The 56,717-nt window shown below is 65.9% G+C and carries 50 protein-coding genes (1 of these 50 running past the window's edge); 24 read left to right on the top strand and 26 right to left on the bottom strand.

Going from position 1 to position 56,717, the window contains the following annotated elements:
• Positions 1-50: 50 nt before the first annotated feature.
• Positions 51-1,043: a glycosyltransferase family 2 protein gene (locus ACODTW_RS19450; RefSeq protein ID WP_488947728.1), complete on the bottom strand. Its 993-nt coding sequence runs from the start codon at positions 1,041-1,043 to the stop codon at positions 51-53.
• Positions 1,044-1,149: 106 nt separating this feature from the next.
• Entirely contained in the window at positions 1,150-1,623 is a 474-nt protein-coding gene (gene bfr, locus ACODTW_RS19455; RefSeq protein WP_488947729.1) for a bacterioferritin, read from the bottom strand.
• Between the two features lie 163 nt (positions 1,624-1,786).
• On the opposite strand from bfr, the gene ACODTW_RS19460 reads away from it, so the two are divergent.
• Both ACODTW_RS19460 and ACODTW_RS19465 read left to right on the top strand, forming a co-directional pair.
• The gene (locus ACODTW_RS19460; protein ID WP_488947730.1) at positions 1,787-2,260 is read left to right on the top strand and encodes a MaoC family dehydratase; all 474 of its coding nucleotides are present in this window, start codon (positions 1,787-1,789) and stop codon (positions 2,258-2,260) included.
• A 144-nt stretch (positions 2,261-2,404) separates the two neighbouring features.
• Positions 2,405-2,614 carry a hypothetical protein gene (locus ACODTW_RS19465; RefSeq protein WP_488947731.1) on the top strand — a complete coding sequence of 70 codons (210 nt, stop codon included), beginning with the start codon at positions 2,405-2,407 and terminating at the stop codon, positions 2,612-2,614.
• Positions 2,615-2,629: 15 nt separating this feature from the next.
• Here ACODTW_RS19465 and ACODTW_RS19470 read toward each other — a convergent pair whose 3' ends face one another.
• Positions 2,630-3,241 carry a DedA family protein gene (locus ACODTW_RS19470; protein ID WP_488947732.1) on the bottom strand — a complete coding sequence of 204 codons (612 nt, stop codon included), beginning with the start codon at positions 3,239-3,241 and terminating at the stop codon, positions 2,630-2,632.
• A gap of 317 nt (positions 3,242-3,558) precedes the next feature.
• On the opposite strand from ACODTW_RS19470, the gene ACODTW_RS19475 reads away from it, so the two are divergent.
• Positions 3,559-3,792 carry a hypothetical protein gene (locus ACODTW_RS19475; RefSeq protein ID WP_488947733.1) on the top strand — a complete coding sequence of 78 codons (234 nt, stop codon included), beginning with the start codon at positions 3,559-3,561 and terminating at the stop codon, positions 3,790-3,792.
• A gap of 96 nt (positions 3,793-3,888) precedes the next feature.
• Here the strand turns inward: ACODTW_RS19475 and ACODTW_RS19480 are convergent, their stop codons facing one another.
• Both ACODTW_RS19480 and ACODTW_RS19485 read right to left on the bottom strand, forming a co-directional pair.
• The gene (locus ACODTW_RS19480) at positions 3,889-4,452 is read right to left on the bottom strand and encodes a nucleoside 2-deoxyribosyltransferase (protein ID WP_488947734.1); all 564 of its coding nucleotides are present in this window, start codon (positions 4,450-4,452) and stop codon (positions 3,889-3,891) included.
• Positions 4,449-6,401 (bottom strand): bifunctional 2',3'-cyclic-nucleotide 2'-phosphodiesterase/3'-nucleotidase, encoded by a 1,953-nt coding sequence (locus tag ACODTW_RS19485; protein ID WP_488947735.1) that lies wholly within the window; start codon positions 6,399-6,401, stop codon positions 4,449-4,451. Before ACODTW_RS19485 ends, ACODTW_RS19480 begins: the two co-directional genes overlap by 4 nt.
• 276 nt (positions 6,402-6,677) lie before the next feature.
• Between ACODTW_RS19485 and ACODTW_RS19490 the strand changes: the two genes are divergently transcribed.
• The 3 genes from ACODTW_RS19490 (at position 6,678) to ACODTW_RS19500 (ending at position 11,726) form a co-directional block, all read left to right on the top strand.
• Positions 6,678-9,863 (top strand): TonB-dependent receptor, encoded by a 3,186-nt coding sequence (locus tag ACODTW_RS19490; RefSeq protein ID WP_488947736.1) that lies wholly within the window; start codon positions 6,678-6,680, stop codon positions 9,861-9,863.
• 148 nt (positions 9,864-10,011) lie between these two features.
• Positions 10,012-10,353, top strand: a complete 342-nt coding sequence (locus tag ACODTW_RS19495; protein ID WP_488947737.1) for a PilZ domain-containing protein — start codon at positions 10,012-10,014, stop codon at positions 10,351-10,353.
• Positions 10,354-10,454: 101 nt separating this feature from the next.
• Positions 10,455-11,726, top strand: coding sequence for an MgtC/SapB family protein (locus ACODTW_RS19500; RefSeq protein WP_488947738.1), 1,272 nt, complete (start codon positions 10,455-10,457; stop codon positions 11,724-11,726).
• Positions 11,727-11,852: 126 nt separating this feature from the next.
• Here ACODTW_RS19500 and ACODTW_RS19505 read toward each other — a convergent pair whose 3' ends face one another.
• From ACODTW_RS19505 to arsC, 5 genes are all read right to left on the bottom strand, one after another.
• Positions 11,853-15,350, bottom strand: coding sequence for a hybrid sensor histidine kinase/response regulator (locus ACODTW_RS19505; RefSeq protein ID WP_488947739.1), 3,498 nt, complete (start codon positions 15,348-15,350; stop codon positions 11,853-11,855).
• A 153-nt stretch (positions 15,351-15,503) separates the two neighbouring features.
• Positions 15,504-16,457, bottom strand: coding sequence for a DUF979 domain-containing protein (locus ACODTW_RS19510; RefSeq protein ID WP_488947740.1), 954 nt, complete (start codon positions 16,455-16,457; stop codon positions 15,504-15,506).
• The gene (locus ACODTW_RS19515) at positions 16,454-17,125 is read right to left on the bottom strand and encodes a DUF969 domain-containing protein (protein ID WP_488947741.1); all 672 of its coding nucleotides are present in this window, start codon (positions 17,123-17,125) and stop codon (positions 16,454-16,456) included. Before ACODTW_RS19515 ends, ACODTW_RS19510 begins: the two co-directional genes overlap by 4 nt.
• 92 nt (positions 17,126-17,217) lie before the next feature.
• Positions 17,218-18,351, bottom strand: a complete 1,134-nt coding sequence (locus ACODTW_RS19520) for a glycosyltransferase (protein WP_488947742.1) — start codon at positions 18,349-18,351, stop codon at positions 17,218-17,220.
• Positions 18,348-18,782 carry an arsenate reductase (glutaredoxin) gene (gene arsC / locus ACODTW_RS19525; RefSeq protein ID WP_488947743.1) on the bottom strand — a complete coding sequence of 145 codons (435 nt, stop codon included), beginning with the start codon at positions 18,780-18,782 and terminating at the stop codon, positions 18,348-18,350. Before arsC ends, ACODTW_RS19520 begins: the two co-directional genes overlap by 4 nt.
• Before the next feature lie 245 nt (positions 18,783-19,027).
• Between arsC and ACODTW_RS19530 the strand changes: the two genes are divergently transcribed.
• Genes ACODTW_RS19530 through ACODTW_RS19540 form a run of 3 tightly spaced genes read left to right on the top strand, consistent with a single transcriptional unit; the run spans position 19,028 to position 20,239 of the window.
• Positions 19,028-19,210, top strand: coding sequence for a hypothetical protein (locus tag ACODTW_RS19530; protein WP_488947744.1), 183 nt, complete (start codon positions 19,028-19,030; stop codon positions 19,208-19,210).
• A 12-nt stretch (positions 19,211-19,222) separates the two neighbouring features.
• A complete protein-coding gene (locus ACODTW_RS19535) occupies positions 19,223-19,687 on the top strand; it encodes a DUF4112 domain-containing protein (protein WP_488947745.1) in 465 nt (154 codons plus the stop codon).
• Positions 19,688-19,726: 39 nt separating this feature from the next.
• Positions 19,727-20,239, top strand: coding sequence for a tellurite resistance TerB family protein (locus ACODTW_RS19540; RefSeq protein WP_488947746.1), 513 nt, complete (start codon positions 19,727-19,729; stop codon positions 20,237-20,239).
• A 100-nt stretch (positions 20,240-20,339) separates the two neighbouring features.
• Here ACODTW_RS19540 and ACODTW_RS19545 read toward each other — a convergent pair whose 3' ends face one another.
• The gene (locus ACODTW_RS19545) at positions 20,340-21,551 is read right to left on the bottom strand and encodes an MFS transporter (RefSeq protein WP_488947747.1); all 1,212 of its coding nucleotides are present in this window, start codon (positions 21,549-21,551) and stop codon (positions 20,340-20,342) included.
• A 225-nt stretch (positions 21,552-21,776) separates the two neighbouring features.
• On the opposite strand from ACODTW_RS19545, the gene ACODTW_RS19550 reads away from it, so the two are divergent.
• Positions 21,777-22,196 carry an organic hydroperoxide resistance protein gene (locus tag ACODTW_RS19550; RefSeq protein ID WP_488947748.1) on the top strand — a complete coding sequence of 140 codons (420 nt, stop codon included), beginning with the start codon at positions 21,777-21,779 and terminating at the stop codon, positions 22,194-22,196.
• Positions 22,197-22,256: 60 nt separating this feature from the next.
• Here ACODTW_RS19550 and ACODTW_RS19555 read toward each other — a convergent pair whose 3' ends face one another.
• The 4 genes from ACODTW_RS19555 to ACODTW_RS19570 all read right to left on the bottom strand — a co-directional run bounded on the left by ACODTW_RS19555 (position 22,257) and on the right by ACODTW_RS19570 (position 26,584).
• Positions 22,257-22,700 (bottom strand): Lrp/AsnC family transcriptional regulator, encoded by a 444-nt coding sequence (locus ACODTW_RS19555; RefSeq protein ID WP_488947749.1) that lies wholly within the window; start codon positions 22,698-22,700, stop codon positions 22,257-22,259.
• 60 nt (positions 22,701-22,760) lie between these two features.
• Positions 22,761-24,263 (bottom strand): L-piperidine-6-carboxylate dehydrogenase, encoded by a 1,503-nt coding sequence (gene amaB, locus ACODTW_RS19560; protein WP_488947750.1) that lies wholly within the window; start codon positions 24,261-24,263, stop codon positions 22,761-22,763.
• A 238-nt stretch (positions 24,264-24,501) separates the two neighbouring features.
• Entirely contained in the window at positions 24,502-25,572 is a 1,071-nt protein-coding gene (locus tag ACODTW_RS19565) for a saccharopine dehydrogenase family protein (RefSeq protein WP_488947751.1), read from the bottom strand.
• Positions 25,573-25,684: 112 nt separating this feature from the next.
• Entirely contained in the window at positions 25,685-26,584 is a 900-nt protein-coding gene (locus ACODTW_RS19570) for a LysR family transcriptional regulator (protein WP_488947752.1), read from the bottom strand.
• Positions 26,585-26,721: 137 nt separating this feature from the next.
• Here ACODTW_RS19570 and ACODTW_RS19575 point away from each other — a divergent pair, with 137 nt between their 5' ends.
• On the top strand, positions 26,722-27,831 hold the full coding sequence (locus ACODTW_RS19575; RefSeq protein ID WP_488947753.1) for an S-(hydroxymethyl)glutathione dehydrogenase/class III alcohol dehydrogenase: 1,110 nt from the start codon (positions 26,722-26,724) through the stop codon (positions 27,829-27,831).
• A 2-nt stretch (positions 27,832-27,833) separates the two neighbouring features.
• Complete coding sequence (fghA, locus tag ACODTW_RS19580; RefSeq protein ID WP_488947754.1) at positions 27,834-28,676, top strand: S-formylglutathione hydrolase; 843 nt, start codon at positions 27,834-27,836, stop codon at positions 28,674-28,676.
• Positions 28,677-28,786: 110 nt separating this feature from the next.
• Here the strand turns inward: fghA and ACODTW_RS19585 are convergent, their stop codons facing one another.
• Positions 28,787-30,196, bottom strand: coding sequence for an FAD-binding oxidoreductase (locus ACODTW_RS19585; RefSeq protein ID WP_488947755.1), 1,410 nt, complete (start codon positions 30,194-30,196; stop codon positions 28,787-28,789).
• Between the two features lie 133 nt (positions 30,197-30,329).
• Positions 30,330-31,094, bottom strand: coding sequence for a phytanoyl-CoA dioxygenase family protein (locus tag ACODTW_RS19590; RefSeq protein WP_488947756.1), 765 nt, complete (start codon positions 31,092-31,094; stop codon positions 30,330-30,332).
• 104 nt (positions 31,095-31,198) lie between these two features.
• On the opposite strand from ACODTW_RS19590, the gene ACODTW_RS19595 reads away from it, so the two are divergent.
• Positions 31,199-32,098 carry a LysR substrate-binding domain-containing protein gene (locus tag ACODTW_RS19595; RefSeq protein ID WP_488947757.1) on the top strand — a complete coding sequence of 300 codons (900 nt, stop codon included), beginning with the start codon at positions 31,199-31,201 and terminating at the stop codon, positions 32,096-32,098.
• Positions 32,099-32,188: 90 nt separating this feature from the next.
• A complete protein-coding gene (locus tag ACODTW_RS19600; protein ID WP_488947758.1) occupies positions 32,189-33,007 on the top strand; it encodes a sugar phosphate isomerase/epimerase family protein in 819 nt (272 codons plus the stop codon).
• Here ACODTW_RS19600 and ACODTW_RS19605 read toward each other — a convergent pair.
• Positions 33,004-33,915, bottom strand: a complete 912-nt coding sequence (locus ACODTW_RS19605; RefSeq protein ID WP_488947759.1) for a LysR family transcriptional regulator — start codon at positions 33,913-33,915, stop codon at positions 33,004-33,006. The genes ACODTW_RS19600 and ACODTW_RS19605 overlap by 4 nt on opposite strands.
• Positions 33,912-35,315 (bottom strand): coniferyl aldehyde dehydrogenase, encoded by a 1,404-nt coding sequence (locus tag ACODTW_RS19610; RefSeq protein WP_488947760.1) that lies wholly within the window; start codon positions 35,313-35,315, stop codon positions 33,912-33,914. The genes ACODTW_RS19605 and ACODTW_RS19610 overlap by 4 nt, the downstream gene beginning before the upstream one ends.
• A gap of 168 nt (positions 35,316-35,483) precedes the next feature.
• Between ACODTW_RS19610 and ACODTW_RS19615 the strand changes: the two genes are divergently transcribed.
• The 7 genes from ACODTW_RS19615 to ACODTW_RS19645 all read left to right on the top strand — a co-directional run bounded on the left by ACODTW_RS19615 (position 35,484) and on the right by ACODTW_RS19645 (position 42,354).
• Positions 35,484-35,906: a hypothetical protein gene (locus ACODTW_RS19615; protein ID WP_488947761.1), complete on the top strand. Its 423-nt coding sequence runs from the start codon at positions 35,484-35,486 to the stop codon at positions 35,904-35,906.
• 19 nt (positions 35,907-35,925) lie between these two features.
• Complete coding sequence (locus ACODTW_RS19620) at positions 35,926-36,933, top strand: sterol desaturase family protein (RefSeq protein WP_488947762.1); 1,008 nt, start codon at positions 35,926-35,928, stop codon at positions 36,931-36,933.
• Positions 36,914-37,495, top strand: a complete 582-nt coding sequence (locus ACODTW_RS19625) for a hypothetical protein (RefSeq protein WP_488947763.1) — start codon at positions 36,914-36,916, stop codon at positions 37,493-37,495. Before ACODTW_RS19620 ends, ACODTW_RS19625 begins: the two co-directional genes overlap by 20 nt.
• Positions 37,496-37,867: a hypothetical protein gene (locus ACODTW_RS19630; RefSeq protein ID WP_488947764.1), complete on the top strand. Its 372-nt coding sequence runs from the start codon at positions 37,496-37,498 to the stop codon at positions 37,865-37,867.
• 74 nt (positions 37,868-37,941) lie between these two features.
• Positions 37,942-39,510, top strand: coding sequence for a glycerol-3-phosphate dehydrogenase/oxidase (locus ACODTW_RS19635; protein ID WP_488947765.1), 1,569 nt, complete (start codon positions 37,942-37,944; stop codon positions 39,508-39,510).
• A complete protein-coding gene (locus ACODTW_RS19640; protein ID WP_488947766.1) occupies positions 39,507-40,907 on the top strand; it encodes an FAD-binding oxidoreductase in 1,401 nt (466 codons plus the stop codon). Before ACODTW_RS19635 ends, ACODTW_RS19640 begins: the two co-directional genes overlap by 4 nt.
• On the top strand, positions 40,900-42,354 hold the full coding sequence (locus ACODTW_RS19645) for an FGGY family carbohydrate kinase (RefSeq protein ID WP_488947767.1): 1,455 nt from the start codon (positions 40,900-40,902) through the stop codon (positions 42,352-42,354). The genes ACODTW_RS19640 and ACODTW_RS19645 overlap by 8 nt, the downstream gene beginning before the upstream one ends.
• Here ACODTW_RS19645 and ACODTW_RS19650 read toward each other — a convergent pair whose 3' ends face one another.
• Positions 42,355-43,575 (bottom strand): MFS transporter, encoded by a 1,221-nt coding sequence (locus tag ACODTW_RS19650; protein ID WP_488947768.1) that lies wholly within the window; start codon positions 43,573-43,575, stop codon positions 42,355-42,357.
• Between the two features lie 40 nt (positions 43,576-43,615).
• Positions 43,616-45,640: an alpha-glucosidase gene (locus ACODTW_RS19655; protein ID WP_488947769.1), complete on the bottom strand. Its 2,025-nt coding sequence runs from the start codon at positions 45,638-45,640 to the stop codon at positions 43,616-43,618.
• A gap of 165 nt (positions 45,641-45,805) precedes the next feature.
• Between ACODTW_RS19655 and ACODTW_RS19660 the strand changes: the two genes are divergently transcribed.
• On the top strand, positions 45,806-47,428 hold the full coding sequence (locus tag ACODTW_RS19660) for a long-chain fatty acid--CoA ligase (RefSeq protein ID WP_488947770.1): 1,623 nt from the start codon (positions 45,806-45,808) through the stop codon (positions 47,426-47,428).
• Between the two features lie 62 nt (positions 47,429-47,490).
• Here ACODTW_RS19660 and ACODTW_RS19665 read toward each other — a convergent pair whose 3' ends face one another.
• Entirely contained in the window at positions 47,491-49,791 is a 2,301-nt protein-coding gene (locus tag ACODTW_RS19665) for a TonB-dependent receptor (protein WP_488947771.1), read from the bottom strand.
• Positions 49,792-49,962: 171 nt separating this feature from the next.
• Here ACODTW_RS19665 and ACODTW_RS19670 point away from each other — a divergent pair, with 171 nt between their 5' ends.
• Entirely contained in the window at positions 49,963-51,414 is a 1,452-nt protein-coding gene (locus tag ACODTW_RS19670; RefSeq protein WP_488947772.1) for an NAD-dependent succinate-semialdehyde dehydrogenase, read from the top strand.
• Positions 51,415-51,556: 142 nt separating this feature from the next.
• Complete coding sequence (locus ACODTW_RS19675; RefSeq protein WP_488947773.1) at positions 51,557-52,273, top strand: GntR family transcriptional regulator; 717 nt, start codon at positions 51,557-51,559, stop codon at positions 52,271-52,273.
• 7 nt (positions 52,274-52,280) lie between these two features.
• Here the strand turns inward: ACODTW_RS19675 and ACODTW_RS19680 are convergent, their stop codons facing one another.
• The 4 genes in view from ACODTW_RS19680 to ACODTW_RS19695 are tightly spaced (at most 59 nt apart) and all read right to left on the bottom strand, a layout consistent with a single transcriptional unit that may run on beyond the window.
• A complete protein-coding gene (locus ACODTW_RS19680) occupies positions 52,281-53,840 on the bottom strand; it encodes a glycerol-3-phosphate dehydrogenase/oxidase (protein WP_488947774.1) in 1,560 nt (519 codons plus the stop codon).
• Positions 53,841-53,861: 21 nt separating this feature from the next.
• A complete protein-coding gene (gene glpK / locus ACODTW_RS19685) occupies positions 53,862-55,367 on the bottom strand; it encodes a glycerol kinase GlpK (protein ID WP_488947775.1) in 1,506 nt (501 codons plus the stop codon).
• Positions 55,368-55,426: 59 nt separating this feature from the next.
• Positions 55,427-56,443 (bottom strand): YeiH family protein, encoded by a 1,017-nt coding sequence (locus ACODTW_RS19690; RefSeq protein WP_488947776.1) that lies wholly within the window; start codon positions 56,441-56,443, stop codon positions 55,427-55,429.
• On the bottom strand, positions 56,440-56,717 hold the 3' portion of the coding sequence (locus ACODTW_RS19695) for a hydroxyacid dehydrogenase (RefSeq protein ID WP_488947777.1). 649 nt of this gene lie beyond the right edge of the window; only the last 278 of its 927 coding nucleotides appear in the window; its start codon lies off the right edge, out of view — the gene reads right to left on this strand; its stop codon occupies positions 56,440-56,442. Before ACODTW_RS19695 ends, ACODTW_RS19690 begins: the two co-directional genes overlap by 4 nt.

Consider the following 56,717-nt stretch of genomic DNA (forward strand, 5'->3'; position numbering starts at 1 on the left):
CCACGACCTTATGCACGTTTCAATCCCGACAGGCAATGCCGCGACACCGCTCAGGACCGTTGCACATCTTCGTACCGGATGTGCTGAAAATTCCACAGAATCCGCCAAAGCATGGGCAGGCGGTCGGCCTGACCGCGCCGCAGCCGGTTCAGCGCCGTCACAGCCAGCCCGGCCAGGATGGTGGGCATGGCATAGGGGAAATGCCGCCAGGTGATGCGCAAGCGGTTGCGTAGATTGTAGAAATCCGCCAGCAGACTGATTTCATGGCGATGCCCGCCCGTGGTGCCGCCTTCCTTGTGCAGCACGATGCTGCCGGGGGCGTAGCCCAGGTCGAAGCGGCCGCGACCGCGCCGGCAATAATCCAGCTCCTCGAAATAAAGGAAGAAGCCCGGATCCATCAGCCCGACCTGTTCCAGCCAGGCGCGGCGGATGAACATGGCGGCCCCCACGATGTAATCCATGGGCTGCCCGGCGAAATCCGCCGCCTCCGCCCGCGGTCGGTTCCAGCCCAGATGATGGCTGAGGCCGGTCCAGCGGCTGTAGCGCGCGCCCCCCGCCGCCTGGATCACATCGGGCCGGTCCGCATAAAGCAGGGTCGAGCCGATGATGCCCTGGTTCGGATGGGCGTCGGCATGGGCCCGCAACGCCGCCAGCGAACCTGGGTCGACCATTGTGTCATTATTCAGGACCCAGACGCTGTCCATGGCCGGGTCCCGCAGGGCCAGCGCCGTGCCGACATTGTTGCCGCCGGCAAAGCCATGATTGCCGGCATTGCGGATCAGATAGATGTCGCTGTCGGGGCTGGTGGCGGCTACGTCCGCTTCGTCAATCACCCGCACCCGGTCGCCGAACCGGTCGCGCAAAGCCGCCTGCAGCCGGTCCAGCGAGTCGTCACCAGACGCGTTGTCGCAGACGGCCAACCGCCAGGGCGTCCCCGTCAGCGTTCGCACACTGTCGATGCAGTCGATCGTGTCGGACGCCCCGCGCCAGTTCAGGATGACGATCCAGGTGAGGGGAGACGAGGCGGAGGCGCAGGTGGTCATGATGGCCGTGCGGAAATGGGAACGGCGCCGGGGATGAGCCGGCGCCGCGACCATAGCAACTTTCCCCCCGGCAGGGGCCAGGGGAATTTTGGCGGTGCCGGAAGGGTTATTCCGGTCCCATCTGCTCCTGCAGGTAATTCTGCAGGCCGACCTTATCGATCAGACCCAGCTGCGTTTCCAGCCAGTCGATATGTTCTTCCGTATCCTCCAGGATGCGGCGGAAAATCTCCTTGGACTGATAGTCGCGCACCGTCTCGCAATACTGCATGGCATCCAGCAGTTCATTGCGATTGCGGGTCTCGATGGCCAGGTCGCCCTGGAAACATTCGGGCACATCCTCCCCGATCCGCAGCTTGTGCAGATCCTGCAGGTTCGGCAGCCCTTCCAGAAACAGCACCCGCTCGATCAGCAGGTCGGCATGCTTCATCTCGCCGATGGATTCGTCATAGACCTTCTTGCCCAGACGCAGAAAGCCCCAGTTCTTCAGCATGCGCGCATGCAGGAAATACTGGTTGATGGCCGTCAACTCGTTGACCAGTATGGTGTTCAGATGACGGATGACGGTGACGTCGCCTTGCATGGAGACCTTCGAACGCTTGGGGCAGGGGGGGGCGGGAGCCGCCTTCTGATTGTCGATAGTGCCACGACCATCCGCCGATGTCTTGTGATAACGTCTTGCAATTGAAGGGAAATGTGATTGATAGCCAGTCGCGTTTCCCACCTCTCGGGAGCTGTTTGGATCCATGACCCGTATCGCGCGCTATCTTGAAGATTACGCCCCCGGCCTGGTGCTGGAATTTGGCGACCGTCTGGTCACGGCGGAGGAAATCGTGGCCTTCGCCCGGGAATATGACCCGCAGCCCTTCCATCTGGATGAGGGGGAGGGGCGCAAGACCCATTTCGGCGGGCTGGTCGCCAGCGGCTGGCAGACGGCGGGTTTCATGATGCGGATGATGGTCGACAATATGCTGTCGCCGGAAACCTCGCTGGGATCGCCCGGCCTGGACGGTCTGCGCTGGCTGAAGCCCGTGCGACCCGGTGATCGCCTGCGGGTGCGGGCCACGATCGAAGAGGTGAAGCGTTCGCGCTCTCGACCTGAAATGGGAACGGTTAAGCAACTGACCGAAGTTATCAATCAGAATGGTGAAGTCGTGATGTCGATGATTTCCATCGGCATGGTTCGGGCGCGTGATAAGGCAGGCGAGCAGACGGGTTAACTCGTTAACCCGCTATCCCTGTTTCGTGAAACACTATCCTTGTGCGCCGCAATACTCTGCCAGGGAAGGTGAACCGCGTTCTACGGTTCCAATCGGTTGGGATTTGTCTTATCCTGTCCCGGTTTCGGTGTAATGGGAGCCATCATGGCGCGCGACGTGATTGATTTTTCACCGGGTGAATGGGTCGAGGAGCTGCAGCCGCCGAAAAGGCGATTCCAGATTATGGCGATCCATGCCAAGCCGGGGATCAAGGCACCGAACGTGGAATTGGCCATTGATGGCAATCCCGTACACCGTATCAGCCTGTCAATTTTCGCCCTGGCCGATATTCATCGTTTCCGCCGGGTCCGCTGACGGTCGTTCCGGACCTCAGCGGTCCGGCCGGCCCTTCACCAGACGCCAAATCATGCGGGTCAGATAGATACCCACGGCCCCGAACACGACGATCTTGGACAGGGGCTCCACATAGATCTCGACCCGCGCATACTGGCTTTCCAGGCCATACCCCGCGGCGGTCAGCACACTGGTCCAGATCAGCGATCCGATCGTCGTCAGCAGCAGGAAGGTGGGCATGGGCATGGCGGCCATGCCCGCGGGGACCGAGATCAGGGTGCGGATGGCCGGGATCAGGCGGCCGATCAGCACGGCCTTCGGCCCGTGATGGGCGAACCAACCAAAGGCTTTTTCGACATCGGGCGGGTCCATGGTCATGATGAAGCCGAATCGTGCCGACAGGGCGACCAGACGGTCATGCCCGAATATCCGGCCGATATAATACCAGGGCAGCCCCCCCAGCACCGATCCCGCCGTTCCGACCAGCACGACGATGACGGGATTCATCTTGCCCTGTGCGGCCAGGAAACCGCCCAGCGGCATGATCAATTCCGAAGGAATGGGTGGAAAGACGTTTTCCAGGAACATCAGCAGCAGAAGGCCAGCATAGCCCATCTGCTCCACGATCCCCAAAAGGCTGTCGAACATCTGTGGATTTCCGTTTTTTGACTGCGCCTGCCTGCGCGTTTGTGCCGACCTGTAGCGCATCAGCCCCCAACGCGCCATGACAAAGCCGGGCTCTGTTTCTGTCCGATAGGTTAATGTCGACGCATGCATTCCAAGTCGGCCTAATCCAGATGGTCTATTCCTTAGGGGCAAATTTCAGTTATCATGTGCATATTGAGGTTCAACGACCGAAAAGGCCCGCCAGCCCAAGAAGGAACTGGCATGGATGCCGTCGGTTCGGGTAGGAAACCTTCGTTGGTCCGGTTTCGTTTGGAAACGGACCAGACAGGAGAGTGGCGATGGTATTGTCCAGGCGTACGGCGGAGCCCCCCCGGCCGGGTGAATGGCTGGAAGAGCTGAAGCTGCCGCGGCGGCGTCTGCTGGTGCATGCTGTGCATCAGCATGCGGCGCGTCCGGTCCATGTCGAATTTCTGGTGGATGGGCGCAGCAGCGACCGTCTGTCGTTGGCGCTGGAGGTTGTGCTGGACGCCACGCGCTTCCGCCGCCTTGGCGTCAGCCAGCACGCGGCCTGACCATCGGATCAGGATATCAGGCGCCGCCACCGGCCTTTCAGGCCGGTGGCGGCGTTTTGACTCCGTCTTGCAGGCTGGCATCTGTCCATGGCCCGTTCAGGGCCGCTTCACATCCGCCCCGTCATCAGGCAGGCCGAACCAGCGGGCGGCGGCCCGCGCCGCCTCCGTGAAGCTGGGGCTGACAGGGCCGGTGGCCGGGTCGACCAGCATCAGGTTCACCGGCAGGCCGAACTCTTCGACCTCCATCTGGTCGGCATCGCGCCAGACGCGCCCGTCATGCGCCAGATATTGCCGGGCCTGGGTCCGCTGCAACAGCGGCCTGATATCACCCGACCAGGGGAAGACCGGCTTTCCCAGCGCCGTGGCGAAACCCATCTCATAGGCCGTGCCGTCATCGACGGACGGTCCCCGGAACGGCATGCAGTTGGCGATGACACCATCGGCCGCGCGGATCAGATCCAGGTTCGCCGCGCGGATGCGGGCGGCAAAGGCGGTGCCGCTTTCGCTGTCGGCCGGGACCAGCGCGTTGTCGGTTGGAAACACGCCTTCCAGGCCCAGTTCCTCGCAGATGGACTTCATCGACGCGGCGGCGGCCATCGGGTCGGGCAGGAACACGTCCGGCCCGGCCAGATAAAGGCGGGGGGTGCCGCCCGCGCTCACTTCACCGCCCCCAGCCTGGTCGGGTCGATCTTGAAGATGGCAAAGCCGTCCTTGCCCGGACCCTGGTAGGACAGGGCCGGCTGTTCGGCCAGCAGTTCCTGGGCGATGGGCGAGCTTTCATAGATCAGATTGACGCTGGCCGGCATGGGGGCCAGACGGAAGCTGCCATCGGTGGACGGTTCGATCACACCCTTGGACCGCACATAATCAATGATGGCCGACTGCACGGTGTCGGGCGACTGGTAGATGACGGACTTGCCGTCCAGCCCCGGGAATTCGCCACCGCCATTGGCGCGGTAATTATTGGTGACGACGACGAACATCTGCTTGTCATCAATCGGCTTGCCCTGGAAGGTCAGGTCCTTGATGCGGTGGGCATTCTCGTTCACCAGCTTGCCGTCGCGGCCGAACCGCTCTGGCTGGGTGACGTCGATCGTGTAATTGACTCCGTCGATGATGTCGAACACGTAAGACGGCACCTTCTGGTTCACCAGCGCCTGCGGCTCCGTGCTTTTCGGATTGATGACAGCCAGCGCGCGGGAGGCCATTTCCAGCCAGTCGCGCACCTGCGCGCCGGTCAGTTTCACGGCCGCGATCTGGTTGGGATAGAGATAGAGGTCAGCGACATTGCGGATCGACATCTCGCCCGCCGGGATGTCGGTGTAGAAGCCGACGCCGGGACGCCCGCCCGACTTGAACGGTGCGGCGGCCGACAGGATCGGCAGACTGGCATGTTCAGTCCCGGCCAGGGCCTTGGCCACATAATCGCGCTGGGCCTTGGCCACCAGTTCCACGCCGGCGCTGTCGCCCAGGAAGGAGAAGTAAGTGTGGATGCGACCCGTGGTGCGGCCGACGGCGCGCCGGACATAGGCTAGCGTCCCCTCGTGCGAGGGGCTCAGCAGCGCCTTGATCTCCGGGTCGGGCTCGGTTGCGACGGTGCGGCCGTCCTGCCTGTCCTGGATCGGCTTCAGGGCGCCCGTGCCGCCCAGCACAGTCCAGCCCTTGCCCTTGCTTTCCAGCGACAGGGTGATGACGCCCAGATGACTGCCGTAATATCCGGCCATCACCACGGGCTTGCCATTCACGGTGCCCTGCTTCAGGTCGGCCTTGGGCAGACCGTCATAGTCCTTGCTGGGGAACAGGCGGTGGCTGTGGCCGGTCACCACGGCATCGACACCGGGGATTTCCGTCAGATAGTTGGCGGCGTTCTCCTCCCCGCCCTCCCGGTTCAGGAAGGTCAGACCGGTATGGGCGACGATGATGATGATGTCGGCGCCCTTCTTCTTCATTTCCGGCACATGGATCTTCGCCATGTCGACCATGTCGCGCGTGGTGACGCGGCCTTCCAGCTTGTCCTTGTCCCAGATCATGATTTGGGGCGGCAGCAGACCCAGCAGGCCGATCTTGATCGGGTGCTTCTTGCCCTGCGCATCCACGACCTGCCGGTCCAGGATGGCATAGGGCTGGAACATCATCTGCTCGCTGCCGGCCTTGAACACATTGCCCGACAGGACGGGGAACTTGGCCGTGGAATAGACACTTTGCAGGGTCTCCAGGCCGTAATTGAATTCGTGGTTGCCAAGGGCCGCCGCGTCATAGCCCAGCAGGTTCATCACGGCGATGGCCGGGTGGGCGGCCTGGTCCGGCTTCACGCCACGTTCACGCACCACCCACTCGCCCATCGGCGTGCCCTGGATCAGGTCGCCATTGTCCACCAGGATCGTGTTGGGATTGGCCTGCCGCGCCGCCCGGATCAGCGGCGCCACCCGGACCAGGCCGACACCCGCATCCGTCTTGTCCGCGTAATAATCATAGTCTTCCAAATACATATGCAGGTCGGTGGTCGACAGGACCTGCAGTTCGACCTTTTCCTGGGCGGCGGACAGCCCGGCCGTGCCCAGGAAAAGGGCCCCGGCCAGAATCAGACCGATGCGGATTTGACGAATCACGGTGCACACTCCATGCGAACAGGAACCCAGGCCACAGTGCGACGCAGCAATGAATGTCATTTGCGAATGGGAACGGTAGCCCATCATTCCCCGACCGGCGCGCTGCATCGCAAAACTGTGGCGGTAATGATACGCTGATCAAGATATAGCCGTTCGGAGCGTTCCAGTCATAGCTCGACAGGTGCCTGTCACATAACTGTAATTTATTCGTTGCAGAAGCGTCACGGGCATCTGTTGTTGTCCGCGCAATCCGGTCCGGCTTATTGGGGGCTCTTAATGACCATCGAGAATAAGAAGGCGGCGGCCGTGCTGCGCCGTCACCTGTCTGTTTTGAAATTCGGCGCTGGTGTCGCCGCTCTGGCTGTTGCATCCGCCTGGACGGTGCCGGCCATTGCGCAGCAGACCACCTCGTCCATGACCGGTGAAATCCTGACCGCTGCCGGCACGCCGGCTGCCGGTGCGCAGGTGGTGATCGTTCATGCCCCGTCCGGCACCCGTTCGGTCACGACGGTGAACGACCAGGGGCGCTTCCAGGCCGGTGGCCTGCGCGTCGGCGGCCCCTATACCGTTACCATCACGGCACCGGGCGCGCAGCCGCAGATCCTGGAAGGCATCTTCGTCGCTCTGGGCGAGCCGTACAGCCTCGACCTGATGCTGGGCGAAAAGATCGAAGAGATCGTCGTCTCCGGTGAGCGTATCGCCGCCAAGACCGTCGGCGTCGGCACCAATTACGGCGAGAAGCAGATCGCCAATGCGCCGTCGATCAGCCGCGACCTGAAGGACATCGTCCGCAACGACCCGAAGGTCTTCATCGACGTCACCAATTCCAACGCCATCCAGATCGCTGGTACCAACGGGCGGTTTAACAGCCTGACCATCGATGGCGTGAAGCAGAACGACGATTTCGGCCTGAACAATGGTGGCTATCCGACCCAGCGCTCGCCGCTGTCGATCGAAGCCGTTGACGGCCTGTCCGTGCTGACCGCGCCTTATGATGTCGAATATTCCGGCTTCCAGGGCGGCACGATCAACGTTGTGACCAAGTCCGGTTCCAACGATCCGCACGGCTCCTTCTACTATTTCTATGGCGACGAGAGCCTGTCGGGCGACAAGAGCAAGGACCGCAGCGGTCTGATCAGCCCGTACAAGGAGACCACCTGGGGTGGCTCGCTGGGCGGCGCCCTGATCCAGGACAAGCTGTTCTTCTATGTGAACTATGAGAAGTACACCAACAAGGCGCCGGTGATTTTCGGCACCTCCGACAGCGGTCTGGGCAATCCGATCACGGGCGTCACCTCGGCCCAGGTCGAGCAGATCCGCAACATCGCCAAGACCGTCTATGGTTACGATACGCTGGGTCTGGCTTCGGGCAACCTGCCGGAAGCCGACGAGAAGATCCTGACCAAGCTGGACTGGAACATCAACGACAGCCACCGCGCGTCGTTCGCCTATCAGCGCAACGAGGGCAACAACGTCGTCGACGCGTCGTCGAGCCAGAGCAATCGCACGCTCTCGCTGATGTCGAACTTCTATGACCGCACCCAGATCATGAACAGCTACTCGTTCCAGCTGTTCTCCGACTGGACCTCGGACTTCTCCACCGAAGTGAAGCTGGCCCGCAAGGACGTGGAATCGCTGCGCGATCCGCTGAACGGCCTTGGTTTCGGTGAAATGCGCATTGCCACCGGCGGCGGCGGTACCGTTGTCATCGGCCCGGATATCTCCTCGCATTCCAACTACCTGACCACGACCACCGACAGCGCCAAGGTCAAGGGCACGTATCTGCTGGGCGATCACAAGATCGTGGGCGGTTACGAGTACGACAAGTACGACTATTACAATCTGTTCCTGCAGCGCAGCCTGGGTTACTGGGAATTCACCTCGATCCAGAATTTCCAGAACCGCGTTGCCTCGCGCTTCCGCTATGCCAACGCCCCGTCGGGCTCTGCGGATGATGCGGCCGCCGATTGGGCGTACACGCAGCACTCCTTCTATCTGCAGGACACCTGGGACATCACCCCGGAACTGCAGCTGCAGGGTGGCGTTCGCTATGAACTGTTCAAGACGAACGACACGCCGCTGCTGAACCAGAATTTCGTGTCCCGTTACGGCTTCAACAACAATGAGACGCTGGACGGCCGTGATCTGTGGCTGCCGCGCTTCGGTCTGACCTACGAGCCGTTCGACGGTACGACGGTTCGCGCCGGCGCCGGCCTGTTCTCTGCCATCGGCCCCGCCGTGTGGCTGTCGAACAACTACAGCAACGATGGCATCACGCAGCGTTCGATCAACATCACCTCCGGTGCGGAGCTGACCAACGTCTCCGGCCAGGTGCCGTCGTCGGCGGTCACGCGCCTGCAGGCCGTGGGTGAGGGTTTCGTCAACGCGCTGGATCCGAATTTCAAGATCCCGTCCTCGTGGAAATACTCGATCTCGGTGGACCAGGAAGTCGATATCCCGGGTCTGGGTGACGACTGGCTGTTCACCGCCGAGGCCATCTATACCCAGGTCAAGGATGCCGCCTTCTACAAGGACGTGCGTCTGAAGCAGGTCGGCACCGCTCCCGATGGCCGCCCGATCTGGGGTCAGGCGACCCCGGCGACCGACCGCCGCGGCACGGGTTCGGACCTGGTCCTGACCAACACGGGCGCCGGCGACAGCTGGGTCATGTCCTTGTATGTCAGCAAGTCCTACCAGACGGACTTCGGCGATATCGACTTTGGTGGCGGCTATGCCTATCAGGACGTGACGGATATTGGTCCGGGCACCAGCTCGGTCGCCAGCTCCAACTACGAGCAGTACACGCTGTCTGACCTGCTGAATGAGGACGCTTCGACCTCGATCTACGAGACGAAGCATCGCTTCACGGCCAACTCCACCTACTCGATCGAGTATATGGATGGCTTCAAGACCTCGTTCAGCCTGTTCGGCCAGGCCTATTCCGGTAAGCCCTACAGCTACGTGTTCACCTGCTCCTCCAGCGTCAATCCGTTTGGCGATCCGGCCTGCGTCAACAACCGCAGCCGTCAGCTGATGTATGTGCCGACCGGCGCCACCGACCCGCTGGTCGATTGGGCCAGCTCGACGGTTACGGCGGCTCAGATGGACGACTACATCGCCCGCAACGGCCTGGACAAGTACAAGGGCGGGATTGTTCCGCGCAACTCGGCCAACAGCTCCTGGACCTATCAGGTCGATGCCAAGCTGGCGCAGGAAATCCCGGCACCGATCGAAGGTCACAAGGCCGTCGTCACGCTGGACATCCTGAACCTGACCAACCTTCTGAACAAGGATTGGGGCCGTCAGCAGCAGGTGTCGTTCTTCCACGCCAACCGCGCGGTCCAGGCGCGGATCGTGAATGGCAAGTATGTTTTCACCGCGCCGCTGACCGATCCGCAGCAGACGATCGCGACCCGCGACAGCGTCTGGAAGATCCAGCTGGGTCTGAAGTACCAGTTCTGATCCCGGACAGTCCGCGGACAGAGAAAGGGGCGGCCATTCGGTCGCCCCTTTTTCATTTCGCAACGTTGCAATACGCATCAGGCCGACGCCCCATCCTATTTCCAATGGGGAGTGTCGGGTCGGGCAGCATTTTGATAAAATTTAAATCATGATTGCCCTGTCCAACACCCCCGCCGAACGCCGCGTGCATCCGCGCAACCCGACCGAGCCGATCTATCTGCTGGTAGCCGGGCGCCCGGCCCGTCTTCTGGACTGGTCCTTTGGCGGCATGCGCATCGGGCCCGAAGATGGTGCGGACGGATTCAGCGTCGGCCAGCGGGTTGATGTCACCGTCCTGCGGCCGGATGGCCGGACATGGGCCCGGATACCGGTGATCATCCGCCATATCGACCAGTTGCCACGCGTGGCCCTGGGGGTCATGCTGACCGACCGTCTGGCGGCTTTCCCGCTTCTGCTGGAACTGTTCAACCATTCCCTGGCACGGGCCTGAAGGGCGAGACGCCCCCGTCACCGTTCTGTCATATCGGACTTGTGCGCCAACCCGGCGGCGGCGCATGCTGAGCGCTTCCGGGTGAGAGAGAGCGGCGCATTGTGAGCGACTTGGAAATTCTGCGACGGCTGGCCGTGGCGCTGGCCATCGGCCTGCTGGTGGGGTTGGAACGGGGCTGGCGCCTGCGGGAAGTGGCCGATGGCCAACGGGCCGCCGGCCTGCGCACCTTCGCCCTGGTCGGGCTGCTGGGCGGGATCGCCGGGGCCTTGTCCCAATCGCTGAACAATCTTCTGTTCCTGGGCCTGTCCTTTCTTGGCTTCGCCGGCACCTTTTCCGCCTTCCATCTGCTGGAGTCGAAGGAGGAGGGAAAGAATTCCGTTACCGGCGTCGTATCGGGCCTGCTGGTCTTTCTGCTGGGCGCCTATGCCGTGATTGGCGAGGAACGGGTGGCGGTGGCCACCGGCGTGGCGGCCACTCTGTTGTTGGCCCTGCGCGATCCCCTGCATGATTGGCTGAAGCGCCTGCAATGGGTGGAGATCCGGGCCGTCCTGATCCTGGCGACCATGAGCTTCCTGGCCCTGCCCATCCTGCCCAACCGCACCATCGACCCCTGGGACACCCTGAACCCCGCGGAAATCTGGGTGCTGGCCATCCTGATCGCCGCCATTTCCTTTGGCGGTTATGTGGCCGTGCGGGTGCTGGGGGAGAAGCGCGGCATCATCGTGGCCGCCGTGGCCGGTGGTCTGGCTTCCTCCACGGCTACCACGCTGACCCTGTCGCGAGTGGCCAAGGAACAGCCGACGGCGGCCCCGCTGCTGGCGGCAGGCATCCTGCTGGCCGGCATGGTCAGCGTGGCGCGTGTCATGCTGATCGCGCTGGTCCTGAACCGGGCCCTGCTGGTGCCTCTGGCGTCGGCGGCGGGTGTGGCGCTGCTGGTCATGGGGGCCGCCTCCCTGTTCCTGCTTCACCGTGAGGGGCGGGCCAAGCGCGAGGGCACCAGCCCGGCCCTGACATTGAGCAACCCGCTGGAACTGGGCATGGCGCTGAAGCTGGCTGCCTTCATTGCCGTTGTTCTGGTGGGTGCGGAACTGATCCAGCGCTTCGTCGGCAATGCCGGTCTGCTGCTGGCCGCGGCGGCGGCGGGCATCGCCGATGTCGACGCCATCACCGTCGCCATGGCGCGGGTGGGGGAGAAACCTGACAATCTGCTGCTGGCGGCGACCGCGATTCTGCTGGCGGTGGGCGTCAATATGGTCGCCAAGACCGCCATGGCCGGCAGCATCGGGGGCCGTCGGATGGGCTGGCTGGTCGGTGGACCCAGTGTGCTGGCCGTGGTCGGGGCCTTGCTGGTTGTCCTGGTGGGCTTCCGCTGATGTCGTGGCCTCATGCCCTCAATCGCCGGCGCCTGCATCCGTAGGCCTGGCTACGCCGCACGCGCGGTGCTCCGGCAGTCGCCGCCTTATCAGGTTGCGATAAGTTCTACCCATCGCAACCTGGTATCAGGCCACAAGGTTGCGCCTTCTCTCCGCCAGCATATGGGACAGCAACGCGCGCAGGGCGCCGGGGCGCACCGGCTTGTAGATGATGCGGCAGCCAGCGGCGGCCACATCCTCCTTCACCGCCTCCGTGCGGTCGGCGGTGACGACAGCGGCGGGCAGGTCGGCACCGAACCTGGCGCGGATCAGCGCCAGTGCGTCCAGTCCCCGCATGCCGTGATCCAGGTGATAGTCGGTCAGCACCACGTCGGGAACGCGGTCGCCGATGGCGGCAAGTGCTGCGGCCCCGGTCTGCCCCCACACGACCTCGCACGACCAGCCCGACAGCAGGGCGATGGTGGCGTCCGCGATGGCCGGCTCATTCTCCACACACAGCACCAGCGTGCCTTCCAGCCCCGTGACCGTGGCGCCGACGGTCGGACGCTGCGGATCGGCGGCGCGGGTGGACAGCGGCACCTCCACCGCGAAGCAGCTGCCCCGGCCCACCTCGGACCGCAGGCTGATGCGGTGGCCCAGGATGGCGGCGAACCGTTCCACGATGGACAGTCCCAGTCCCAGCCCCTTGTCCCGGTCGCCAGGCCCGTTACCCAATTGCCGGAATTCCTGGAAAATCTCCCGCTGCTTCTCCTCCGGAATGCCGGGGCCGGTATCCCATACCTCCACCCGGATGGCCCCGGCCATGCGGCGGCAGCCAACCAGGATGCGGCCGCGCGGGGTATAGCGCAGGGCATTGGCCAGCAGGTTCTGCACAATGCGGCGCAGCAGGACCGCATCGGTATCGACCGTGGCCCGGCTGGGCACCCAGCGCAGGCGCAGACCATGACGCTGTGCCACCACGGCCAGTTCATCGGTCAGCGGGCGCAGCACATCATCGATGGCGACCGCCGTGCGGTTGGGCTTCACCACGCCCGTATCCAGCTTGGTGATATCCAGCAGGTCGCCCAGCAGCTGTTCCACGGAGCGCAGGGCGGCGTCGGCCTGGGTGACCAGGATGTCGGGGCCGCGGTCCAGTGCTGCCGAGATGAACAGCCGTGCCGCGTGCAGCGGCTGCAGCAGGTCGTGGCTGACTGCGGCCAGCAGGCGGGTCTTGGCCTGGTTGGCGCGGTCGGCCTCTGACTTGGCGGCGGCCAGATCCACCGTGCGCTCCGCGATGCCGCGTTCCAGCCCTTCATTGGCAGCGCGCAGGGCCTCCGCGGCGCGGTGACGCTCGGTGACGTCGGTATAGACCGCCACGAACCCGCCATCGGGCAGGGGGTTGGAGGTGATCTCCAGCACCGATCCATCGGGGCGCACCCGGTGGAAACTGTCGGGCAGATCGCGGCGGCGCGGGTCCAGCCGGCGGGCGAACAGGGTTTCCACCTCCCCCTCCTCGCCGAATTCGCCGCGGCTTTGCAGATAGGCCACCAGATCGCCCATGGGCGTGCCCACCTTGATCAGCCCGTCGGTGACATCCAGCATCTCCAGAAAGCGGCGATTCCACAGGCGCAGGCGGAAATCCTTGTCGACGGCACAGATGCCCTTGCCGACATTTTCCAGGGTGGAGCGCAGCAATACATGCTGATCCAGGATGGCGCGCGAGGCCTCGTCGATGATGGACCGCGCGTCGGATCGCGACAGACGGCGGTCGGACAGCAGACTGGCCACGACCACACGGGCCGATGCCGACCCGATGGCACCCGCCAGCAGCCATTCGGTGGCCTGCACCGCCTCCTGGTCGATCCGTTCCTGCAGCCCGGCCTCGAAATTCTCCGCGTCGGGGGCGCGGGTGGCGACCAGTTCCCGGAACATGGCGTCGGCCCGGGCCTTGCCGACATAGCGGGCGGCCAGTTCATGCAGATCGGCCAAGCTGGCCCCGCGTGCCGGCCCCGTGCCGTCGTGGGCGTCATGGCGCATCGACACGAAGCGCCGGGCCTGCTGTTTCTCCAGCGCCGACTGACCCGTGATACCCGACACCAGCACCATCATGAACAGGTTCAGGATCAGGCTGGTCAGGGCGCCATGGGCCAGCGTCTCCAGATCATGGATACCGCCCAGGCCCGTTGGCGCCAGCCAGTTCTGGCCGAACAACCCCTGGTCCATCATGTCGCCGGGCACCAGACCCGCCGCGGCGAAGGAGGGCAGCAGCACCGTATAGCCCCAGGCGATGAAGCCCGTGATCAGGCCGCTGATGGCGCCGGCCTTGGTGATACGCCGGAAGAACAGGCCCATCAGCAGGGCGGGTGCGAACTGCGCCACGCCCGCGAAGGAGACGGTGCCGATGGTGGCCAGCGGAAAGGTCGTCCCGATCAGCAGGTAATAGAGGTAGGCCAGCCCCAGCAGGGCGACGACGGCCAGACGCCGCACGGTCAGCAGCATCGGCTTTGGATCATTCTGCCAGCGGCGCATGGCCGGCTTCCAGGTCATCAGCACGGGCACGATCAGGTCGTTGCAGACCATGGTGGACAGGGCAACGGCGCCGACAATGATCATACTGGTCGCTGCCGACAGCCCGCCGATGAAGGCCAGCACCGCCATCCAGTCATGGCCCAGGCGCAGCGGCACGGTCACCAGGAACGTGTCCGCGTTGATGCTGCCGTCCGGGAACATCATCAGCCCGGCCAGCGCCACCGGCAGCACGAAGATATTGATGGCCACCAGATAAAGCGGGAACAGCCAGCTGGCCGTGCGGATGTCGCTGACATGGGTGTTTTCCACCACCGTTACATGGAACTGACGCGGCAGGCAGAGAATGGCCAGCGCCGACAGCAGCACCATGGCCCACCAGCGGAAACCCAGATGCGGGTCCAGCAGCGGCGCCAGATCGGGAAGCGCCATGGCCCGGTCAAAGATGCCGGCCGGCCCGCCGGCCACCGCAAAGGTGATGCCGGCCCCCACGAACAGGGCCGCTGCCAGCTTCACCATGCTTTCCGAAGAGATTGCCATCATCAGTCCGCGATGATGTTCATTGGCGTGGATGTTGCGTACGCCGAACAGGATGGCGAACAGGGCCATGGCGCAGGTGATCAGAAAGGTCGTTTCGCCCGGGATGTCCATCACCTGGTTGGCGAAGGGGTCGCCGGCCAGTGCCTCCAGGCTGATGGTGATGGCCTTCAGCTGCAGGGCGAAATAGGGCAGCACCACGGTCACGGCCATCACGGTGATGATGGCGGCCAGCATCCGGCTTTTCCCATAACGGGCGGAAATGAAGTCGGAGATGGAGACCGTGTTCTCTGCCTTGGCCACGCGGACCATCTTGACCAGCACCGGGCTGCCCAGGGCGAACAGCAGGATGGGGCCGACATAGATGGACAGAAAGTCCCAGCCGCTGGCCGCGGCCCGCCCGATGGCGCCGTAAAAGGTCCAGGAGGTGCAATAGACGGCCAGGGACATGGCGTAGAGCAGGGGGGCCCGGCGTTCCTGCACCTCCGGCTGGCGGGCGGCATAGCGGTCGCCCCACCAGGCGATGGCGAACAATGTCGCCAGGTAACCCAGCGCCAAACCCAGAACCGGCCAGCTCGACATGCCGTCCCCATCACAGCTTTAGTTTAATGCCATTCTGCCGAAAGCTTGCCCTTCGGCGGAATGGAGACCGGCGATGGCCGGCCCGGCGCTCGTGCGCCGCAAGCCAACGCATGTTGGCAAGCGGCGCTTAAGGGAACACGAATAGTTTTAATCCTACGCCCGGAAGGCCAGGAAATACATCAACGCCATGTTGATCAGCAGCAGCGGCAGGGCGGTGGGGATCTGCGCCTTGATGACGGCATTGCGATCGGGCAGCTCCAGCAGCACGGCCGGCACGATGTTGAAGTTGGCCGCCATCGGCGTCATCAACGTACCGCAGAAACCCGACAGCATGCCGATGGCCCCCATGACGGCGGGGTCGCCCCCGAATTTGCCCACGATCAGGGGCAGGCCTACGGCCGCCGTCATCACCGGAAAGGCCGCAAAGGCATTGCCCATGATGATGGTGAACAAGGCCATGCCCAGGCAATAGGCCAGCGTCGCGGACAGCGGCCCGTTCAGCGGCAGCCATTCCCCGATCAATGTGCCGACAGCCTGCCCCACCCCGCCCAGCGCGAACACCGCCCCCAGAGAGGCCAGCATCTGCGGCAGGATGGCGGCCCAGCCAACGGCGTCCAGCAGGCGGCGACCTTCCTGCATGGGGGCCGACGCCCCCGGCCGCAGCCAGGCCAGACACAGGCCCAGCGCCAGGATGACACCCAGGGTCAGGGAAACCAGCGTGGCATGCTTGCTTTCCACCAGGGCTTCGCCGCCGATGGTCAGATGCTTGAACAGCAGCGTGCCGACCAGCACCGTGGCCGGGATCAGCAGGGCGGGGATCAGCAGCTTTGCCCCGCGCCTTGCCGCGCGTGCCCGCCGTTCCTCCACGCTGGTGGTACGCGCGGTTCCCTTGCCCAGGCCGATGGCACCGACAGTCACCAGACCCAGGACCAGCAGACCATTGCCAAAATCACCCAGATGGTCGCCGGCCAGGAAGGAGGTGGCCAACCCGCCCCAGAACAGGAAGTTCAGCCAGCGGCGCGGATTGCTCCGGTCCAGAATGCCGAAGATGGCGCAGCCAGCGAAGAACAGCCCGCCGACAATATAGATTTCCCCCAGCCCGATCATGCCGCCGTCCCCTTCATGCCCAGGCGGCGGTCCAGCAGGCGCAGGCGCGTCGCATGGATGGCCAGCGCCGCAACGGCCGACGGGATGGCCCAGACCGACAATTGCAGCGGTTCCACCGATACGCCGTTCTGTTCCAGGAAACCCTTGATCAGCAGGATGGAGGCGATGGCCAGGAAGATGTCCTCCCCGAAGAACAGGGCGATATTGTCGACCGCCGCACTGTGGGCGCGGACCAGATGGCGGGTGGCGTCGTCCAGGGGGCCGGTGCGGCTTTCGGTTGCCGCTTCCGCCATGGGCGCCAGCAGGGGGCGCACCGTCTGGGCATGACCGCCGACAGAGGTCAGGCCAACGGCCGCCAGCGCCTGCCGCACCACGAAATAGCCCAGCAGCAGCCGGCCGGGTGTGGCTGCCTTCACCCGCGTGATCAGGCCGCGCGCCAGTTCCTGCAGCCCTTCGCGTTCCAGCAGGCCGATGACCGGCAGCACGATCCAGACGATGCTGACATAGCGATTGTCATTGAAGGCCTTGCCCAACGCGGCGATCAGGGCCACCGGGGTCATGCCCGCGGCCAATCCCGTGGTGAAGGCCGCGGCCGCGATCACCGCCAAGGGGTTTATGCGGGCGACGAAGCCCAGGACGACCACGCCCACACCCAACAGCACCCACATGGTTTTTCCTTAAGTCCTGTCCCTCTGCCCGCCAGGGTGCCTTTGCGCGGGGGATTTTTCCAGGCCCATGTCGGGGCCGCTCCGATGACGGTTCAGTTCATGCGGCCGCATTCCAGAATCTCGGTCAGGCGTCTGGCAAAGCGGTCCGGGGTATATTCCGCCTCGTACCGGCTGCGGGCGGCGCGCCGGGCCGCCGCCAACCGGTCCGGATGGGCAGCGAGGTGCAGAATCCGCTCCGCCAGCCGGGCGGCGACCGCGTCCGTGCCGCCATCGGTGGCAATGACCAGATCCGCCAGTTCCGGTCCCATGATCTCTGCAATGCCGCCTGTGTCCCCGGCGACGGGGGCGGCACCCGCGGCCATCGCCTCCAGCAGCACCAGGGGGGCCAAATCATATCGGCTGGGATAGGCGAAGATGTCGGTACGGGCCAGCACCGACATCTTGTCAGGACCATATAACCCCCCGGTCAAGGTCAGGCAGTCTTCGAGACCGGCCGCGTCGATCAGGGCCTGTGCCTCCATCAGGGTCATTTCCACCGTGGCCGGGCCCACCAGGGTGGCGGAAAAGGCCAGCCCCCGTGCCTTCAGCGTTGCCAAGGCCCTGATGAATTCCGGCACGCCCTTGCGCGGATCCAGGTTGGCGACCATGGTAATCCGCAGCGGCCCCGAACCCCGCACGGGGAGCGGGGCGCCCGGATTGGGAACCGCGTTCCACAAGGGCCAGACGCGGCTGAAATGGCTAGGGACCGACCGGGCCGTGGCGGCTGTGGCCCCGGTGATGGCGATCAGTTCCGTGTCGCGCAGGCACCAGCGCAGCAGCCGGTTGACCAATGTGGCGCCGGCCATGATCTCAGCCAGCCCGTCACTATGCACATGCACCAGACAGCGCGACGCGACATGGCGGGCGACGGCGATGACCAGGAGGTCGCGGAACCGTGCCACACCGATCGGCGTCAGGCTGGCATAGGCGATGGCGGCCGGGCCCCGCGTCACGCGGGAGATAAGCAGGCCGACGCAAAGAAGACCGACCGTCAGCAATTTGCGGATGCGGCGCTTGCCCAGATCGCTCAGTGCGTTGGCCTTGCCGACGTCCCGGATATCCACACTGAACCGGTCCGCCTGTCCGCGCAGCACGCTCAGGAACAGGTCGCCGATGACGGCGTTTCCGTGAATGGGCGGCGGCAGCAGGGCCAGGAACAGGACCCTGGCGGGAGAGCCCTCTGTCATTGCCCGGGCTTCACCCGATTCCCATCCCCATCCACCACCTTCTCCCCGTCTTCCTTGGCAAAGGCGCCCCTCTGGGCATCGGGCAGAATGTCCAGGACCAATTCCGAAGGGCGGCATAGGCGCACGCCGAGCGGTGTTTCCACGAGGGGACGGTTGATCAGGATCGGATGAGCCAGCATGGCATCAATCAAGGCGTCATCGCTCAGCGCCGGATCATCCAGGCCCAGTTCGGCATAGATTGACTGTTTCTGGCGGATCACCTCGCGCACGGGCAGGCCGGTGGCCGCGATCAGGCGGACCAGGGTGGCGCGATCGGGCGGGCTCTTCAGATATTCCACGACCGTCGGCTCAACCCCGCTGTTACGGATCATGGCCAGCGTGTTGCGCGACGTGCCGCAGGCGGGGTTGTGGTAGATGGTGATGCCGGACATCAAGGGCCTTCCTGATCGAACCATGCGTGACTGAATGCCAGAGAGTCCGTTCATATTGAAGTTTCTTCGTGGTCGCAGAGAAAATTCTGCACCGAAATTGTGAGGGCCCGTCTTGAACCGACGATGAGGCTTCTTACATCAGCAATGTCTTGGGTCCGGGCCCCTCTGGCGTGATGTCCTTCGGGACGCACGCGATGTCGGACTCCTTGGGCGAAGCTAACCGCTTGGTCGTGAAGGAGCCTGTTATGGCCTATCGCATTCCGTATATTCTTGATCTCCACCGCGTCTCTGCCGCCATGCATCGGTTGCGGCAGGAACGGCAGCGGCGGCGTCCGGCGCGGGCTTTCCGCGTGGAATGGCCGCGTCGTCAGCGGGCATTGCTGCTCTGGCTTCTGTCCTGGCGGCGGCCGCTTTCCGTGGCTGCCTGAGCGGAGGCCAGGATGCTGACCCCCTATCAGCGACCGCCCGACGGCTTCCGTCATCCCGACAGCCATCTGGACAGTCATTGGCGCGTTCGCCGGCGGCTGGAACGGGTGGCGCGCCTGCTGGACAGCGCTGTGCGTGTGCCGGTCCTGGGCTGGCGCATCGGTCTGGACGCGCCGCTGAACCTGATCCCCGGCGCCGGCCTGCTGACCAGCACGGCCGTGTCCGGCTGGCTGGTCTGGGAGGCGCACCGCATCGGGGCGCCGCGCCCTCTGGCCCTGCGCATGGCCGGCAATGTGGCCATCGATGCCGCCATCAGCGCCATCCCGTTCCTGGGCTGGCTGGGCGACCTGTTCTTCCGGGCCAATGATCGCAATGTGGCGCTGCTGCGCCGGCATCTGGACGCCCAACACCCGTTCCGTCAGCCCCACGACAGATGGGGCGGCGGCATCATCGACGGACAGGCCCGGCGCCTGTCCTGAGAACCAAATCAATAAAATCTGGCAGAAAGGATTCCCCGCATGAGCCTGTTCAACATGTTCAAAAGCGACAAGGGCGAGGCCATGACCCCGCACAAGGCCTTCGCCATCGCCCTGATCTACACCATGGGTGCGGATGGGGAGATGGACCCCGAAGAGGTGGGCCATCTGCTGTCCGTCATCGGCGGCGAACGCTCCAACGGCACCATCGGCGTCGGCGCCAACAATCAGGCCCTGCTGAACGCGGCCATGAAATATGTCCGCTCCCACAGCCACGAACAGTTCCTGGCCGAGGCGACGCCTGTGCTGACCACGGCCCAGCGCCTGTGCATCCTGATGAACCTGGTGGACAGCGCCCTGTCCGATGGCGATGCAGAGGCGGAGGAACGCGAATTCTTCGACAAGGTGCAGAAGGCCTTCGGCATCAGTGACGAGGATTTCCGCCCCTATTTCAGCGCCCTGATGATGAAGAATGACCGGTCGGTGTTCCTGGATAAGAACCATCCGATGAACCAGCCGGGCTTCCAGGTGGGTCTGCCGGGCCAAGCGGCTTGACCCTCCGGGCGGCCATCGCTTGGGGTGTCTCGCGGGTCGTTCCCCCTGTCACGACCTGCCCTTGCAGTGGCCGCCCAACCCCTTGGCGGCCGTCGGGACCTCATGGTTCCGGCGGCCGTGCAAGGCGTGCCGTCAGCCAGAAGACCAGCATCATCATTCCGGCCATCACCAGCCACGCGGCCAGCACCCCGTCATAGGAACCGAAGGCGGCGTGAAGCAACGCCGTTGCCGACGGGGCCGCCGCACGCACGATATTGATGGGCGTAGACAGGGCCCCGTTGATGGAGCCATAGGCGCGTGCCGTCAGCATTTCCGGCACCGCGGCCCCGCGCACGATGGTCAGCACCCCGTTGGCCCCGCCATAGATCAGTGCGAACAATCCCAGCAGCCACAGATCACCACCCGCCAGCGCCAGCCCCAGCAGGGAGAGGGCCAGGGCCGCCGTTGTCAGGCGACCGACCACACGGATGGACAGGGCGCGGGCGATGCCCATGACCACCACCCGGCCCGCCACCTGCGCTGGCCCGATGATCGCCATGATGGTGACGATGTGGGCGGCATCCATGCCGCGTTCCGCCAGCAGCGGGTAAAGGTGGAAGGTGACGCTGGTGAAGGCCGCGAAATAGAGCATGAAGGTCGCGGCCAGCCCCCAGAACACCCATTGCCGCAGGGCCCAGGCGGTTGTTTGCCGGTCGTCCGCGATCAATCGCCGCGGTGCGGGGCCACCCACCCCGTCATCGCGCAACAGCCAGAGATGCAGGGGCAGGCTGAGCAGCAGGTTGAAGAGAGCCAGCCCGACCAGGGTGGGGCGCCAGCCGAACAGGTCCAGCATCCCCTGGACGATGGGCAGGAACACCGTGCTGGCAAAACCGCCCCACAGGGTCAGGCTGGTGATGCCGTCGCGGGCCTTGTCCCCGAACCGGCGCGCGATGACGGCGAAGGCAGGATCGTAAAGGGTCATGGCTTGGGCCACACCGATGCCGATGAAGGCCGGTACCAGCAGCCAGGCCGATCCCGCCATCGCCCACAGTAACAGGCTGACACCGGCCAGCGCCGACCCCACCGCCATGACCGTCCGACCCCGGCCCCGGTCGATGACGCTGCCGACCGGATAGGCGGCAAGGCCGGCCATGGCCAGGGCCAGCGAGGCCAGAAGGTAGGTTTGCGGCTTGCTCCACCCCAGTTCCTGTCCCATCGGCCCGGCCAGTAGCGGGAAGGCATAGATCAGGCTGCCCCAGGAAATGATCTGCGCGATACCCAGCCCGGCGATGAAACGCTGAGGGTGGGTGGGCGGGGATTGGGCTGCGGACAAGGTTGGACTCCGACGGAACAGGTCATTGAAAACGCCACAGGCCCAGAGCCGTCAAGGTTGAAGGCTGCGTCAAATGCCAAATACGCATAGCAAGCGATATGATCGTGTGCGATATAATATCTTGCGTACGATTAGTTTGTGCGCGATATTCCTCTCACGACATCGGCGGTCCCGACGATCCCCCGACCGGGGAAGGGCCGCAGCAACCAAGCAGGAGTGACGATCATGAAGGTTCTTTATACCGCCAATGCCACGGCCACCGGTGGTCGCGACGGCCGCGCCGTTTCCGATGACGGCCTGCTGGACGTCAAGCTGGCCCCGCCGAAGGAACTGGGCGGCAATGGTGGCGCCACCAACCCGGAACAGCTGTTTGCCGCTGGCTATGCCGCCTGCTTCATCGGTGCGCTGAAATTCGTGGGTGGCCGCGATAAGATCGCCGTGCCGGCCGCTGTGTCGGTGACCAGCAATGTCGGCATCGGCCCGCGTGACGATGGCGAGGGCTTCGGCCTGACCGTGACGCTGAATGTCAACCTGCCGGGCCTGGATCGGGCCGCGGCGGAGGAACTGGTGACCCGCGCCCACAAGGTCTGCCCCTATAGCCACGCTACCAAGGGGAATATCACGGTCGATACTGTGATCGCGTAATCGTTCCGAATGCGGAACAAATAAGGGCGGGCATCCTGCGGGGCCTGCCCTTATTTCGTTTCACCTGCGGAATTTATCCGACAAGACCAGGGAAGACATGGTGCGCTCCACGCCCTGCAACTGGCCCAGCTGGTCCAGCACGCGGTCGATATCCTGTACCGACTGGGCAGCGATGACGGCCATCATGTCGTAGGTGCCGCTGATGGCCGACAGGCTTTCCACTTCATTGATGCGTTTGACTTCGCCCACGATGCGGGTCAGCAGCTTGGGATTGGTGGACAACAGCACATAGGCGCGGATCATCCGGCTGCTACCTGGGTCCTGCCGCAACGTATAGCCCTGGATGATGCCCAGCCGTTCCAGCCGGGCGATGCGCGCCTGCACCGACGATCGTGCCAGCCCCAGCTTGCGCGCCAACGATGCCGCCGGTTCCCGCGCATTGGCCCGCAGCAGGGCGATCAGGGCGGTATCGATGGCGTCCTGTTGGGTGTCGGGCGTGTCCATGGGGTGCTTCAGCAGGTCAGCGAAAAGGGGGAGCGGCCATGACCGCCGCTCCCCATCCTATCACAGCTCGGGGAATTCGATCCCCTGGGCCAGCGGCAGGGACGTGCCGTAATTGATGGCCGAGGTCTGGCGGCGCATATACTGCTTCCAGCTGTCCGACCCGCTTTCGCGGCCGCCGCCCGTTTCCTTCTCGCCCCCGAAGGCGCCGCCGATTTCGGCGCCGCTGGGGCCCATATTCACGTTGGCGATGCCGCAATCCGACCCGTCGGGCGCCAGAAAGCGCTCGGCCTCCAGCAGGTCGCGGGTGATGATGCTGGACGACAGGCCTTGCGGCACGCCGTTCTGCAGGGCCACCGCTTCTTCAAAGTCGCTGTAGCGCAGGACATAGAGGATGGGGCCGAAGGTCTCGTGCCGCACGATCTCCGTCTGTCCCGGCATTTCCACGATGGCGGGATAGGCGTAGTAAGCGTCGGGGAACGTCTCGGCCAGCGCCCGGCCGCCGCCATGCACCGTGCCGCCCTGGGCCTTGGCGGTCGCCAGCGCCGTGGTTACGGCATCGAACGCCGCCTTGTCGATCAGCGGGCCCATCAGGGTGCCCGTCTCGCGCGGGTCGGCCGGCGTGATGGCGGCGAAGGCCGTCTTCACGGCCGACACCACCTTGTCATAGCAATCGGTGTGAACGATCAGGCGGCGCAGCGTGGTGCAGCGCTGACCGGCGGTGCCGACGGCGGCGAACAGGATGGCGCGCACGGCCAGCTTCAGGTCGGCCGACGGTGTGACGATCATGGCATTATTGCCACCCAGTTCCAGGATGGAGCGGCCAAAGCGGCGGGCCACGACCGGCGCCACTTCCCGGCCCATGCGGGTGGAGCCGGTGGCGCTGACCAGCGGCACGCGGGGGTCGGCCGCGATCTGTTCGCCCACATTGCGCAGACCGAACAGCAATTGTGACAGGCCGGCCGGCGCATCGCCGAAGCGGGCCAGCGCCTTTTCAAACAAGGCCTGCGTGGCCAGGGCGGTCAGCGGCGTCTTCTCCGACGGCTTCCAGATCACCGGGTCGCCGCAGACGACGGCCAGGGCCGCGTTCCAGGCCCAGACGGCGACGGGGAAGTTAAACGCGGTGATGATGGCGACAGGGCCCAGCGGCTGCCAGGTTTCCACCATGCGGTGGCGCGGGCGTTCGGACGCGATGGTCAGGCCATGCAACTGCCGCGACAGACCAACGGCGAAGTCGCAGATATCGATCATCTCCTGCACTTCGCCCAGCCCTTCCTGGACGATCTTGCCGGCTTCCAGCGTCACCAGCGCGCCCAGGTCGGCTTTGTGCTCGCGCAGCACCTCCCCGAACAGGCGGATCAACTCGCCCCGGCGCGGGGCCGGGACCGTGCGCCATTCCTTGAAGGCTTCTGTCGAACGGGCCAGCGCGGCGTCCACCTGCGCGGCCGAATGCGCCATCACCGCGCCCAGGCGGGCGCCGTCGATGGGGGAGCGGGAGACAATGTCACCCTCCGCGACAAGATGGGCGATGCCCAGACGATCCAGAAGGGCGGCGGTAGCGGACATGGGGGCGGGGACTCCGGTGAATGGATGGCTGGTTTGGTTTTTGTGCGTTTAAGCTCTGTTTTCCCACTTCTCCCATCTCCCTGCCTCCCCGTCATCCCGGCGCAAGCCGGGACCCAGGGGCCCCAGGATCAAACCTCAACGCAGCGTCGATCAACGCAGCGTCATGGTTGGGCGCTTGGCCCCTGGGTCCCGGCTTACGCCGGGATGACGGGAAAAGGCGAAGTTCAGAAACGATGCCTCACGCATAAACCTTCCCGAAGCGGTTGGAAAGGAACAGGTCGAGCGGCATCTGTTCCTGGCGGACAAAGCCCTTGGCCGGCAGATGGCCCGTGGCCTGCAGGTCCAGCATGGCGCAGATGCCGGCGGCTGTGCTCATCTGGATGGCGGACAGGAACTGGCCGTCCACCTCCTCGCCATGGATATGGCGGACGATGCTTTCCTGCTCCAGACGGCCATGACGCTTGCCGCTGACCGTGCAGAAGACCAGCACCACATCCTGCATGGTGATGGGCAGCGCTTCTTCCAGCACTTCCTTCAGCAGGTCGCGGCGCCGCGCTAGGCGCAGATCTTCGACCAGCAGCTTGATGATGGCGCAATGGCCGGGATAGCGGACGGACTTGTAGGTCAGGTTCTCCACCTTGCCGGCCAGCGTCTCCACCAGCGATCCCAGCCCGCCAGAGGTGTTGAACGCCTCATAGGCGACACCTTCCAGCACGAATTCTTCCAGGTCTTCCAACGGCGGCAGTTCCACGCAGCGGCCATCCTGCACCGCCTCGCACGGGTTCAGATATTCGTTGATCAGCCCGTCGGTGGACCAGGTCAGGTTATATTTCAGCGCGTTGGTGGGATAGCGGGGCAGGGCGCCGACGCGCAGCTGCACATCGCGCAGACTGTCGAACCCGGCCGCCAGCCCATGGGCGGCGATGGACACGAAACCGGGGGCCAGACCGCACTGGGGCACAAAGGCGCTGTTGGCCTTGGCCGCCACTTCCTTCACCACGCGGGTGCTGGCCACATCCTCTGTCAGGTCGAAATAATGGATGCCGGCATCATAGGCGCCATAGGCGACGGTAGAGGTGGTGTGAAACGGTAGGGCGTTCAGCACGGCATATTGACCGGCCATCGCCTTGCGCAGGGCGACGCCATCATTGATGTCCAACTGCACCGTATCCACGCCCAGCGCCGCGAAGCGCTTCAGCGCTTCTTCGCTATGGTCGGCGACGGTGACCCTGTATTCGCCCGTGCGGCGCAGCAGCAGGGTGATGGCGATACCGATCTTGCCGGCGCCCAGCAGCAGGATGTTCTTCATGATCTGTCCCCGTTTCCCTGTTTTGGGTTTAGGGGGAATGGTGGCGGTCCGCGCCGCCGATCGGAAGCCGGCATTCGGACGAATCGCCGGGATAATTCCGGCCTAACGACGGTCAAACCGGCGTTTCGCCGGCAGCGGAATGCCGGATGTTCGATTTCAGATAATCGACCAGCAGCGATACCTTGGGCGACAGGTGCCGGCGGTGCGGATAGACGGCCCAGATTCCTTCATCGGCGGGCCTGTGCCGTTCCAGCAGGCTGACCAGGGTACCGGCGGCCAGATCCGATTCGACATAGAAATCAGGCAATTGGCACAGGCCCAGCCCCTGGCGTGCCGCATCCAGCACGGCAAAGCCGCTGTTGCAGCGCCAGGCGCCGGTAGGGCGGAATTCCACGGTCCGCCCATCCTCGGCGAACTGCCACAGCTCCGCCGTGCCCATCAGGCAGGCATGCGAGGGCAACTCGCCCAGCCCGGCCGGTTCCCCCCGGCGCTGCAGATAGGCGGGGGCTGCGCAGAGATAGCGGCGGCGCGAAGCCAGCCGGATGGCGATCAGCCGGCTGTCATTCAGGCTGGTGCCTGTGCGTACGGCCAGATCGAAGCCTTCGCCCACCAGATCGACCATGCGGTTGGTCAGGTCGATGCTGACCGACAATTGCGGATGGTCCAGCAGGAAACGGTTGACCAGCGGCACGATGAACCGCTCCCCATAGGCGATGGAACAGGTCAGGCGCAGATGGCCGCGCGGGGCGCCGTCGCTTTCGCTGACGGCGGCAAAGGCCTCGTCGCGTTCCTCCACCAGCCGGCGGCAGCGTTCCAGAAAGGCGCGGCCGGCATCGGTGACGCTGACCCGGCGCGTCGTGCGGTACAGCAGCCGCACCTGCAACCGGTCCTCCAGCCGCGCCACCTCCCGGCTGACATGGGAGGTTGAAACGCCCAGGCGGGCCGCGGCGGCGGAAAAGCTTTCCGTCTCGCAGACGGCGATGAAACTGTCGATCCCGTCCCAGGAGCTCATGATTGTTCCCATGCAGCAATAATCATTTGCCAAAATGCATGATCGTTGCCGGGGCTTTCAAGCTATAGTCGCCGCTTCACCGCCCGCGCTTGCCGCCGGGTGTGTTTTCTGTCGACCCCTGATCGGAACGAACCGCCATGAAGACCCGCGCCGCCGTCGCTTTCGAGGCCAAGAAGCCCCTGGAAATCGTCGAATTGGACCTGGAAGGCCCCAAGGCGGGCGAGGTGCTGGTGGAAATCATGGCCACGGGCATCTGCCACACCGATGCCTATACGCTGGACGGGTTCGACAGCGAAGGCATCTTCCCCTCCATCCTGGGCCATGAAGGCGCCGGCATCGTGCGCGAGGTCGGCGCTGGCGTGACCTCGGTGAAGCCGGGCGACCATGTCATCCCGCTCTACACGCCCGAATGCCGCCAGTGCAAAAGCTGCCTGTCGCGCAAGACCAACCTGTGTACGGCCATCCGTGCGACCCAGGGCAAGGGCCTGATGCCCGACGGCACCTCGCGCTTTTCCTATAAGGGCCAGCCGGTCTTTCATTATATGGGCTGTTCCACCTTCTCCAACTTCACGGTCCTGCCGGAAATCGCCGTGGCCAAGATCCGCGAAGACGCGCCGTTCCAGTCCTCCTGCTATATCGGCTGCGGCGTGACCACGGGCGTGGGGGCTGTCACCAACACGGCCAAGGTGGAACCGGGTTCCAATGTCGTCATTTTCGGCCTGGGCGGCATCGGCCTGAACGTGATCCAGGCGGCCCGCATGGTGGGTGCCGACAAGATCATCGGCGTCGACATCAATGACCGGAAGGAGGAATGGGGCCGCCGCTTCGGCATGACCCATTTCGTCAACCCGACCAAGATTGAGGGCGACATCGTCCAGCATCTGGTCGCCCTGACCGAAGGCGGCGCCGATTACACCTTCGACTGCACGGGCAACACCATCGTGATGCGTCAGGCCTTGGAAGCCTGCCATCGCGGCTGGGGCGTGTCCGTCGTCATCGGCGTGGCGGAGGCCGGCAAGGAGATTTCCACCCGTCCGTTCCAGCTGGTCACCGGTCGCGTCTGGAAGGGTTCGGCCTTCGGTGGCGCCCGTGGCCGCACCGACGTGCCGAAGATCGTCGACTGGTACATGAACGGCAAGATCGAGATCGACCCGATGATCACCCATGTGCTGAGCCTGGAGGAGATCAACAAGGGCTTCGATCTGATGCATGCGGGCGAAAGCATCCGCAGCGTCGTGGTCTATTGATCATGCGCCTGGAAACCCTTTCCGCCACCCGGTCCCATGGCGGTGTGCAGGGCGTCTATCGCCATGCCTCCACGGCCACCTGCACGCCCATGGTGTTCAGCGTCTTCATCCCGCCCCAGGCACAGGACGGGGTGAAATGCCCCGTCCTCTGGTACCTGTCGGGCCTGACCTGCACCCATGCCAATGTGACGGAGAAGGGGGAGTTCCGGCGGGCGGCGGCGGAACTGGGCCTGATCATCGTCTGCCCCGACACCAGCCCGCGCGGCGAGGGTGTGGCCGACGATGCCAGCTGGGACCTGGGCCAGGGCGCCGGCTTCTATGTGGACGCCACAGAAGCCCCCTGGGTGCCGCATTTCCGCATGTGGACCTATGTCACCCAGGAACTGCCGGCTTTGGTCGCCGCGCATTTCCCCGTCGACATGGACCGCCAGGGCATCACCGGCCATTCCATGGGCGGGCACGGGGCGCTGACGGTGGCGCTGCGCCATCCCGGTCGCTTCCGCTCCGTCTCCGCCTTTGCTCCCATCGTGGCGCCGACGCAGGTACCCTGGGGGCAGAAGGCGCTGCCCGCCTATCTTGGCGAGAACCCCTCGCTTTGGCGCCGGCATGATGCCGTGGCCCTGATCGAGGATGGGGGGCGCCTGTCCGACCTGCTGGTCGATCAGGGGGCGGCGGATGGGTTCCTGGAAAACCAGTTGCGCCCGCAATTGCTGGCCGATGCCTGCGCCAAGGCCGGCATTCCGCTGACTCTGCGGATGCAGGAAGGCTACGACCATTCCTACTACTTCATTTCCAGCTTCATGGAAGACCACCTGCGCTGGCACGCGGCACGGTTGGGGGCGTAAAGCCTGTCAGAATAGGTTTGGTTCTCTCTACCGTCACCCCGGCTCAGCGCCCAATTGCCTCCGCCAGGGTGCCGGCAAGAAAAGGAGTCAGCGAACCCGACAAGCCCCCCTCACCAGCGCACGCGCCCCAGCAGCCCGTCCGGGTCCAGATGCGATTGCAGCAGCCGGGCCATGGCCTGCTGGGCCGGGTCGGCGAAGCGTTGATGGTGGGACAGGTTGACGGGGCCGATGCCATGTTCGGCGCTGTAGCTGCCCTGGAATTCCTCCACCAGCAGCCGGTACACCCCGTCGCGCACGGCGGCCACCCGCTCGGGCGGATAGGCCGTGTCCTGGTCGCGCGGGATGACCAGATTGAAATGGTCGCCGCCATCGCCGCGATGGCCGAAGCCGCAGATCAGCAGCTCGGGGAAGCGCGCCCGCACCCAGGCGCTGGCGGCGGCGCGGAAGGCGGACATGCGCCCGCGCGGCACCGACACGTCCAGCCCGATGACCCGGCCCAGCCCGCGCAACCCTTCGGAAATGGCGTGGCGTAGCGCCCAAAGCTCCGCCGCCGGGCCGGGGATGGCGTCACTGATGATCCCGGCCTCGTACCCTTCTTCCAGCACCGACAGCAGCAGCGCCTCCAGGTCCAGCCCCGTGTCCGGCGCCGTGGCCGACATCAGCTCGACCAGGATCGTCTCCTCCGGCACGGTGCCTGTGAAGGGATTGCGCAATTGCGGCCGGTGATGCAGGGCGGCGGACAAGGCGGGGCCCGACATGCTTTCGAACGCCGACAGGAATTCCCCGGCCCGCGCCTCCACCAGCGCCATCAGGTCGTTCACCGCCTCTTCGTCGCGCGGCACGACCAGGGCCGTGGTCACCTGCCGGGGCAACAGCGCCAGGTCCAGCAGGGCGGCGGTGACGATGCCGAAACTGCCGCCCGTGCCGATGAACAGCTGTTTCAGGTCCAGGCCCGTGCTGTTCTTGCGCAGGCCGCGCAGGTCGCCGACCACGGTCCCGTCGGGCAGCACCGCCTGCAGCGCCAGCACATTGCGCCGCATGTCGCCATAGCGCAGCACGCGCGACCCGCCGGCATTGGTGGCAATCATGCCGCCGACACTGGGCGCCGAAGAGATATCGACGGGGAAGAACAGCCCATGCGGTTCCAGCCGCTGGTTCAGACTGTCCAGATCCCAGCCGGCACCGACGGCCACGGCGCGGTTGGCGCGGTCCAGGTCGAACAGGCCCGTCAGCCGCTTCAAGGACAGCACCACCTGCCCGCCCCCGGCATCGGGGGTGGAGGCGCCGACCAGCCCGGTATTGGCGCCCTGCGGCACCACCGGCACCCCCTGTTCCCGGCACAGGCGCAGCAGGGCCGACACCTGTTCGGCATCGGCCGGCAGCACCACCAGCCGCGCCCGCCCGCCACTGTACCGCGCCGCCTGGACAAAGGGGCCCATGTCGTCGGCATCGGTCAGGACATGGCGGTCCCCGACAATGGCGGCAAGATCGGCGTTCAGCGTATCGGCGGGGGCGGACATGGGGCGTTCCGGTCTGGGGCGGGTCGCGCGCAGCTTAGCCCGGAACGACCCGCCGCAGAAACCGCCCCGCTGCATCGCGCACATGCCGCGAATGCTTGGGCCCGGCGAACCATTCCCCCCAGGCAAGCGTCAATCAGGCGAAGGTCACCTGCCGACCGCCGCGGACCAGCGGGATGGCATTGCGGCGCAGATGCCTTGTGCCGGGGTTCAGGATCACTTCCGGGCTGTACTGGGCCAGATAGATGCGGCGCGGCCGGTCGGTGCGGTTGGCGCCCGTTGCGTGAAGCAGCAGGGAGGAGAAGGCAACGACGCTGCCGGCCGGCACTTCCACCGCCACGCCCTGATCCTCCCCCGTCCAGCCGACCAGATCATTGGTGCCGGGCTGGCGGGTGTGCGGGATGATGCCGTCGCGCGTTTCCGGCACCTGGCTGAAGGGCAGGACGCGGACCGTGCCATTCTCGATGGTGGTGTCGTCCAGCGTGCACCAGCAGGTCAGATAGGGCTTGTGGTCGGCCGGGCCGCCATTGCCCACGACATAGCCGCTATCCTGATGCCAGCTGAAGGACATGCCGCCGCCGGCCCCCTTCACCACATACTGGTCATAGAAGAAATAGGCATCGTCGCCCAGGGTGGCGCGGCAGATATCGGCCATCACCTCGGAAAACAGCATGGTCCGCAATTCCGGCTGCACCCGCTGGCATTCCCCGGCGAAATAGCGGTTGCCGCGATGGGTGATGCCGTCGACATCCACGCCCAGCGCGTCCAGGCGCGCATCCTCGCGTTCCACCATGCGGCCGCACTGGGCGCGCAGGATGTCGAGCAATTCGCCGTCCAGCACCCGTTCGAAAACGGCATAGCCTTCGCGCTGGAACTGGTCACGCTGCTGTTCGTACTTCATTTTTTCCTCCCGCAATCGGCTGGTGTTGCAACCATTCTGCGGCGGGTCGGGCCATCGTATCCAATCGAATTGCGTCACGACTTCATTCGTGAATACTATGATCCATGCGCATGCGACAGATCGAGGCGTTCCGGGCGGTGATGATGAGCGGCGGGGTCACCGCCGCTGCCGCCATGTTGAACATCTCCCAACCGTCGGTCAGCCGGCTGATCGCCGACCTGGAATATGCCGTGGGGTTCGCCCTGTTCGAGCGGCGGGGCGGGCGCGTGCATCCGACGGCGCAGGCCGACACCCTGTTCGAGGCCGTGCAGCGCTCCTTCACCGGCCTGGATCTGCTGGCCCAGGCGGCCCGGCGCATCCGGGCGCATCCGGTGGGCACGGTACGCATCGCGTGCCTGCCCACCATCGCCCTGTCGCTGCTGCCGCCCGTACTGCGCGCGTTCCGGGAAAAGCATCCTTCCGTGAAGGTAACGGTGGAGGCGCTGGGCCAGCGCGCCATCGAGGATCGGGTGTTCCTGGGTCAGGCCGACCTGGGCATCGGCGTGGCCGCCCCGGCGCGCGACGGCATCCGGGCGGAATTCCTGATCCGGGCCGATTATGTCTGTGCCCTGCCGGCCGGGCACCGGCTGCTGGACCGGCCCGTCATTGCCCTGGCCGATCTGGCGGGCGAAAGCTTCATCGGCCCCATGCATGAGGCAGAAGCCCTGTGGACCGGGATCGATGATGCGCTGGCCGCCGCCAACGTGGCCGTGGACAGGATGCTGGAATGCCAGCAATCACTGCCCATGTACGCCTTTGTGGAGGCGGGCCTGGGCGTGGCGATTGTGGAGCCGTTCACCGCCCGGCTGTTCTGCCGGCTGGGCGTGGCGGTGCGGCCGGTGGTGCCGGCCGTCGGCTTTGATTTCACCCTGATCGAACCCGATATCGGCCCCACCCCACCCCCCGTCGCCTGGCTGCGCGCGGCGGTGCGGGCGGAGGCGGCGGCCTGTCTGGCGGGGTCATAGCATATACGCATGGGCTGTTGAGGGGATGGGATTGGACAGAAGGTCGCTTCTGCCGTAGCTGCGGAACAGTTCAGCGAACGGGATGTCCCCATGCAACGCCTTCTGGTCCTTCAATCCGTCTGGGGCCTGGACCATTGTCCCGGCTTCGATGTCTGGAACAATCTGGAGACGGCCCTGCAGGCGGTGGTCGATGCCGGGTTCGACGGGGCGGGCACCAATCTGGTGCGCAAGGAACGCACCGCCATCACCTCGCGCTTCATGAATGAACGCGGGCTGGCCTGGGAGGCACAGGTGCTGGCCCGCAGCGCCGACGAACTGGACCGCTTCGCGGACGAGGCGGCGACCCTGCAGGCCCATCATCTGAATGTGCAGGTGGCGGGGCCGCTGGACCGGGTGGGCGATGCCGTGCGCCTGCTGGAGGAGATGGAACGGGTGCGGGAAAATGCCGGCCTGCCCATCTTCTTCGAAACCCACCGGGCACGGCTGTCGCAGGATCTGGGCTTCTTCCTGCGTGTGCTGACGGAACTGCCCGGCCTGCCCCTGACAGCCGATCTTTGCCATTATGTCGTGGCCGGCGAATGGGATCTGCCCATCGACCCGCCCAAACATGCGGCCATCGCCCGCATCCTGGGCCAGACACGCGCCTTCCATGGTCGGGTGGCGACAGCGCATCAGGTGCAGGCCCCCCTCGGTGGCCACCATCAGCCCTGGCTGGACCTGTTCACGGGCTGGTGGCGGCGGGGCTTCGACCTGTGGCGCGACCGGGCAGGCCCCGATGACAGCCTGAGCTTTATGGTCGAACTGGGCCCCCCGCCCTATGCCGTGGTGGACACGGCCGGGCGGGAGCTGACCGACCGCTGGGAAGAGGCGAAGCAGTTGAAGGAGATTGTGCGGGGGCTGTGGGGTTAGCCCGCCGCCAGCGCCTGCGCCGTTTCGCGCAGCACCTTGACGAAGGCGGTGACGGCGGCACTCTGGCTGCGGTTGCGCAGCAGGTGGATGCCGTCATTGGTCTGCTCCCCCGGTCCCATCGGATAGGCGATCAGGTCGCCGTCGCGCGCCGCCGACAGGGCCAGGGAACGGGGGACGACGGTGATGGCCGGTCCCTGGCGCACCACCTCCAGACAGGCCAGGGTGGAATCCAGTTCGTAATCGGGAAAGCTGCGCTGGGCAATGCGGGTGCGGATGGCGGGCGCGAAGCGGTGTTCGCTGCCCGGTGCCGGCCGGGGCAGGGCCCAGGGGCGGGTGGCCACGGCTGCCTTGCGCTCCGGCCCCGGCGGCAGGGGGTGGGCCGCGGCGGCCACGATCATCAGCGGTTCGCGTGGCAGGGCGGTCACCACCACCTCATCCGCATAGGCCGACCCGTCGAACTTGCTGATATCGCAGACGACCAAATCCAGCGACCGGTCGACCAGCCCCTGCAACAGCACGTCAGAAATGCCGCCAGTCACCGTGACCCGGACACCTTCATGCAGCGCGCCGAACCGGCCGATGGCGCGGGTCAACAGGGGCTGTGTCGGGAAAGGGCCGACGCCGACACGCACCGTGCCCGTGCCGGGTCTGGTCAACTGGTTGGCGGCCGTATCCAGGTTGCCGGCAGCGGCCAGCACATCTTGCACCGGCCGGATCAGCCGGTCGCCGGCATCGGTGGGGCGGACATAATGGGTCGTCCGGTCGAACAGGACGGCCCCCAGTTCCTCCTCCAGCTTTTGCAGGCTGCGGCTCAGCGCAGATTGGGTGATGGCCAGTTCGTCGGCGGCGCGCGCGAAGCTTTGCAGGCGGTACAGCGCCTCAAAATGCTGAAGGCGGCGCAGGTTCATTTCGTCCCCCCGACGAACAGGCGCGCCACCAGCCGGGCCAGCGCGCCATAGGGGGCGGCGACCAGATGCGACTGGTTGAAGCGGCTGACCCGCATCACGGCGCGGGCATGCGACAGGCGCAGGAACCCTTCATGCCCGTGATAGGCGCCCATGCCGCTTTCGCCGACACCGCCGAAAGGCAGGTCGGCCTGACCCACATGCAGCATGGTGGCATTGACGCAGGCCCCGCCCGACCGCGTCTCGTGCAGCACGCGGGTCACCTGCCTTTCATCATCGCCATAGCAGTAAAGGGCCAGCGGCTTGGGCCGCGCATTGATGAAGGCGATGGCGTCGCCAACATCGTCATAGGGCAGGATCGGCAGGATGGGGCCGAAAATCTCCTCCCGCATCACCGTGCTGTCCAGGGGCGGGGCGATCAGCAAGGTGGGGGCGAAGCGGCGCGTGGCCGCGTCCCCGCCCTGGCCATGCTGGCGCCGTTGCGCGCCGCCGGCCACGGCCTCGGCCACCATGGCTTCCAGCCGCGCATGGTGGCGGTCGGCGATGATGCTTGTATAGTCCGGGTTGTCGCGGATGCTGGGATACATCGCCTCCACCCGCTTCATCATGGCACCGGCGAAGGCGTCCATGCGGTCGCGCGGGACCAGGGCATAGTCCGGGGCCACGCAGGTCTGGCCGGCATTGAAGAACTTGCCCATGGCGATGGTGCGCGCCGCCTTGTCCAGATCGCAATCCGGCAGCACCACGACCGGCGATTTGCCGCCCAGCTCCAGGGTCACGGGTGTCAGGTTGGGGGCCGCCGCCTGCATGACGCTGCGTCCGACGCGGGTGGAGCCGGTGAAGATCAGATGATCGAAGGGCAGGCAGCTGAATGCCTGCGCCATCTCCGCCCCGCCCGTCACCACCATCACCTGATCGGCCGGGAACAGGCCGGCCAGCAGGTCGCGGATCAGGTCGGCCGTGCGCGGCGCCAGTTCGGACGGCTTGATCATCACCCGGTTGCCGGCCGCCAGCGCATCAACCAGCGGCCCCAGCGTCAGGAACAAGGGATAGTTCCAGGGCGACAGGATGCCGACCACGCCCAACGGCTGATAGTCCACCCGCGCCGATGCCGGCTGGAACGCCAGATTGGCGCGGCGCCGCGACGACCGCATCCAGGATCGCAGATGCCGGCGCACATGGTCGATGCCGTTCAGCAACGGCATCAGTTCGCCCAGTTCGGTTTCCGGCACGGCGCGGTTGCCGAAATCGGCGCTGATCGCGGCGGCCAGGTGGTGCTGGTTCCGGCGGACCACGTCGGCCAGCGCCGCCAGATCCTTCAGCCGGGCCGACAGGGTGGGGGCGCCGTCACGCGCGACGGCCTGACGCTGTGCCGCCAGCAGCCCGTTCAGTTCCGTATCCATCCATATCCCCCGTTGATCGGTGACGATTCATATAACTGAGTTATTGACCAGCATACATGGCCGATGATGGTGCGTGGTGATGTGCAGATCGAATGATCCGTTGATTTATTGGCAAAATCCAGCCCCGGCGGTTCCGCCTATGATCCGGCCAGAGGTTGGGGGCGGAACATGATGACACTTCTTTATCTGATTGTGGGCAGCGTTGTTGCCGCGCTGTTCATCCTGGCCCTGCACCATGCATTCGGCCGCAGCACCCTGCCGGGTCTGGCGGGCCGTGACCAAGCCCTGACCCTCTTCCGCGCGCTGCTGCCGGACGAGCCGTCGACGGGGGCTGCCCTGTCACGGGACGGGTTCTGTGCGCTGATCGAGATGGGCGGTGCCGACCGTTTCGGCCTGCTGATCCCCATGGGACAGCATTGGGCGACGCGGATTGTGGGGCCGGGCGGCATCCGCCGCTGGTCCCTGAATGACGATATTCTGACCCTGACGCTGGCCGACTTCACGGCCCCGGCCTTCCGGCTGGTCTTCGCCGATCCGGCGGAAGCCAGCCTGTGGCGCCGGCGGCTGGAAGCGCTGCCGGCGCGGGGCTGATCCAATTGCGGGAGGCATGATGCCCGATACTCTCAGCTATCCGGACGTCGCCACGCTGGCCAGTCCGCTTTATCTGCTGCTGCTGGTGCTGGAACTGGTGTTGATGCAGCTTCATCTGGTGAAGGCGCATTACGAGACGCGGGACAGCGCCGCCAGCCTGTCCATGGGCTTGGGCTATGTCATCACCGGCATGCTGTCCGGTCTGGTGGTCAGCGGCGGCGTGTCGGCCGTCATGTTCTGGACCTATGATCACCGGCTGTTCGATATTGGCACCTCGATCTGGGCCATCATCGCCTGCTTCGTGGCCGATGACATGCGCTATTACTGGGCGCATCGGTTCATGCACCGTATCCGCTGGCTGTGGGCCGCGCATGTGGTCCATCATTCCAGCCAGCATTTCAACTTCGCCACGGCCCTGCGCCAGCCCTGGACCGGCGCCATCATGGGCCTGTTCGTGCTGAAGCTGCCGCTGGCCTTGCTGGGTTTCCACCCGGCCATCCTGATCTTCGTCTCCTCGCTGAACCTGTTTTACCAGTTCTGGGTGCATACGGAGGCGATCCACCGCATGCCGGTCTGGTTCGAGGCGGTGATGAACACGCCGTCGCACCATAGGGTGCATCACGGCTCCAACCCGCGCTATCTGGACAGCAACTATGCCGGCACCCTGATCATCTGGGACAAGCTGTTCGGCACCTTTGTGCCCGAACAGGACCATGATCCGGTGCGCTTCGGGCTGGTGCATGATCTGGCGACCTTCAACCCGCTGCGCATCGCCTTCCATGAATATGTGGGCATCTTCAAGGATCAGGCGCGCGGTGGTCTGTCCCTGCGCGACCGGTTCCTTTACCTGTTCGGCCCGCCGGGCTGGAGCCATGATGGCAGCCGCGACGATACCGACAAGATCAAGACAGCCTATCTGCGCCGCAACCCGGATCAGGCGGGCACGCCCGGCCTGCCGGGGAACAGCGGGGCAGCGGCCGGCGCGGTCCTGACACCGGGGATGGCCGATGCTGCTGGCGGGGAGTGACGCGCTGCTGGCGCTGGCCTGCCTGTGGGCGGGCCGGCTGCTGTGGGCCCTGCCGGGCCTGACCTGGCCGCTGGCGCTGGCCATCGCGGGTCTGGCCGTGCCGTCGGCCGCCGGGGCCGCCCGCTTCGCCGGATACGAGGCCGGCTGGCTGGTGGCGCTGCACCAGGGGGCGTCGGATCTCTACGCCCTGCTGGGTTTCGCATCCGTCGCCGCGGCCCTGTTCCTGCTGCCCGACGGGCGCCGCTGGCCGCTGATCCTGGGCATCGCGGCGGCGGGCGTCGCCGGGCTGGTGCTGGCCGGGCAGCCGGCTCTGTCCGGCCCGCTGGCCAGCCTGTTCATCCTGGCGGCCAGCCTGCGGCTCTTGTTGAAAGCGAAAGGCAGCGCCCGCCGCTGGCTGGGCTTGTCCATGCTGGCCGTGATCACCGCCGCCCTGACCCGCGTCCCCGGCTTGCTGGACGCCGACAGCCGCATCATCGGCCTGCATCTGGGGCTGGCGGCCTGGGTGCTGGCGCTGGGCGTGGGGGTCGGGGGCTATTTCAACGATCCCGAAAGGATGGCCTGAATGTCCCCCGCCGCCCGCTCCCTGCGCCTGTTCGCCTTCTATCTGGGGGCCAACGGCCTGACCCTGCTGTTCCTGCCCAACCTGCTGTTGACGGCGTTGGGGTTGGCGGCGACGGAGGAGCCGTGGATCCGGGTGCTGGGCATCATCGTCTTCAATCTGGGCCTTTATTACCATGCCGGTGCCGACGGGCGGGCGTTCCAGCGCATCACCATCGTCACCCGCACCCTGGTCCTGCTGGGCTTCACGGGGCTGGTGCTGGCGGGGCATGCGCCTGCTCTCCTGATCCTGTTCGGGCTGGTGGATTTTTTCGGTGCCGTGTGGACGGCGCTGGCCATGCGCAGGGACGCCGCCGCATCACCACGTCTTTCCTAGTTCGCATCACCACACGCTCCGCAATTCCCTTACCGTCTGACGAAGACGAACGAAGGATGGAAGGGGACGGGACCATGGGGGCGAGCCTGAACGCGTGCGGCCGTGCCGCCACCTTCGCCCGGCTGGAAGGGCAGGTCTTTGACCTGGCCGTCATCGGCGGCGGCATCACCGGGGCCGGCATTGCCCGCGACGCTGCCTTGCGCGGCCTGTCCGTAGCCCTGCTGGAGGCAGAGGATTTCGCGTCGGGCACCAGCAGCCGGTCGTCCAAGATGATCCATGGCGGCCTGCGCTATCTGGCCCAGGGCGATGTGGCGCTGGTGCGGGAAAGCGCGTCGGAGCGGCAGGTGCTGCGCCGCATCGCCCCGCATCTGGCCCGGCTGACGCCCTTTGTCATCCCCACGACATCGCTGGCGACCCAGGCCAAGCTGCGCGCCGCATTGTGGAGCTTTGAGAAGCTGGGCAATGTCCCGGCCGCTGAACAGCATGCCGTCTGGGGGCTGGAGGAACTGGCGCGGCGGGAGCCGACCCTGCGCTGCGACCGGCTGAACGGCGCCGTCGCCTATCCGGAATTCCTGACCGACGATGCAAGGCTGACACTGGCCAATGTCCGGTCGGCCGCCGCCGCCGGGGCCGAGGTCCTGAACCATGCGCGGGTGGAGCGACTGCTGGAGGAGGGGGGCAGGGCCACGGGCCTGATCGCCCGCTCCACCCTGGCGGGAGAGGACAAGGGGACCCGCGTGCAGGCGCGGGTCATCGTCAACGCCGCCGGCCCCTGGGTGGATGGGGTCCGGGCGCTGGCGGCGGGAGAGGGCGGCCGTCGGCTCGCCCTCTCCAAAGGCATCCATCTGGTGCTGCCGCGCGCGCTGTTGCCGGTGACATCCACGCTGATCCTGCGGGCACCGGACAAGCGCAACATCTTCGCCGTGCCGCGCGGGGATTTCACCTATCTGGGCACGACGGACCAGTTCCATGCCACCAGCGACTACTGGCCGGAGATCGGGCGGGAGGAGGTTGATTATCTGCTGTGCGCCACCCAGGCGGCGCTGGCGGCGCCGCCCATCCGCGATCAGGACATCGTGGCGCTGTGGGCCGGCATCCGCCCCCTGATCGGGGAGGCGGGCAAGAAGGCGACGGAGGTGTCGCGCAAGGACGAGATGTGGGTGGGGCCCAGCGGTGTCATCGCCATCGCCGGCGGCAAGCTGTCGGCCTATCGCGCCATGGCCGCCCGCATCGTCGATGCCGTGGCCGACCGGCTGGATATCCGCACCCGCCCTTGCACCACGGCCGACCTGCCCCTGCCTGGCGGCGAACGCGCGCCGGCCGGCGATGATCGGCTGGACCGGCTGTACGGGACGGAGGCCGCGCTGATCCGGGCGGGCGGCGGGGATGTGGCGGCGGAAGCAACCCATGCCGTGCGGCATGAAGGGGCGGCGACGCTGGAGGATTACTGGGTCCGGCGCAGTGCGCGGGCCTGGTTCGACGACCAGGCCGGCTGCCCTGCCCTGGCCCCGGCGGTGGCGGCCATGGGGCACCTGCTGGGCTGGGACGAGCGCCGCCGGGCGGCGGAAATCCATCATTGCCTGCAACTGGACAGGAACAGCCGCCGGGCCCTGATGCCCGTGGCGGGGGGAGACGGGACATGACCATCGCATCCGAACTGGCCGAGCGTATCGGCCGCGACAAGGTACTGGGCGACGCTGACAGCGTGCGCGCCCGCCGTTACGACCAATGGTGCGTCAAGCATCTGCGCGATTGGCGCGGGCAGCCGGTGCAGGCACCCGGCCTCGTCGTGCGCCCGGCCGATGTCGCCGATGTGCGCCAGGTGGTGCTGTTCGCCCATGACCGCCGCATCCCCCTGGTGCCGTTCGGCCTGGGCAGCGGCGTGTGCGGCGGGATCGAGCCCACGGGCGACAGCATCCTGCTGGACATGGGCGGCATGGCGGCCGTCCGCTTCATCGACGAGACCAACCTGCTGGCCGGGTTCGATGCCGGCATGAACGGCATGGCGGCGGAGGAAGCGGTGGCCGCGCGCGGCCTGACCATCGGCCACTGGCCGCAATCCATCGCCATCAGCAGCGTCGGCGGCTGGGTCTCCACCCGCGCCTCGGGTCAATTCTCCACCGCCTATGGCAATATCGAGGATATCATTCATTCGATCGAGGCGGTGCTGCCCAATGGCGACATCGTCACCCTGGGCAAGGCGCCGCGCGCGGCGGCGGGGCCGGACCTGCGCCATCTGCTGATGGGGGCGGAAGGCACGATGGGGGTGATTACCGGCGTCACCCTGTCGCTGCGCCGCGCGGCGCCGGCCCGGCAATGCGCCGTCTATTTCGCCGACGACATGGATGCGGGTTTCGAGGCGCAGCGCCGCATCATCCAGGCCGACTGGAAGCCGCCGGTGATGCGCCAGTATGACGGGCGGGAGGTGCGGCGCCTGTTCAAGGATTTTCAGCGCGACGGCCAAGCCATGCTGCTGATGCTGCATGAGGGGCCGGCCGAACGGGTGGCGGCGGAGGTGCCGGCCGTGGCCGCCATCGCGGCGGCGGCGGGGCTGGTGCCGGGCGATGCGGCGGCGGCCGAACAATGGCTGGACCGGCGCAACCATGTGCCGACCTGGAAGGACATGTTCGAACGCGGCTATGTCGCCGACACGGCGGAAATCTCGGGAAGCTGGACGCAGATCGGCGATATCTATCGCGATGTGATCCGCGACCTGAACGCGGTCGATGGCGTCATCAACGCGTCGGCGCACAGTTCCCATGTCTACCGGTCCGGGATTAATCTCTATTTCTCCTTCGCCGCCACGTTCGAGGATACGTCCCGCATGGAACCGGCCTATTTTGAATGCTGGCACCGCATCATGGAGGCCACGGCCCGCCATGGCGGCGGCGTGGCCCACCATCATGGCGCCGGCCGCCTGCGCAAGCCCTATCTGACGCATGATCTGGGGACGGCGGGGGTGGACCTGCTGCGCCGGGTGAAGGCCGCCATTGATCCCAATGGCATCATGAACCCCGGAAACCTGATCCCCGATGCCTGAACTGCTGCTGGCGCTGGATTGCGGCACCACGGGTGCCCGTGCCCTGCTGGTCGATCCGGCGGGGCCGGTCCTGGCCAGCGTGAAACAACCCATCCCCTCGCATTTCCCGGCACCCGGCCGGGTGGAACAGGATGGGGAACAGGTCTGGGCCATTTGCCGGTCCGTCATCGACGGCGCGCTGGCCCAGGCGGGCCGCACCATCCATGACGTCGCCGCCATCGGCGTGACGACACAGCGGTCCAGCACCATCATCTGGGACCGCACCGGCGGCCGGCCCCTGGCGCCGGTGTTGGTGTGGAGCGACCTGCGCGGCATGGACCGGTACAAGCAGTTGCGCGCCGCCGGCTTCACCCTGTGGCCGCAGGTGCCGGCGGCCAAGCTGGAAGCGGCGCTGGATCTGGTGCCCGACGGGTACGCCCGCATGGCGCGCGATGAATTGCGCTGGGGCACGCTGGACAGTTACCTGATTCATCGCCTGACGGGCGGCGGCACCCATGTCACCGATGTGGGCGCCGCCTGGCTGTCGGGCTATATCGATTATCCCGACCGGGCGGAATGGAACAAGGCACTGATCGCCCATCAGGGGCTGGACCCCCGCCTGTTCCCCACCATCGCCGACAGTTGGGGGCCGCTGGGCCAGACCGATGCCAGCCTTTGGGGGGCATCTGTGCCGGTGACCGCCGTGATGGCCGATCAGCAGGCGGGCATGCTGGCCCATGGCAGTCTGGCGGCCGGTGCCTGGAAGGCCACCTACGGCACCTCGGGCGTCGTCATGGCGTCTACCGGTGCGCACGCCATCAGCCCGCACCGCACCTTGCCCATCCAGGCACTGACCCGCGTCGGCGGTGATCTGTGCTGGTGCGTGGAAGGCATGGTCATCAGCTGCGGTGCCTTCCTGTCCTGGCTGTGCCGGGACATGGGCATGTTCGCCGATGCGGGCGAATTGTCGGCGCTGGCCGGGTCGGTGGCGGATACGCGCGGCGTGGTCGTGCGCCCGTCGCTGCAGGGGCTGGGCGCGCCGCATGGCCGCTTCCATGAACGCGCCCTGATCGCGGGCCTGGACGCCGGGGCCACCCGCGCCCATGTCGCCCGCGCCGCCTTGCAGGGCATCGCCTTCCGGTTCAAGGAGATCGCGGCCACCATCGCCGCCACGCCGGGCCTGTCCGTGCCCGGCTATTTTCCCGTCGATGGCGGGGTGACGGCCAGCGACCCGCTGTTGCAGTTGCAGGCCGACGCCCTGTGCCTGCCCGTCCGCCGCCATGGGGTGCGGGAGGCGACGGCCTATGGTGCCGCCATCGCCGCCGGGCTGGGCATCGGCCTGCTGTCGGTCAGCGACCTGTCGCGTTTCGCCCGCTATGACGCGGAATTCACGCCATCGGTTGGCGCAGACGAAGCCCAGGCAGCCTATGCGGCCTGGGCGGATGCGGCGGGGATTGTCCGCGGCTGATCAATCCTCCGCCGGCTTCAGCACGGGTTGCCAGAAATGCAGCCAGCCCAGGGCCAGCAGGTAGGATACCGACACCAGCGCGAACATCGGCGCGTAGGAGCCGCCGGCCGCCAGCACCCAGCCGGCCGCCTGCAGGATCGCCATGCCTGCCAGGTTGCCGCAGAGCGCCCCCAGCGAGATCACGGTGCCGATGCGGCCATGGGGCACGATGTCGGTGGCCGTGGCGAACAGGTTGACGGAGAAGCCCTGGTGAGCCGCCAGGGTCAGGCCCAGCAGCGCCACGGCCAGCCAGTAATTCTGGACCAACAGCACCAGCGGCACGGGCAGGACCAGCAGGGCGCAGACCAGCAGGGTCAGCTTGCGCGCCCTATTCAGGCTCATGCCTGCCGCCAGCAACCGGCCGGAGACATAGCCGCCGATGAGGGAGCCCGTGGCAGCAATGGCATAGATGGTGGCCAGCGGCACACCGAAGCTGCGCATGTCCAGCCCGAAGACGCGGGTGAACAGGTCCGGCATCCAGAACAGCAGAAACCACCAGACCTGATCGGAGAAGACCTTGGCCCCGCAGAAGGCCCAGGTGCGGCGGTCGGACAAGACGACGCGCCAGGGCACCCGGGCGCCGTTGGCCGTGGCCGCCGATGTGGGCGGGGTCCGGAAATAGGGATGGCGGGTCAGCGCCCACCAGGCCACCACCCAGATCAGGCCGGCCCCGCCCATGATGTAGAAGGCGGCCCGCCAGCCATGGGTCAGGGCGATCACCGGCACCAGCAACGGCGCCACGATGGCACCGACATTGCCGGCGGCATTGACGAAGCCCAGTGCCAGCGACCGTTCACGCGCCTGGAACCAGACGGCGATGGTCTTGATGCCGGCGGGCGTTCCCAGCGCCTCCGTGGCGCCCAAGGCGGCCCGGACCACGGTGAATTCCGCCATACTGGTGGCCGTGCCATGCACCATGGCGGCCAGGCTCCACGACCCCACGGCGGTGGGATTGCCGACCCGCCAGCCCAGCCGGTCGATCAGACGCCCGGCGAAGATGAAGGCAACCGCCGCCGCAAACTGGAAGGTGGCGACCAGGAAGCCGTAATCGGCGTCGTTCCAGCCCAACTGCTGTTCCAGCATGGGTTTCAGCACGGCGATGATCTGCCGGTCGGTGTAATTCAGGATGCCCGCCAGCATGACGAGCGCCAGCAGCAGGGTGCGGTGAAGGCCGAAGCGCATGGGATGTCCTTGATCCTGGAGTGTCGGGATGAGGGCGGCGTTACGACACGTCCACGATCTGACGGAACAGGCCTGCCCAGGCGCTGCCCTGGCGGAAGAACAGGGGCGGCGTGCCCAGCGGTGCATCCACCGTCACCTCCTGCCCGCCTGTATGCACGGCACCCGTCCACACCTCCACCCAATCCGCGCCGGCGGGCAGATAGGTTGTCCAACGATCCACGCCCGGCTGTATGACGGGCGCCACCAGCAGGTCGGGACCGTAGAGATAGCTTTCCTGCAGGGCGTAGGTGCGGACATCGTCCGGGAAATGCAGGAACAGCGGCCGCTGTACCGGCAGGCCCGTCGCCACCGCCGCCTCCGACAAGGCGCGCAGATAGGGTGCCATATGGGTGTAGATGCGGGTCATGCGGGCGAAATGGGCCAGGATGGCGGGGTCTTCATCCACCTGCACATTGTCGCGCGGGCGGTTACCCTCATGCCCGCGCATGACGGGGGTGAAGGCGGCCATTTCCGACCAGCGCATCACCAGTTCCGGCGTGCGCACATTGCCGAACAGGCTGGTGTAGCCACCGATGTCGCTATGGTGATAGGCGTTGCCCAGCAGGCCCGAGGACAGGGCGGCCGTGATGACGGTGCCGATGCCGTCATGCCGGCTGAAATCCACCGACTGATCACCGGCCCACAGCAGGGGGCAGTGCCGCTGCACGCCGCTATAGCCCGCGCGCATGAAGAAGACGGTGTCCCCCGTCTTGCCCCGGCTGGCGACCGCGCTTGCATTCACCTCTGCCCACAGCACCGGCCAGGCGTTATGGGCCAGCATGCCGGGCGTGCCATCGTGCAGGCGGACATCGGTCGGCAGATATTCGCCGAAATCGGCCATCCAGCCGGACAGGCCGAAATCCAGCATGTTCTGCCCGATCACCCGCTCGGCGAACCAGGCGGCGGCGGCCGGATTGGTGAAATCCACCACACCGCAATAGAACTCGCCGAAATCGACCAGATAGGTGTCGTCGCTGTCCAGTTTGCGGGCCAGATAGCCCGCCGCCTCGGCCTCTGGATAGAGGCTGCCATCGACGCAGAGATAGGGGTTCACGTAGCCCAGGAACCGGATGCCGCGTTCCCGCAACTCCCCGATACGGCGGTCCAGATCGGGATAGCGGCTGGGGTTCCATTTCCAGTCCCAGAACAGCCGGTTGCCGAAGCTGGTGATGCGCAGGCCCACCCAGTCCTCGCACCACAGGCCGGAAATGGCCACGCCGGCATCGGCATATTTCTCCAGCCTGATAAGGCTGTTCGCCCCGTCCTTCAGGCCGATGATAGCGCCTTTCAGCACCCAGTCGGGCAAGGGCGGCTGGCGGCCGAAGCGGTCGGACAGGGCCGTGACCAGATCGGTGAAGGCATCGCGCGCCCAGAGTTCGATCGTGGCCGGCGCCGCCCAGATCTCCAGCTCGTGCCAGTCATCTTTTCGGAAATCGAAGGCACTATATGCCATCGTGTCGATATGCAGGGCGTAGCGGCGCGACGACAGGTAGGTGGGCTGGGGATAGTTGGTCTTGTAATAGTCGCCGCCGGCCTTGCCCTTCTGATCGGCCTGGAAGGTCAGCAGCGTGGACTTGTCGCGGCCCACGCCGGGTTCGGAGGTCCAGAGCGGGAAGCGGCGGCCGCGCATGTCGAAATAGGAAAGCTGCTCCCCCCCACCCCAGACATGCTCACCCTTTTCCGCTACCACGCGCAGCCACAGCCGGTTCAGCGTGGCGTCATGCGTATCGATACGGATGCGGGCGTCCTGGGGCCCGCCCGACAGGGTCAGCGTGACCAGGGCGGGCAGGGATGGGGCGATGGACAGGGTGACGCGCGCGGCACCGTCCCCGTCGCGCGTGACCGCGGCATGGCGCAGGCCCAGCCGTTCGACGATACTGTCTTCAATATCGAAATGGCCGTGATACATCTCCACCCGCGGATCGCCGTGCCCGACATAGAGGCAGGGTGCATCGGCACGGTGGCGCAGAACGGGGCGACCTGCCAGGATCAGGTCGAAGCCACCGTCCGTTTCAAGCAACTGCATCTCGTTCCCTTCCCTCAACATGCCATGCGCGGCGGGATGCGCCCGGCGGCCGGCTTATTCTTCATATGAACTCTTATATCTAATATAAGACTTAATCGAACGCCCTGTCCAGCCGTCGGGTTGGTCATTACGAAATGCGGGCGCGGACAAGCAAGGGGGATGGAGATGTTCGGGCTGATGCAGGATTGGCCGCTGACGGTGAACCGTATCATCGATCACGCGGCGCGCTGGGATGGCAGCCGGGTGGTGGCGACGCGGCGGGTGGAACCGTCAGCGACCGGCGCCGTGGCCTATACCGATTACCGCCAAATCCGCGACCGCGCCCGCCGCCTGTCCAGTGCCCTGCGCGGGCTGGGGATCGGGCCGGGCGACCGGGTCGCCACCCTGGCCTGGAACAGCGACCGGCACCTGGAGGCCTGGTTTGCCATCATGGGCATGGGCGCCGTCTGCCACACGCTGAACCCGCGCCTGTTCAAGGAACAGCTGCGCTTCATCATCAACCATGCCGGCGACCGGGTCATTCTGGCCGATCCCGTCTTTGCAGGCCTGGTGGCGGAATTGCTGCCGGATTGCCCGACGGTGACCCATGTCGTGCTGCTGTGCGCGCAGGCGGATATCGACCGCACCCTGCTGCCCCAGGCCATCGGGTATGAGGAATGGGTCGGTGCCGCGGTGGATGACGGCCATCCCTGGGGTGATTTTGATGAACGGACGGCGGCGGCGCTTTGCTACACGTCGGGCACAACCGGCAATCCCAAGGGTGTGCTTTATTCCCATCGTTCCACCATGATCCATATGTGGATGAGCCTGCAACCCGACGTCATGGGCCTGTCGGTGGGCGATGTCGCCATGCCCATCGTGCCCATGTACCACGCCAATGCCTGGGGCATTCCGTTGTCGACGGCGGCCGTGGGCTGCAAGCTGGTATTGCCGGGATCGAAACTGGACCCCGTCTCCCTGCTGGACCTGATCCGGGGGGAAGGGGTGACGTTCGCCGCAGCCGTGCCCACCATCTGGCAGGCGCTGGTCCAGCATCTGGAACGCCATGGCGGGGATTTCGGGCCCTTGCAGCGGGTCATCATCGGCGGGGCCGCCTGCCCGGAAAGCGTCCTGCGCCGCCTGAACGATTTCGGCGTCAGTGCCCGCCATGCCTGGGGCATGACCGAAACATCGCCCATCGGCACGCATTTCAAGCTGGTGCCGGAACTGGACGGAACGGGGTTCGAGGCGCAGATGCCCTACCGCGCGCGACAGGGGCGGCCGCCGCTGGGGATCGATCTGGCCCTGCGCGGGCCGGACGGCGCCGATCTGCCCCATGACGGCACGCGGGCCGGCCGGCTGCTGGTACGGGGGCCGGTGGTGGCGGCAGGTTACCTCCATGGCGATGGCGGGCAGGTGCTTGATGGTGATGGCTGGTTCGATACGGGCGACATCGCCGATATCGACGCGTTTGGCTATATGCGCATCGCCGACCGGGCCAAGGATGTCATCAAGTCCGGCGGGGAATGGATCAGTTCCCAGGAGATCGAAAACATCGCCGCCGGCCATCCCAAGGCGGCACTCTGTGCCGCCATCGCCATGCCCGACCCGAAATGGGACGAGCGGCCGTTGCTGGTGGTGCAGTTGAAGCCGGAAGAAAAGGCGACGGCGGCGGAGTTCCTGGCCCATTTCCAGGGGCGGCTGTCGAAATGGCAGATCCCCGACGATGTGCGTTTCGTCGATACCATGCCACTGGGCGCCACCGGCAAGATCGACAAGAAGGTGCTGCGGACAATGGTGCTGGGTTGATAAAAAAAACCCGGCACCATGGCGGTGCCGGGGGATTGCAGTGGGTAGTTGGGAGTACCGGATCAGAAATTGACCCGGACCGAACCGCCGAAATACCGCTCGGCGTCGCGCGGGGTGATCTGGCGCATGAACGAGGTGCCGTTGGGAATGCGCAGGATCACGAACTTCTTGTCGGTGATGTTCTTGGCGATCAGGGACACGCGCCAGGTGTCATCATCCGACGTCCAGGCCAGCACCGAATCCCAGGTGGCATAACCAGCCTGGACGGCGTTGGGATTCTGGTTCAGGTCGAACCCGACCTTGGAGGTGAACTGGACTGTGTTGGTCAGGTTCAGGTCGCCATTGGGCAATTCCACCGGCAGGCGCCAATCGGCCGTGACCGACCCCTTCCACTTGGCGGAAAACGGCAGGGGCTTGCCATTGATGGCGTCGGCGCAGGTGGGCTGGGCCGCCGGGCACTTGAACTGGTCAATGCGGGCCTTGGTGTAGGAGACGCCGCCATTGAATTCCAGGTCGCGGGTGACAGCCCAGGTGAAGTCGGCTTCCAGGCCGCGCGTCGACACCTCGCCGGCATTGGTCAGACGGGTCACCACCTGGCCGGCCACCAGTTCCAGATTATTGGCCTGATACCCGTCATACAGGGTCTTGAACGCGGCCATGTTCAGCATCAGGCCCGCTTCGGGGAAGCGTGTCTTCAGGCCGATTTCATAGCTGTTCGACTTTTCCGCCGCGATGGGCAGGGTGTCGGTCGCCACCATGTTGAAGAACACGTTCAGCGCCGGGCCCTTATAGCCCCGGGTATAGGTGGCGTAGCCGATCACATCGTCGGTGAAATCATACTGAAGGCCGGCATTGCCCGACACGCCGTCCTGGCTGGTAGTGCCGTTGGCGGCGAAATAGGGCCGGACGCCGGGGAAGGCGGCCGTGGAGGTGGAACGGCGTTCGAAATTGAACGACACCTTGTCGTCGGTATAGCGGCCGCCGATGATGGCGCGGAAATCATCGGTGAAATTCACTGTGGCCTGACCGAAGGCCGCGTAATTCTTCAGCTTGGTGGTGAAGTCCGCGTTGCCTTCATTGGTGACGAAGGTGGAGGCACCGGCCCGGCAGGGCAGCAGACCATTCACCGCCGCCAGGGTGGTGGCGGAGCAGACGGTGACCGTGCGATTGAAGAAATCCACTTCCTTGGTGGTGTAATAATAGAGCCCGGCGACATAATCGATGAAGTTCTTGCCGGTGGACGCGATGCGCAGTTCCTGGGTGAACTGGTCGAAGGACAGATCGCCCCGGTCGTGGGAACGGTTATCGCCGGCCGCCACGCCCGTGGCCACATAGGTGGGGCTGTCGGATCGGAAATCGCCGTCGCGCTGCTGATAATTGTACCAATGGCGATAGGCGGTGATGGATGTGATGGCGGCGGCCCCCAGATCGATATCGGCCTGCAGGGACGCGCCGGAATTCCTGTCCCGCGTCTTGGGATCCAGATCGTTGTCGATATCCTTGTTGCGGGCACCGGGCGTCAGCGGCGACAGCGATGGGCGGAAGATCTGGTCGTTGAAGGCGCCGGCAAAGACGGTGCCGATGCTGTCGGCATAGCCATTGTCGCTGGCCTTGGCATAATCGGCGATGGCCGTCAGCGTGACATTCTCCGTCGCGTCCAGCACCAGCTTCATGCGGGCGCCGTAACGTTCGTAGCCGTTGATGTCGTTGCCGTTATGGACGTTGGTACCGTTGCCGTCATAATGGCTGAAGAAGCCGGTGATCAGGCCCGACAGCTTGTCCGACATCGGCCCGGATACGCCCGCCTTCAGCCGGTATTCATTGCCTTCGTAATAGGAGGCCTCGGCAAAGCTTTTCGGGCTGGCCGCCGGGGAGCGGGTGGTGATGTTGACCACGCCGGCCGACGCATTCTTGCCGAAGATCGATCCCTGCGGGCCGCGCAGCACTTCGACCCGTTCCAGATCCAGGAAATCGGCCGTCTGCTGGCCGGCACGGGCATAGACCACGCCGTCGATGACGGTGGATACCGACGGTTCCACGCCCGACGCGAAGGAGATGGTGCCCACGCCACGGATGGAGATGGCACTGTCCTTGTTGGTGTTGCCCTTGCGGAAGGTGATGGTGGGCACACGCTGGAACAGCTGTTCGGCCGAATTGACATTGGCCTGTTCCAGCTGGTCACCGGTCACCACGCTGATCGCGACGGGCACGTCTTGCAGATTCTGGACCCGCTTCTGGGCGGTCACGATGATTTCTTCCAGCAGGATGCCGGAGCTTTCCTGGGCGACGGCCGCGCCGGTTAGCCCGACCAGGGCCAGGGCCGTGCCGGCCGCCAGGCGCGTCAGATGCGTTGCACGCTGCATGTCTTATCCTCCCTGTTCAATTGTCGGCTCCCCTTGTTGGCGGGGTTGCTTCATTCCTACCGCATGGTTATCGGTAAGACAAGAGTTGTATCTTATATAAGAGTTATCATAGATACTCGTCCAGTCCGAAAAGGCGCCCGACGCCTGACCCGCAGGAAGGAAACCCACGAAATGTCCCTCTCCCACCCGCTGTTGCGTCAGCAATGTTTCATCGATGGCGTCTGGCAGGATGCCATGGATGGCACCACCATCGCTGTTTCCAATCCCTCAACAGGTGATGTGCTGGGCTCAATACCCAAGGCGGGGCGCGCGGAAACAGCGGTGGCGATCGCGGCGGCGCACCGGGCCTTTCTGGGCTGGCGCGGCTGGACGGCGGCGGACCGGGCCAACCTGATGATGAAGCTGCATGACGCCATCCTGGCCAACCGCGCCGATCTGGCCCGGCTGCTGACGCTGGAAATGGGCAAGCCCCTGGCGGAGGCAGCCGGTGAGGTGACGCTGGGCGCCGCCTATATACGCTGGTTCGCGGAGGAGGCGCGGCGCGTCTATGGCGATGTCATCCCGTCCCCCTGGAAGGGCCGTCGCCTGCTGGCCGTGCGCGAACCGGTGGGCGTGGTGGGGGCCATCACCCCCTGGAACTTCCCTAACAGCATGATCGCCCGCAAGATGGGCGCGGCCCTGGCCGCCGGCTGCACCATGGTGGTCAAGCCGGCGACCCAGACCCCTTATTCGGCCCTTGCCGTGGCGGCGCTCGCCGAACAGGTGGGGTTCCCTGCCGGGGTGCTGAACGTCGTCACCGGTTCCGCGGCGCAGATCGCGGCGGAGATGTGCGAGAATCCTTTGCTGCGCAAGATCACCTTCACCGGGTCAACAGCGGTGGGCAAGGGGCTGGCGGCACAGGCCATGGCCCATATGAAGCGCGTGTCGATGGAACTGGGCGGCAACGCGCCCTTCATCGTGTTTGATGATGCCGATCTGGACGCGGCCGTGGCCGGCGCCATGGTGGCCAAGTTCCGCAACACGGGCCAGACCTGCGTCTGCGCCAACCGTTTCCTGGTGCAGGACGGCATCCATGATGCGTTCGTGGCGAAGCTGGCATCGGCCATGGCGGCCATGAAGGTGGGCGACGGGCTGGAGGATGGCGTGGTCCAGGGGCCGCTGATCGACATGGGTGGCGTGGCCAAGATCGAAGAACATGTCGCCGACGCAATATCCAAGGGCGCCAGCCTGATCACCGGCGGGGCGCGGCATGAACGCGGCGGCAGCTTCTTCCAGCCGACCTTGCTGACCGGAGTCACGCCCGCCATGAAGGTGGCGCGCGACGAGACCTTCGCCCCGCTGGCGCCCGTCTTCCGCTTCGCGACGGAGGCAGACGCCCTGCGCATGGCCAATGATACCGAATTTGGTCTGGCGTCGTACGTCTACACCCGTGATCTGGGCCGGTCTTTCCGCATGATGGAGGGGCTGGATTATGGTCTGGTCGGTATCAATGAAGGGCTGATCACCACGGAGGTGGCGCCGTTCGGCGGGCATAAGGACTCGGGCGTGGGCGTTGAGGGCTCACGCCATGGCATCGATGACTACACGACCTTGAAATATGCCTGTATCGGGGGGCTGGGCTGACGACTGTCCGGGTTGCAGGCCTCCCGACCTTCGGCCAGAAAGAGCAGGGAAATAAGGGTTGGAGCGGCAAAAACCTTGCCCCTCCAACCCCAAATTGTTTTATCTTATAGAAGTCTTGCTCAATTCCAGGATGCCCCCCGGCATGGAAGCCCCCGGTTACCGCCCGCTTTATCGCCAAGTCTATGACATCATCGTCAATAAGGTCGCCGAAGGTGTCTGGCGGCCGGGCGAAGCCATTCCCAGCGAACAGGCTCTGGCCCGCGAACTGGGCGTCAGCCAGGGCACGATGCGCAAGGTGCTGGACGCGCTGACGGCGGAAAAGCTGCTGGTCCGGCACCAGGGCAAGGGCACCTTCATCGCGGAGAATACGCAGGAACGGTCGCTGTTCCGTTTCTTCCGCATGGTGCGGCCGGGCGGGGAACGGGTGACGCCCAGCATGGGCGACCAGAGCGTGCGTGTGCGCGTGGCCCGTGTTGCCGACCAGCAGAAGCTGGATCTGGCCAAGGGCGCCAAGGTGGTGGAGATCAACCGTGTGCGCCTGATCGATGGCAAGCCCACGATCCGCGAAACCATCATCCTGCCATCGGCCCTGTTCCCGCGCATCGAAGACCGGATGCCGTTGCCCAACACGCTCTATTCGCTGTACCAGACCGAATATGGCATCAACATCGTCTCGGCCAGCGAGGAGTTGCGGGCGGAAAGCGCCACGCCGGAGGATCAGCGCCTGCTGGGGGCGCCGGCCGGGGCCGCCATCCTGTGCATCGACCGGCTGGCGCTGTCGCTGCAGGACCGCAAGGTTGAATGGCGCACCAGCCGCGTCTATGCCCGCGACCTGTCCTATTCGGTGACGCTGGGGTAAGCTCCCGTCAAGCCGTGGACGCCATGGCCAGCGCCTGGAATTCCGCCACCTGCGCTTCCACCCAGGCGCTGTCACGGCCCAGTTCAGCCGCCAGCACTTCCGCCACGGCGGGGGCTGCTGCGGCGGCCGCGCGGGCGTCCAGCAGCAGGGCGCGGGTGCGCCGGGACAGCACATCTTCCGCCGTCCGCGCCATCAGGTGGCGGGCGGCATAGGCGGCTTCCCCCAGGAAATAGGGCAGGTCGGGATGCATGGGGGCCGCCCAGCCCGGCCGTTCCGCCAGCACCGCCCGCACTTTCGGCGCATCGGCGCCATAGGACATCAGCGGGTCGGCCGGGTCCGCCCGTTCCACCCAGCCATGCAGGCGCAGGCCGGCTGTGGGGCTGGCCGCGGGTGGCAGGCTGCCGGCACGGGCGGCGGCATCCACCGTCTGTTCGGCCATTTCGCGATAGGTGGTCCATTTGCCGCCGGTGATGGTGACCAGACCGCTGTCCGACACCATCAGCACATGGTCGCGCGGCACGGCCGAGGTGCCGGATGCGCCCTTTACCTTCACCAGGGGGCGGATGCCCGTGAACACGGCGCGCACATCGGCGCGTGATGGGGCGCGGGTCAGATATTTGGCGGCATGGTCCAGCAGGAACGCGATCTCGCTTTCCAGCGCATGCGGCTCCAGGCTGGCCGTGGGGATAGGCGTGTCGGTGGTGCCGACGATGGTCCGCCCCAGCCAGGGCAGCACGAACAGCACGCGGCCATCATCCGTCTTGGGGATCATGATGGCGTCATCCCCGCCCAGGAAGGACGGGTCCAGCACCAGATGGATACCCTGGCTCAGCGACAATCCTTCCGGCAGGTCGGGCCGGTCCATACGGCGGATTTCATCCATGAAGATGCCGGCGGCATTGACCACGGCCTTGGCCCGAATGCGGTAAGTGGTACCCGTCTCCGCATCCCGCGCCGTGACGCCGTCGATGCGGCCATCCTGCTTGGTCAGGCCCGTGACGGCGACATAATTCAGCAGCACCGCCCCTTGGTCGGCGGCCGTCTGCGCGATGGTCAGGGCCAGGCGGCTGTCATCGAACTGCCCGTCATAATACAGCACGCCGCCGGTCAGCCCGTCGCGCTTCACCGTGGGCAGGCGCCGCAAGACCTCCGTCCGCGACAGCAGGCGTGACCGGCCCAGACCCAGTTTTCCCGCCAGCAGATCATAGGCGAACAGGCCCGCGCCGTAGAAGGCCATGTCCCACCATCCATAGCAGGGGACGATGAAGGCCTGGCGGTGCGTCACCTGCGGCGCGTTGGACAAAAGCCGGCCGCGTTCATGCAGGGCGTGGCGGACCAGATGGATATTGCCCTGGGCCAGATAGCGCACGCCGCCATGCACCAGCTTGGTGGAGCGGGAAGAGGTGCCCTTGGCGAAATCATGTGCTTCCAGCAGCAGGGTGCGGTATCCCCGCGCCGCCGCATCCAGCGCCGTGCCCAGGCCCGTGGCCCCGCCGCCGATGACGACCAGATCCCATTCAAGGTCTTCGGCCAGTTGGGCCAGTCCGGCCGCGCGATCGAAACTCATCTGTTGCTCCACATGCCGGGCTCAGGCTTCCGCCCAGCCGCGCGACCGTTCCACGGCCTTGACCCAGCGATCATATAACCGGTCGCGGTCCGCCGGCTTCATGCCGGGTTCATAGCGGCGGGCCAGTTTCCAGGTGGCGCGGATCTCCGCCCGGTCCTGCCACACACCTGTCGCCAGCCCGGCCAGATATGCTGCTCCCAGCGCCGTCGTCTCCGACACGCGCGGCACCTCCACCGGTACGCCCAGCAGGTCGGCCTGGAACTGCATCAGGAAGCCATTGCCAACGGCACCGCCATCGGCCCGCAGCTCGGAAAGCGCAATGCCCGTCTGCGCCTCAATGGCGCGGGTGACATCGCGGGTCTGATAGGCCATGGCTTCCAGTGCCGCGCGCACGATATGGGCCCGGCCCGTACCCCGCGTCAGGCCGGCGATCAGGCCGCGGGCATAAGGGTCCCAGTGCGGCGCGCCCAGCCCCGTCAGGGCCGGCACGAAATAGACGCCGTCATTGTCGGGGATGGACCGGGCCAGTGCCTCGGTTTCCGCCGCGGCCGCGATCAGGCCCAGCCCGTCGCGCAGCCATTGTACGGCGGCCCCGGTGACGAAAATCGCCCCTTCCAGCGCATATTCCAGCGGCCGGTCGCCGATGCGCCAGGCCACGGTGGACAGAAGCGGGCCGGGATCGCGCAGGGTGGAAGCGCCCGTATGCATCAGCAGGAAGGAACCGGTGCCATAGGTATTCTTGGCCAGACCCGGCCCGTGGCAGGCCTGGCCGAACAGGGCCGCCTGCTGGTCGCCCGCCACCCCGGCGATGGGGATGCCGGCCACGCCCAGGAACCCGCCCTCGCTGGTATGGCCCAGCACGGCCGACGATGACATCACTGTGGGCAGGGCCTGCCGTGGCACATCCATCAGCGCCAGCAATTCATCGTCCCAGCGCCCTTCATGGATATCGTAAAGCTGGGTGCGGGCGGCATTCGACGGGTCGGTGGCATGCACGGCACCGCCCGTCAGGTTCCAGATCAGCCAGCTGTCGATGGTGCCGAACAGGTTGTCGCCCCGGTCCACGCCCGCGCGCAGACCCGGCACATTATCCAACAGCCAGCGCATCTTGGTGCCGGAAAAATAGGGATCGACCACCAGACCGGTCTTGGCCCGGATCATCTCCACCACGCCCGTGCGGGCCCGCAATTCGTCGCAGAAGCCGGCCGTGCGCCGATCCTGCCAGACGATGGCGCGGTGGACGGGCTCGCCCGTATGCCGGTTCCAGGCCAGGACCGTTTCACGCTGGTTGGTGATGCCGATGGCGCGCAGGTCGCGCGGGCCGATATTGGCATCCTTCAGGGCGCGGGCGGCCGTGTCCAGGGTGACGCGCCAAATCTCCGCAGCGTCATGTTCGACCCAGCCGCCCTGGGGATAATGCTGGCTGAATTCCGCATAGGCGCGGCCAACAATGTGGGTTTCCCGGTCGAAGATGATGATCGTGGTGCCGGTCGTGCCCTGGTCGATGGCCAGGATATGGTCGGTCATGGTCGCTGTCCCTCCCGGCGGCTTTTACTGGCCGCTCCCGTTTCTATCCTGTCCCGCTGTCAGCCGACAATCTTGATCCAGGCCAGCACGAACAGGGCGATGAAGGCGGTTTCGGCCACAACCAGGGTGACGGCCGCGCGCCCCACCTCCATGATGTCCTTGGCCGATGTCTTCATGCCCAGGGCTGCGACGGAGACCAGCAGCAGCCAGCGCGACAGTTCCGTCAGCGCCCCCGCCACCGATCCCGGCACCCAGCCCATGCCATTGACGAAGGCCAGCGCCACGAAACCGATCAGGAAGCCGGGCAGCGGCGTCACCTTCGCCTCCCCATCCTGGGCCTTGCGCCCACGGGCTGCCAGCAGGGTGATGGACATCACGACGGGCAGCAGCATGGCCACCCGCATCAGCTTCACCACGGTGGCCGTATCGCCGGCCTGCGGCGACTGGCTGTAGCCGGCGCCCACCACCTGCGCCACATCATGGATGGACCCACCGAAGAAGCGGCCGGCGGCCACGGCATCCAGGCCCAGCCAGCCGGCGAAGGCCGGATAGGCCAGCATGGCCATGGTCGACAGGCTGGTGATGCAGGCAATGACCACGACCGTGTCGCGTTCGGCATCCTTGCGCGGCCAGGCGGCGGCGATGGCCATGGCGGCCGACGCCCCGCAGATGCCGACGGCTCCGCCCGACAGCACGCCGAACCGGCCGCCGACCCCCGTCAACCGCGACAGGGCCCAGCCGAAGCCCATGGTGGCCGGTACGGCGCAGGCCACCATGGCCGCCGTCGACCAGCCCAGATCGCCCACCTGCGCGAAGGTGATGCGCAGACCCAGCAGTGCCACCGACAGGCGCAGCAGCGTGCGCGCCGACAAGGCAATGCCGGGCGCATAGCGCGGCTCGCCCGGTAACGTGTTCAGCGCCATGCCCAGCAGCAGGGCGAAGACCATGGGCGGGGCGTTGTAATGGTCGGACAGATAGGTTGCCGCCAGCGCCACGACGATGGTGGCGATCAGGCCGGGCATCAGCCCCCGGACATGGGTCAGCCGGGATGGCGCAGGGGCGGCCATTGCAATCATGCCTCCAGTTCCTCCAGCACGGCGCGGGCCGTCACCTCGCTGACCCTTGCGTTGCTTTCATCGGTCACGCCGGCGATATGCGGGGTCAGGATCAGGTTGGGCACATTCTGGAACAGGGCGCCAGAGGCCGCCGTCACCGGTTCGGTGGCGAACACGTCCAGGGCCGCCCCGCCCAGGCGCCCATCCTTCAGCGCCGCGCACAGTGCCGCTTCATCCACCACGCCGCCGCGCGCGGCATTGATCAGGATGGCATCCTTCCTCATGCGGGCGATGG

It is taken from the genome of Niveispirillum sp. FG148 (genome assembly GCF_057809655.1).

Bases quoted from the DNA above. Each gene is read 5' to 3' on its own strand.
- ACODTW_RS19675 (WP_488947773.1), top strand. From the start codon at position 51,557: ATGGAAGCCCCCGGTTACCGCCCGCTTTATCGCCAAGTCTATGACATC.
- glpK (WP_488947775.1), bottom strand. From the start codon at position 55,367: ATGACCGACCATATCCTGGCCATCGACCAGGGCACGACCGGCACCACG.
- fghA (WP_488947754.1), top strand. From the start codon at position 27,834: ATGCGCCTGGAAACCCTTTCCGCCACCCGGTCCCATGGCGGTGTGCAG.
- ACODTW_RS19585 (WP_488947755.1), bottom strand. From the start codon at position 30,196: ATGTCCGCCCCCGCCGATACGCTGAACGCCGATCTTGCCGCCATTGTC.
- ACODTW_RS19470 (WP_488947732.1), bottom strand. From the start codon at position 3,241: ATGTTCGACAGCCTTTTGGGGATCGTGGAGCAGATGGGCTATGCTGGC.
- ACODTW_RS19540 (WP_488947746.1), top strand. From the start codon at position 19,727: ATGAGCCTGTTCAACATGTTCAAAAGCGACAAGGGCGAGGCCATGACC.
- ACODTW_RS19645 (WP_488947767.1), top strand. From the start codon at position 40,900: ATGCCTGAACTGCTGCTGGCGCTGGATTGCGGCACCACGGGTGCCCGT.
- bfr (WP_488947729.1), bottom strand. From the start codon at position 1,623: ATGCAAGGCGACGTCACCGTCATCCGTCATCTGAACACCATACTGGTC.
- ACODTW_RS19505 (WP_488947739.1), bottom strand. From the start codon at position 15,350: ATGTCGAGCTGGCCGGTTCTGGGTTTGGCGCTGGGTTACCTGGCGACA.
- ACODTW_RS19595 (WP_488947757.1), top strand. From the start codon at position 31,199: ATGCGCATGCGACAGATCGAGGCGTTCCGGGCGGTGATGATGAGCGGC.
- ACODTW_RS19460 (WP_488947730.1), top strand. From the start codon at position 1,787: ATGACCCGTATCGCGCGCTATCTTGAAGATTACGCCCCCGGCCTGGTG.
- ACODTW_RS19475 (WP_488947733.1), top strand. From the start codon at position 3,559: ATGGTATTGTCCAGGCGTACGGCGGAGCCCCCCCGGCCGGGTGAATGG.
- ACODTW_RS19465 (WP_488947731.1), top strand. From the start codon at position 2,405: ATGGCGCGCGACGTGATTGATTTTTCACCGGGTGAATGGGTCGAGGAG.
- ACODTW_RS19600 (WP_488947758.1), top strand. From the start codon at position 32,189: ATGCAACGCCTTCTGGTCCTTCAATCCGTCTGGGGCCTGGACCATTGT.
- ACODTW_RS19660 (WP_488947770.1), top strand. From the start codon at position 45,806: ATGTTCGGGCTGATGCAGGATTGGCCGCTGACGGTGAACCGTATCATC.
- ACODTW_RS19640 (WP_488947766.1), top strand. From the start codon at position 39,507: ATGACCATCGCATCCGAACTGGCCGAGCGTATCGGCCGCGACAAGGTA.
- ACODTW_RS19680 (WP_488947774.1), bottom strand. From the start codon at position 53,840: ATGAGTTTCGATCGCGCGGCCGGACTGGCCCAACTGGCCGAAGACCTT.
- ACODTW_RS19570 (WP_488947752.1), bottom strand. From the start codon at position 26,584: ATGAGCTCCTGGGACGGGATCGACAGTTTCATCGCCGTCTGCGAGACG.
- ACODTW_RS19605 (WP_488947759.1), bottom strand. From the start codon at position 33,915: ATGAACCTGCGCCGCCTTCAGCATTTTGAGGCGCTGTACCGCCTGCAA.
- ACODTW_RS19565 (WP_488947751.1), bottom strand. From the start codon at position 25,572: ATGAAGAACATCCTGCTGCTGGGCGCCGGCAAGATCGGTATCGCCATC.
- ACODTW_RS19650 (WP_488947768.1), bottom strand. From the start codon at position 43,575: ATGCGCTTCGGCCTTCACCGCACCCTGCTGCTGGCGCTCGTCATGCTG.
- ACODTW_RS19555 (WP_488947749.1), bottom strand. From the start codon at position 22,700: ATGGACACGCCCGACACCCAACAGGACGCCATCGATACCGCCCTGATC.
- ACODTW_RS19535 (WP_488947745.1), top strand. From the start codon at position 19,223: ATGCTGACCCCCTATCAGCGACCGCCCGACGGCTTCCGTCATCCCGAC.
- ACODTW_RS19590 (WP_488947756.1), bottom strand. From the start codon at position 31,094: ATGAAGTACGAACAGCAGCGTGACCAGTTCCAGCGCGAAGGCTATGCC.
- ACODTW_RS19620 (WP_488947762.1), top strand. From the start codon at position 35,926: ATGCCCGATACTCTCAGCTATCCGGACGTCGCCACGCTGGCCAGTCCG.
- amaB (WP_488947750.1), bottom strand. From the start codon at position 24,263: ATGTCCGCTACCGCCGCCCTTCTGGATCGTCTGGGCATCGCCCATCTT.
- ACODTW_RS19670 (WP_488947772.1), top strand. From the start codon at position 49,963: ATGTCCCTCTCCCACCCGCTGTTGCGTCAGCAATGTTTCATCGATGGC.
- ACODTW_RS19520 (WP_488947742.1), bottom strand. From the start codon at position 18,351: ATGACAGAGGGCTCTCCCGCCAGGGTCCTGTTCCTGGCCCTGCTGCCG.
- ACODTW_RS19495 (WP_488947737.1), top strand. From the start codon at position 10,012: ATGATTGCCCTGTCCAACACCCCCGCCGAACGCCGCGTGCATCCGCGC.
- ACODTW_RS19690 (WP_488947776.1), bottom strand. From the start codon at position 56,443: ATGATTGCAATGGCCGCCCCTGCGCCATCCCGGCTGACCCATGTCCGG.
- ACODTW_RS19630 (WP_488947764.1), top strand. From the start codon at position 37,496: ATGTCCCCCGCCGCCCGCTCCCTGCGCCTGTTCGCCTTCTATCTGGGG.
- ACODTW_RS19510 (WP_488947740.1), bottom strand. From the start codon at position 16,457: ATGATCGGGCTGGGGGAAATCTATATTGTCGGCGGGCTGTTCTTCGCT.
- ACODTW_RS19450 (WP_488947728.1), bottom strand. From the start codon at position 1,043: ATGACCACCTGCGCCTCCGCCTCGTCTCCCCTCACCTGGATCGTCATC.
- ACODTW_RS19610 (WP_488947760.1), bottom strand. From the start codon at position 35,315: ATGGATACGGAACTGAACGGGCTGCTGGCGGCACAGCGTCAGGCCGTC.
- ACODTW_RS19490 (WP_488947736.1), top strand. From the start codon at position 6,678: ATGACCATCGAGAATAAGAAGGCGGCGGCCGTGCTGCGCCGTCACCTG.
- ACODTW_RS19625 (WP_488947763.1), top strand. From the start codon at position 36,914: ATGCTGCTGGCGGGGAGTGACGCGCTGCTGGCGCTGGCCTGCCTGTGG.
- ACODTW_RS19615 (WP_488947761.1), top strand. From the start codon at position 35,484: ATGATGACACTTCTTTATCTGATTGTGGGCAGCGTTGTTGCCGCGCTG.
- ACODTW_RS19665 (WP_488947771.1), bottom strand. From the start codon at position 49,791: ATGCAGCGTGCAACGCATCTGACGCGCCTGGCGGCCGGCACGGCCCTG.
- ACODTW_RS19550 (WP_488947748.1), top strand. From the start codon at position 21,777: ATGAAGGTTCTTTATACCGCCAATGCCACGGCCACCGGTGGTCGCGAC.
- ACODTW_RS19635 (WP_488947765.1), top strand. From the start codon at position 37,942: ATGGGGGCGAGCCTGAACGCGTGCGGCCGTGCCGCCACCTTCGCCCGG.
- ACODTW_RS19530 (WP_488947744.1), top strand. From the start codon at position 19,028: ATGGCCTATCGCATTCCGTATATTCTTGATCTCCACCGCGTCTCTGCC.
- ACODTW_RS19655 (WP_488947769.1), bottom strand. From the start codon at position 45,640: ATGCAGTTGCTTGAAACGGACGGTGGCTTCGACCTGATCCTGGCAGGT.
- arsC (WP_488947743.1), bottom strand. From the start codon at position 18,782: ATGTCCGGCATCACCATCTACCACAACCCCGCCTGCGGCACGTCGCGC.
- ACODTW_RS19575 (WP_488947753.1), top strand. From the start codon at position 26,722: ATGAAGACCCGCGCCGCCGTCGCTTTCGAGGCCAAGAAGCCCCTGGAA.
- ACODTW_RS19515 (WP_488947741.1), bottom strand. From the start codon at position 17,125: ATGTGGGTGCTGTTGGGTGTGGGCGTGGTCGTCCTGGGCTTCGTCGCC.